This window comes from Alteromonas sp. ABH4_456 (assembly GCF_056160645.1).
This window is the reverse complement of record NZ_JBSWXO010000001.1, coordinates 519045-576715: the sequence shown is the minus strand read 5'-3', so window position 1 is coordinate 576715 and position 57671 is coordinate 519045. Positions and strand designations below refer to the sequence as shown.

The following is a 57671-nucleotide window of genomic DNA, read 5'->3' as shown; positions in this document are numbered from 1 at the left end:
AATATCTTGCCTGCGCACATTTTGCCGGAGGAGGGTTGCAGTACGTTGCAACACAATATCACCGTTTCCGTGCCCGTAAGTATCGTTGATTTCCTTAAATTTATCTACATCAACCAATATGAGTGTGAATGCAGAACGGGTACGCTGGTGCCGTTTTATCTCCTGTCCCAGCAGTTGCTGCATGCCTCTGCGGTTTGGCAGTGAGGTCAGGGTATCGTGTAGTGCCTGTTGTTCGTATCTGTCACTGAGTTTCTGCATCAGCTTAAAGGTCCGCTCACGGCTGTACTCGTAAAATGCAGATAAAAATGTGACTGTGGCAAACGACAGTATCAGCCGGCTTTTAAAATCTGTGGAGTAGCTGGTAAACAGCAGGGCATCGTGTGGTGTGAACAGAATAATGACAATGAGCAGCGTAAAAACTGTCATCACCATCAGACCCCGTTTGAAGCCACCGAAAAACATTGCAACGGGGGGCAATATGTAAATCCAGAGCGGACCGGTATTGTTATGCCCGCCGGTAACCACCAGGTAAGTTTCCAGCCCCATCAGGCAACCCGTCAGTAAATAAACGGATACCATCTGGCCTATTTTATTGGGGTAGGCAGCCTGAATCTGACTGGCAAGAAAAAACAACAGCGAAGCAGACAGTAAACTGAATCCGAGCGCCCATCCACCTTTCATCAGAGAGTTTATCCCCAATACCAATGTGATGCTGATCCCTACCAGAGAGAACAGATTGACAACCAGGATCCGGCGATTAGTTTCTTCGTCAAATTCGGGGTGACAACCGCGTTTTAAAAAAAGCGATGTGGCCGGCTTAAACATTGTCCTGCTTTTGAATCGTTAAGGCGCCTTTTCACTTATCGCTGAAGCCAGGTCATCGACAAGCAGGCGCATAGTTGCCACAGCCTCTTCAAAGCCATCGCCCTGCATGGGGCGGCGGAAATCAAACTGATGTATTTGAGGCTGTGTGTTTTCGTCCTCTTTCCAGTATTGACCTTTAATCAGCACGTTGCCATCAAATGCGGGAATAAAATCGTCGATTTTAATATGTAATCCTGACACAGGGTATTGTGGTGAATACACGGCAGCAGGTAAAACCGCCACTCCGTGATGTTGCAGAGAGGCGGTTAAAGCCTGACGGAGACTTTTATCCAGTGGCTCAGCCCAAACATGGCGGGGGGAAAAATACACCGTAGCAGGTCCGGTTTGCATAGCCAGAGAACGCTGCTTCAAATACTCAGGTAAACTGAGTTGTTCAATATAAACCCGTGCTGCCGGCTCAGATTGTTCTTCAGTTGTCGCCTGAGGAGAGTGCAAAACGTAATAGGTTAAGGATGCCGGTGCACTGCTGCAACCGCTCAATAACGCAGTAAAACAGGCAGCGGCGAATAACTTAGTTCTCATTAAACATTCCTTTTCCGGCTTTCGGCTGAATATCTTCTTCGCTATTGTCCGAGAAGATTAACCCGTTAGGTTTCTGATTAAGTTGCAGCAGCAGAGGCTGAATATTCCGCAGGGTTTCCTGCATCGTATCAACGGTTTCCTGAATTTCACCTTTACTCAAACCGCCTTCGGTATAGTTTTCCAGTAGTGCAGACACGTTGATCAGCATTTCATTCAGGTTCTTATTCAGGGCTTTCGCGTCAATATCGCCCATCAGAGTATCAAAATCACTGCTTGCCTGTTCAACCCGGTTAGATGCGGCTTTAATGTCGTCGATCACATTGGTGACCTCTACAATCATGGTTTCCAGAGGTAAATTATTGAGCTTATCCAAAATTGCATCAGCTTTTTGTGTGAGCTGAGTGAACTCGTTCGACACGGTGGGAATCACTTCAATATCGCTGATGGTTTTTACCGTCAGAGGGCTAGCATTGATGTCATGTTGTAAATCGACATAAAGTCCGCCGGTAAGCACATTTCCCATGCGCAGCGTGGCGCGTAAATCTTTGCCTATCCACTCGTGCATGGTGTCTTTAACAGCCTGCAGACTTTCCTGTGTATCCTGCTGGCGCACTTTGCCCGGATAGATGCGGATAAGCACAGGAATGGGGTAATACTGATCAAGAATATTACCGTCTATCAGATTGGCCGGATTAATTTGCGCCACTTCACCCACTTCAATACCACGATATTCCACCGGCGCACCTTCGGTAAGGCCCCTTACGGTTTCATCTATCAGCAGCACGTAACTGGCGTACAGTTTATAGCGGGCGTTAGAGGCGGCTGCATCATCAGAGAAAATAATAAAACTGGCATTTTCATCTACCTGTCCACCTGAACTCGCGCCTTTAGGAATACCGAAAGTCACACCGTTAGCCAGCAACGTCTCCAGCGAGCCGGTTTCTACTTTTACACCACTGGATTTAAGGTGCAGCTTTACGCCACTGACATTCCAGAAGCGTGTATTCTGGGTGATCAGTTTATGATAGGGGGCCTGAATAAAGGCGCTGTAATACACCACACGCTCTTCAATATTAAATTCTGCTTCTTCAAATTCGCCGACTTTAAACCCCTTGTAAATGATCGGGTCGCCGGGTTTATAGGCAAACTTATCATTACTTTTTAAAGTCAGATGCAAGCCCGGTGTGCCGGGCGGTGTAGCCGGCGGGCGTTCAAGAGCAACAAAATCAAATTTAGTGCGACCGCTGTCATCGGCAGACATGGCGATGTAAGAACCTGACAGAAGGGTATTTAAACCGGAGACTTCAGAAAAACTGATCCGTGGTGCCACCACCCAGAAATCGGTATTTTCTGTCAGCAGCCGCTCAGCACTGGCATCAATGCGTGCGGTGACAAGTACACCGTCAAGGTCCGGCTTCAGCTCAATTTTCTTCACCTGACCAACTTCAAGATCCCGAACCTTTACCGGCGTTTTGTTAATTTCAATGCCACTGGCTGATTTCAATTCTATGGTGATTAACGGCCCCTGGTTTTTCCACTGGTACCACACCATCCATCCGCCGGTAATAATGGCAATAATCGGGATTAGCCAGACCTTTGAAACGTGGGTTGTTGATTTTATTTTAGCTTCGTCTGTCATGCTTACTTCCTGTTTTGCCAAATCAGGCGGGTATCAAAAGTCATTGCTGCCACCATAGTAACAAAAACCACGCCACAAAATGCGAGGGCGGCCGGGCCGGGATAAATAGAAAGCGTGTTACCCAACTGCACCAGTGCTACCAATACTGCCACAACGAAGACATCGATCATGGACCAGCGCCCTATGCCTTCCGTCACGCGGTAAAACCGGGTCCGGATGCGGGTACGTTTCTCAAGACCGCGCTGCACGGTTAAATTCAGCCACGCGAGTATGATGATTTTCGCCACCGGAATAATAACGCTGGCAATAAGAATAATAATGGCCACCGGATAGTCGCCGGATTGCCACAGTGTGATAGCGCCGCCCACGATGGTACTGGGCTCATCACGTCCGAACATTTCGGTATGCATAATGGGAAGCATATTCGCCGGAATATAAAGCAGTGCAGCGGTAACCAGTAATGCCCAGGTGCGTTGGATACTCACTGAGGCTACTGCCGGTGTCAGTGGTTTCGGTGGCGGCACTTCTCCGAAAATCCAGAACGCATAGCGGTTGATATCGAATTGAATAATACAGGCGGTCATACAAACAGAAAAGCCAATGAAAGCATAAAATGACAGGCCGATAGCAATGTCTGCCATAGAAGATATTTTGATTAGGCTGACCAGTGTGCCTACCAGAAATATTTCCGCCATGCTCCAGGGCATCAGCGCTTTCACCCAGAAAAACACATGCTTCACAAACACCGGTTTTTTATTGTGTTTGCGGCAGTGGCTTAAAATCATCATCCCGGTGAGCACGAGCCCGGGGAAAACCACGGTGGCCAGACTCGTAATAATGGCCAGCGACAGGTAATCCTGATTCAGCAGCGCATTGAAACTGTCTGGCAGGGCAATCTGGTGTTGAATGCCACTGGCACGGAAGGATAAGAAGTTAAAGGGCAGGGAAAGGCCCAGAAAAATGAGTGCACTGATGGCAAACGCCAGTACTTTATCATTTTGATGATAACGATAAGTCAGCAGGGTATGGCCACATTTGGGGCATACAGCCCGTTGCCGGTGATCCAGCGAAGGTAAATGTACTACCGTCAGACATTGGTCACATTGAATTGTAGACAGCGCGTTTTCCTGCATGCCCGGCCAGATTTATCCTGTAGAAACAACCAACTTATACAATAGCATGAATTTGTTCAACATCAGCGCCTTTATCTGTAACGGAATGTCACCCGCCGTAAAAAGCAAAAAAGGTGGCACAAAAGGCCACCTTTTTCTTACTGAAAAAAAATCAGTAGTTAGCGTTACCCGGAGTACGGGGGAACGGAATGACGTCACGGACGTTCTGCATGCCTGTTACATAAGCAACCAGACGCTCGAAACCCAGTCCGAAACCGGAGTGAGGGACGGTGCCGTAGCGGCGCAGATCACGATACCAGCTGTAATCTTCTTTGCTCAGGCCCATTTCTTCCAGGCGGCGGTCGAAGACATCCAGGCGCTCTTCACGCTGTGAACCACCAATGATTTCACCAATACCAGGCGCAAGGATATCCATTGCAGCAACGGTTTTGTTGTCATCATTAATACGCATGTAAAACGCTTTAATGTCTTTCGGGTAGTTCTGCATGATAATCGGCGCACCAACATGCTCTTCTGCCAGATAGCGTTCATGCTCCGATGACAAGTCCACACCCCATTCAACCGGGAACTCGAACTCTTTACCACTGGCTTTCAGGATTTCGATTGCATCGGTGTAATCCATACGCACGAAATCAGAACTGATCAGTTTTTCCAGACGTGTAATGGCATCCTTACTGATACGCTCTGCAAAGAAAGCCATGTCGTCGGCACGTTCTTCAAGCACGGCTTTGCACACATATTTCAGCATGTCTTCCGCCAGTTGTGCCACATCGCTTAAGTCCGCGAAGGCCACTTCCGGTTCAATCATCCAGAATTCCGCCAGGTGACGGGAGGTGTTGCTGTTTTCTGCACGGAATGTGGGACCAAAGGTGTATACCTTTGACATCGCTGCACAGTATGTTTCAACGTTCAGCTGACCGGATACGGTAAGGTAAGTTTCTTTACCGAAGAAATCTTCTTTATAGTCAATCTCACCTTTATCAGTGCGGGGCAGGTTCATCATATCCAATGTGGACACGCGGAACATTTCACCGGCACCTTCTGTATCACTGGCGGTCAAAATGGGTGTGCTGATCCAGAAGTATCCGCGCTCATGGAAGAAGCGGTGAATGGCTTGCGACAGACAGTTGCGGATACGGGTAACAGCACCGATAACGTTTGTGCGCGGACGCAGATGCGCATACTCACGCAGATATTCAATTGAGTGGCGTTTGGCTGCCATCGGGTAAGTATCCGGGTTTTCTACCCAACCTAAGATTTCGATACTTTTGGCTTCGAGTTCTACCGCCTGGCCCTGGCCCTGAGACGGTTTGACTTCACCTTCAACAGATAAAGAGCAACCTGCCGTCAGGCGCTGAATATCAGCATAATTTGACAGAGAATTTAACGCGATTACCTGTACGGGATTAAAGCAACTGCCATCGTGCAGAGCGATAAAAGAAAGTCCGGCTTTTGAGTCGCGGCGAGTACGCACCCAACCTTTTACCGTCACCGTTTCGCCAACTGCGTACTTACTATCAAGCACGTCGACAACGGGCGCATGCGTCATTTGAATGTCTCCATCTTACATGTTTGAAAAAATAATGTGTTATCAGGCGTAAAAATGCCGTAAATAACTAAAAGACACAGAAGAATTGCCGATAGTGAATGACAAAGCTAAACGCTGATAAACAACGAAAAAAACTATTAATCTTGTTATGGCATGCCAACCGGTCAGGCATGGCGGGTATCTAAAGTGTCGGTTCGTACGTATAAACGAATCGCTAGTATACTCATTCAGAAACGGGATACCAGCGAACTTTCTGCACGGAGAACTAAAATATCATGAATTCGCAACAACCGGACAGACGACGTAAGCCGAGAGATAAAGACGGTTTTTACCAATTTGTACTGACAGTCAACTCAGTTTGCTGGCTGGTGCTGATCGGGGCGCTGGTGGTATTTCATTTTGCCCGTCCGGAAATGGTCACGGGCTTACAAACATATTGGGGCATTGAAGGGCGTACTACCTGGTCTGAAGAGCATGTGGACGCGCTGATCATGTTGTTGCAATTGTGTCTGGGTATGACGTTGCTGACCATGCTGCTGCGTTCACGTCGTAACCGTCGCCGGGAAGACAATTACGGAGTGAATTTATTTATTCTCGCGGGTATTTCAATGTTAAGTCTGTTCACCCTGAATGTCAGCGTGGCCTGATACAACGGTAACAAGCTCAACCAAAAAAGCGGCCTGTGAAGCCGCTTTTTAAAACATACTCACCCGCAACGGGTTATCAGACGAAGGCTGACTGCACCAGATACCAGGTGTAAGCCACATATCCCAGTACAAATACACCACCTTCCAGTCTGTTCAGACGACCCTGACCTTTAATGCCGATACAGAAGATGAAGAGTGCCACCGACAGCCCCAGCATGATCATCACGTCGCGGTAGAAAAAGCTTGGTTCTACCTGCATAGGCTGAATCGTTCCGGCGAGTCCTACCACCGCCAGTGTATTAAACATGTTCGAACCGATAACATTACCCAGTGCCAGGTCATGTTCACCCTTGCGGATAGCCATCAGTGATGAGGCCAGCTCGGGTAATGATGTGCCTACAGCAATGATGGTTAAACCGATAATGGTATCGCTGACACCAAACTGGGTGGCAATTTCCACTGCTCCCCATACCAGTATACGGGAGCTGGCGACCAGCAAAGCTAACCCGGCCAGCAGCCAGATTACATTGGTTTTTACGCTGGCATCGTCCGGATTAATTTCACCTTCATATTCAGCGGCAAGGGTATCACTGCTGCCTTTCATGCCAGTCCAGATACTCCAGCCCATCAGCAGTATGAATAAACCAAGCAGGGAGAATGCATCGTCTTTGGATACATGAAAATCAATTAATTGCCAGCAGGCGAAAAAGGTTAGGCCAAGCAGAATAGGCAGTTCGCGGCGGATGATATCTGAGCGGACGGCAATAGGGCTGATAACCGCGGTCAATCCAAGAATGAGTGCGATGTTAGCGATATTAGAGCCGTATGCGTTACCTAATGCAATGCCTGAATTGCCCTGCATCGCAGCAAATACCGACACGATAATTTCCGGTGCAGAGGTACCGAATCCGATGATTAGCATACCAATGAGCAACGGAGATAAACCAAAATGCCGTGCCACACCGGCGGCACCACCGACAAATTTTTCTGCACTCCACAGCAGAACCAGCAGGCCTGCAATTATCGCTAAACTGGGTAAAAGCATATCAACTCCTTGGTACCCGTAACGGCGATAAGAATACGGGCGGGACATAGACAGGTCGTGTGACCACTATATAGCGTTTCTGCTGCGTTATTTAAACGTTCTCTGACAAAAAAATTAAAACGATTTAGTGCATAAAAATAACAGGCGGAACGCTATCACAAAAACTCATGGTAACGACAAAAAAAAGCCGTTCTGAAAACACTGGTGAATGCCCGCAGTTGAATTACACTGCCCGGACAGAAAAGGTTGCCTTCAATGAAATTAACATTGTGGTAACAAATAGTTCTTACTTATTCAGGTATCAAGAAGCATTTCATGCATAAAACTCTTATCGTTGTTGACGACATTAGCGGTTTCACTCTGCCGGACCAGACCATTCTGACTTTTCAGGATTATCTGGATGAATTCCCGAAACGGAATGAACCCAAAACCCGTGTTATCAACTTGTGTGACACATCCAGCTATTTAAGTCAGGGATATTACTGTTCGTTGCTGGCGCAAGCGCGTCAACACCGTGTGTTACCGTCTGTAAAAACGATCAATGATTTGCGCATTGCCGATGAGGGCAGTGCCCGTTTACCGTTGCCGGACAAATTTAAATGGCCGGTGACAGAAGGCACCGAATCTTTCTTTGTACTGTTCGGTAAAACAAAAGATCAGGCTCTGTTGCCGGTTGCGGCCACAGCGTTTGAAGCATTTCCGTGTCCGATTTTACAGGTCACACTACACATAGCTGCTGACAACATCGGTTTTATGGAAGTGCAGGCTCGTGGCTTTGCTGATTTGCCGGATTCACTGAAACAAGACTGTATTGATGGTTTACAGCAGTTCACACAACAACAGTGGCGCAGTGACCGCAAAGGCAAGAAGATGCGTTGGGATATGGCAATTCTGGTTAATCCTGATGAGCCGACACCTCCGTCTGACGACAAAGCGATTAAGAACTTTGTAAAAGCGGCTGAAAAAGCGGGCTTCAATGCTGAAGTGGTAACCAGTTTAACACCGGAAGCCGTGGGCCATTATGATGCCCTGTTTATCCGCGAAACTACCGCGATAGACCATCATACCTATCGTCTGGCCCGAGCGGCAGAGCGTGAAGGCCTGATTGTTATCGATGACACCCAGTCGATTTTGCGTTGCTGTAATAAGGTGTATCTGCAGGATGCGTTTGCTTATCAGCAAGTGCCTGCACCGCGAAGTGAGATGGTTTCAGACAGCACTGATGACACCTGTCAGGAGTTGATTTCAACCCTGGGGTTACCTCTGGTACTTAAGTTGCCTGAGAGTTCGTTCAGTCGTGGTGTGTATAAAGTGGAAAGTGCAGAAGCGTTGAAAACTCGTCTGGTAGAAATGCTTGAAGCGTCAGCACTGGTTTTGGTGCAGGAGTACGTGTTTACCGAGTTTGACTGGCGGATTGGTGTGCTTGGTGGCAAACCTATTTATGCCTGTCAGTACTTCATGGCACGCAACCACTGGCAGATTTACCATCACGAAGGTGACCGTTTCAGTTCCGGTGGCTTTAAAACCATGCCGACTTTTGAGGTGCCAAAAGCAGTCTTACAGGCGGCGATCAAGGCGGCCAAAGTGGTGGGTGACGGCTTGTACGGTGTGGATATTAAACACTCAGGCAACAAAGTGTACGTGATTGAAGTTAACGATAACCCGAGTATTGATTCGGGCGTCGAAGACAAATATCTGGGCAAAGAATTGTACCAGTTAATTATGCAGGAATTTGCAAACAGGTTGGAGTTGCGCGGTCGATGAGCGCCAAACTTGCAGCTCGTGAAGTCGCAGAGCCCGCATTATCACTTTCACCGGTGACGGTACGGTCTGCGGCGGCTGAGGATTTATCGTCTTTGTGTGATGTTGAGCAACGTTGCTTTTCTCATGACAAATTAAGCCGTCGTCGTATGCGCTTTTATTTGACGGCGCCCCATGCTGAATTGCTGGTGGCTGAACGGGACGGCATTATACTCGGTTACGCATTGTTGTTATTACGACGCGGAACCATGCTTACGCGCCTATACTCTATTGCAGTGCTGCCGGAGGCGAGGGGACAACAGGTTGCCCAATCGCTGATTGGTGAACTGGAAATCAGGGCATTGTCGCGGGGAAAGCGCTTTATGCGCCTGGAAGTGTCTGAGGACAACAAGGGCGCAATAACACTGTATCAACGTTTAGGTTTTAGTCAGTTTGGTATGTATAACGAATACTACGAAGATAAATCTGACGCCATTCGTATGCAGAAAGTACTGAACTATCCTTCCAGTACTGCAGAAGTTGATGTGTATCCGTGGTATCAGCAAACCACCGAATTTACCTGTGGTCCTGCATCGCTGATGATGGCGATGGCACAGTTGAATAATGAGTACGTGGTGTCGCAGGAAAAAGAGCTATTTCTCTGGCGACGTGCAACTACGATTTTTATGACGTCAGGTCATGGTGGTTGTCATCCGGTAGGACTGGCTCTGGCAGCGGCTGACGAAGGCTTTAAGAGTGAAGTATGGTTGAACCGTACATTACCGCTTTTCACTGACGGCGTAAGAACAGCCCATAAGAAAGACATTGTCGAGGTGGTGGAACAGGGTTTCCTGCATGAAGCCGGACAAAAGGGCATTACCGTTGATATTCACGAATGGAAAATGGAATCTTTGGATGCCTTGCTGGAAGAAGGCGCTGCGGTACTGTGCTTGATCAGCACCTATGCGTTTGATAAGAAAAAAGCGCCGCACTGGGTCACGGTGACAGCCTCAGACCAGCGTTGTTTCTATATTCACGATCCGGATCCTGAAACCTTTGAAGATCAGGTCGTCGAGTATCAGCACATTCCTGTCGCTCGGGAAGATTTTGTGCGTCTGGTCAGCTATGGCCGGCGAAAAGTCCGGGCGATAGTCATTATCAGAAAACGCTGAATTTAAAGCGCGGTGTGAGAATAAATCACTCCGCGCTTATTTGTTTTCAGTCTTCAACGGCTGATACGCGCGTTGAAGTTACGCAGTGCCTTTACCAGATTAGACAATTCTGCCGCTGAGCCCTGAAAAAGAGAAGGCTTAGTGAAAGTCGTGCCTTTACGGGCAGTGTTAAACGTACGTTTAATATCGAAGGCGGCAGTGCGGTCTGTGAGACGCTTCCATTCGCTTTGCAGAGAACCCGGAATAGCGTGGCGTTTTGCCAGAATGTTGTCTCGAATTTGCAACACTTGCCCAATCAGTAACGTATTTTCATTCAACATGGTTAAAACCTATTTCAATGTTGTTAGTAGTCTAAAGCCTTTATTTATGGGGTCCTGACACCAACTTATTGCCGTTTGACCCTGAATAAAGGAGCGCATTCACTTAAGACTGTTGCAACATCGATGCCTGTTTATCCTTTAGTATAATAAAAAGGCCGGTCAGTCCCGGCGCTTTACCTCATCGTATTGACGTTTGAGTAAGGATTCAGGCAGGTAAATAATAGCAATGTTCAGGGACCGGTCATCCTCTGCCAGCATTGCCGACTGTATTTGAATCTTTGTACCGTCGCGGCTGAACGTCGGGTGAGTATGATCTCTGGCCGAAGTTTTGTGGCCACCGCTGAGCAATTGCATTTCATCTGTGGTTCTGTCAATCAGATACAGATTACGTTCGAAGTCATCACCCACAGCCCAGCGCCCGTCCGGAGAACCGTGGACATGCCAAAGTCCGCTGCCGCTGCGGGTTTGCCCGCCAATTCGCATTTCATTTGTACGCAAGTTCACAATACCCAGTCCTGTGGGTTTCTGGCGGCTGGCTGACGGGCCCCATTCATCATCAGTACCGACGTCGCGATGCCCCATGATAGCAAAGGCTACTTCGTCCCTGGTGATCACCGCTTCATGGGTGACCCACTCATAATCTGCTTCAGGGTATAGGGCTTTGACTTCACCACCGACTTTCATTGTCCACATTCGTTGTGGCGATTTGCCGCCGGTTTCCCAACAAAATACCAGTTCCCTGCTTACCCACGGGTTAGTCTGTATGTGACCAAGCTGGAAGGGCAGTGCCACCACCATGTCTATCTTTCCGGTTTGAATATTCATACTGGCGATGCCTGTCGGGCCCGCGCCCATATTGCGGGGACCGAAATTTTCCTTGAGTGCAACCTTATCACTCAGGTGTCTGGCCGCTTCTTCCCGGCCAATACGGAAATAAATGATATCTTCGGCGGCATCCAGCGCCATATCTCCACCGGCCCCCATGGAGGCGGGTACAACTCCCACTGTCCGTTCATAGTGTCCTGACTGCTTCACTTCATTATTCTTTACGTCCTCCAGCAGTGCTTCAATGTTCACTTCGATGATGGCTTTATCGTTCGGGTTATCGCCGTAACGGGGTTGGGCATCTGCAGCAACAGCAGGATCCCGCATCAAATAGAGCTTGCCGCTTCGCTGTGCATTCACCAGCATGCCAAAATAGCCTCCCTCACTGACTTGCACTAACAGGCCGGTTTCTTCGTTGACGGCCATAGCCTCTCCCGGCACCCGTGCAGACCTGAATACCAGCCACTCACCGTCAGCCGTCCATTGAGGATGGGTAGGGTAAATTTTCGAGTCACCCTTTGATTGTGTAGTCAAAAAGGCAATTTTTACACCGGTAACCGGATCGCGGATAACCTTTCGTTCAGAAGGAAAAGTGTCACCGGTGGCCGCGCTGGCCGGATTTTGTAACAGACAGGCAAAGAATAATGCGAAAAAGTAAAGCGGGTTCAGGCAAAAGCGGGTAACAGTCATGGCAATTTTCTTTTTGTGGTTAGCTGAACTGAAAGCAAACCACAGTGCTCACTTTTGCGCGACGGATACCTGATTTTTTTGTCAAATATGAAACACAGCAGCCAGAAGCGGTGCTACCGGCTTAACTTTTACTTAATTTTTAAGAGTCCCTGATGCTTATCTTAACTGAACCGGACCCGCGCTTTTCTCGCCTGACGCCAGTGATAAACCCGGCGACCAGCCCAAAGCGGCGAGACCACAAGAATGTTCAATACAATGGCAACAATCAGACTGAATACAATGGCCGTTGGCGTCAGGGGGATGGACGGCGCAAAATTATCCAGCACTCTGAATAAGGTATCTTTCCTTGCGGGGGCAAACATGTAGCCGGCCTGCTCAAAGTAGTTGCCAGTGGAGAGGGTTTTTAAGCCATTGTCTGCTTCTTCCAGTTTTGCCTGCAGTGCGGCTTTATTTTCAGCGTCCTGCTGCACCACGCCATCGGCGTTATTCCGCAGGCTTTCTATTAACGCATCTACAGAACTGAAATTGAATTGTCTGGCCAGATTTTCCAGCTCTATGACCTGTTCTCTGGTGGCATCGTAGTAGCCTGAGAGATACTGGCGGTAATGATCCGCCAGAATGGGAACCTGCAATGCAGCGATGAAGAGTCCTGCGAACAGAATTTTATCAATTACCCGGGCCATCAACTGCATTGTTCATCCTTTGTTTTACAGACTGGCTAAGGTGTCATAAATGCCCGTTGTCAGTCTTTCAAGTTGGCTTTCAGTGATTATGTACGGTGGCATGATATAAACCAGTTTACCGAAAGGCCGGATCCAGATCCCTTTTTCGACGAAATGCTCCTGCAGTATGGCCACATTGACCGGTTGTTTCATTTCAACCACACCGATTGCACCCAGCACCCGCACGTCAGCCACGCCGGGAAGCGCTTTGCACTTTGGCAGGCTGGCTTTGAGTTGTGATTCGATGCCGGCTACCTGTTTTTGCCAGTGCCCTTCATTAATCAGTGACAGACTGGCATTCGCTACAGCACAGGCCAGCGGGTTACCCATGTATGTGGGGCCATGCATGAATACGCCGGGTTCTCCCTGGCACACACCTTGTGCCACATCTTCTGAGCATAGCGTTGCGGCAAGGGTCAGATAGCCGCCGGTGAGCGCTTTTCCTACACACATAATATCCGGGCTGATATGTGCATGGTCGCAGCCGAACAATTTTCCGGTGCGGCCAAACCCCGTGGCTATCTCATCACAGATAAGCAGCACATCGTATGCATCACACAATTGACGGCAGCGTTTCAGGTACTCCGGATGATAAATGCGCATGCCACCGGCACCCTGAACCACCGGTTCAATGATCAGAGCGGCTAATTCATGATGATGGCGTTCAAATAATTCCTGCAGCGGCAAAATATCATCTTCACTGAAGGTCTGATCAAACCGGGTTTGCGGTGCGGGCGCAAACACCTGTTTACTGAGTACACCGGAAAATAAGCTGTGCATCCCGTTTACCGGATCGCATACCGACATGGCGGCGAAGGTATCGCCGTGATAACCATTGCGGGGCGCGATAATCCGGTGCTTTTCCTGACGCCCCTGACAGGCCCAGTACTGCAATGCCATTTTCAATGCCACTTCAACAGATACCGAGCCGGAGTCGGCCAGAAACACCCGGTTCATGCCGTCAGGCGCCATATCAAGCAGCGTGCGGCAAAGTGACACCGCCGGGTCATGGGTCAGACCGCCAAACATGACATGGGAAAACTTGTCGATCTGCTGTTTGGCTGCGTTGTTCAACACCGGGTGATTGTAGCCATGGATGGCAGCCCACCAGCTCGACATACCGTCGACCAGGTTCTCACCGGTGGCCAGGGTTATTTCTGCGCCGGCAGCTCCGGTGACCTCAAAACAGGGCAGGGGAGAGACGGCAGACGTATAAGGGTGCCAGATATGCTGGCGATCAAACTCAATATTGCTCAAAATGTAACCATTGGTAAAAGTTTGAAAATGGTCAGAGTTGACAACTCCGTAACCAGGCATAGACTAAGCCAGCATTTCTCATTAGTAAAGGATAGGGCATGACCATCGCGTCCAACGCACCACAACATCAGGCAGACATTCGCCATGACTGGACCAAAGCCGAAGTTAAGGCACTTTTCGCATTGCCATTTAATGACTTACTGTTCAAAGCCCAAACTGTTCACCGTCAGTATTTCGATCCGAACGAAGTGCAGGTGAGCACGTTATTATCAATTAAAACCGGCGCGTGTCCGGAAGACTGCAAATACTGCCCGCAAAGCGCACGCTATGATACCGGTCTGGAAAAAGAACGTCTGCTCGAAATTGAAAAAGTTATCGAGCGCGCCAAAGAGGCCAAAGCCACTGGCTCCACCCGTTTCTGTATGGGGGCTGCCTGGCGTAACCCTCGCGACCGCGATATGCCTTATGTCACCCAGATGGTGTCTGAAGTGAAAAAGCTTGGGTTGGAAACCTGTATGACGCTGGGTATGCTTACCCGCGAGCAGGCTGTGGCACTGAAGCAGGCCGGTCTGGATTACTACAACCACAATCTGGATACTTCCCCTGAGTTTTACGGTGACATCATTACAACCCGTACCTACGACGACCGTCTTAATACCTTGCAGAATGTGCGTGATGCCGGCATGAATGTATGTTCCGGCGGTATTGTGGGCATGGGGGAATCTGCAGAAGACCGTGCAAGCCTGCTGATGCAACTGGCTAATCTGCCGGAACAGCCGCAAAGTGTTCCTATCAATATGCTGGTGAAAGTAGAAGGAACGCCGCTGGATAAAGTGGACGATCTCGAACCATTCGAATTTATCCGGACCATTGCGGTCGCACGCATCATGATGCCTGCCTCACACGTGCGTTTGTCCGCCGGCCGTGAAAACATGAATGAACAGATGCAGGCGCTGTGTTTTATGGCCGGTGCCAACTCTATTTTTTACGGTTGCAAGCTGCTGACAACCTCTAACCCGGATACCCACGAAGACGTGTTGTTATTCCGCAAGTTGGGCATTAACGCTGAGCGTACCCGCGAGTTCTCTGATGAAGCTCATGAGCAGGCATTGCAGGAAGAAATTGCCGCGCAATCAGCGCCGGCTGACTTGTTTTACGATGCCACCGCGTCCCGTAAAACCGCGCCTGCGGAGGCCTGATGGCATTTGATTTTATCAATGCTGAGCTTCAGAAAAAGCAGGATGCCGGTTACTTGCGTCGCCGGCATTGTGTGGAATATGAAAAAGACGGCATTATTTGTGTAGCCGGCGAGCACTATCTGAACTTTGCCAGTAACGATTATCTGGGCATGCGTCAGCATCCGGGTGTGCTGCAAAGCTGGGTAGAAGGCTTAGCCCAGTTTGGTGGTGGCAGCGGCGCGTCTCCGTTAGTGACGGGCTACACACAGGCCCATGCGGCCCTTGAAGCCTATCTTGAAGAGCACCTTCAGCGTGAAGCGGTACTGCTGTTTAATTCCGGCTTTGCAGCGAATCAGGCCATCTGTCAGGCACTGTTTCACAATGGTGGCAATGTACTGGCCGACAAATACATGCATGCTTCATTCATTGACGGCGTGCTTGCCAGCAAAGCTGAATTCAAGCGTTTCCGTCATAACGATTTAGCGCACTGCGAAACACTACTATCCGGTTTATCCGGCGATACCCTTATCGCCAGTGAAAGTATTTTCAGCATGGACGGAGACAGCGCACCGGTTGAAGAACTTGTGTCACAAAGTCGTGACAGCGGCGCGTGGCTGATGCTGGATGACGCCCATGGATTTGGCGTACTGGGCGAAAATGGTTTTGGAGTGGCGGAGTACTATCAGCTTACGCAGCAGGATTTGCCGGTACTGATGGGCACATTCGGCAAGGCGGTGGGGACAGCCGGTGCCTTCGTTGCCGGCAGTCAGGCCTTTATTGATTATCTGGTCAATCACGCCAGGCACTATATTTACTCCACCGCGCTGCCGGCCTCTCAGGCTATTGCTACCTTGTATTCGCTTACGGCCATATCAACGGGTGATGAGCGTAAAACGTTACATGAGAATATTGCGACGTTTCGTTCTCTTGCTCTGGCGCAGGGCCTTCAGTTAACTGAATCTGTCAGTGCCATTCAGCCTGTGATGTGCGGCGATCCTCGTAAGGCGCTGGCATTGTCTGAAGCGCTGAAACAACGTGGGATATGGGTGCCGGCAATACGTTATCCGACAGTGCCGAAAGGGGCTGACAGATTGCGGATCACCATTACTGCTCAACACAGTGCCCGGGATATCAGCGTGCTGGTGGATGCATTAATGCTGGCTATGGAGGCGGTGTGAATCAACCCGCTTCAAAAACCGCTGAAACAGCCGTAACCCGCAAACAGGCGATTGCTGCCTGCTTTGACCGTGCCGCTCACTCATATAATCAGGTGGCGGGTGTTCAGGCCCGTATTGCTGCTGATGCCCGTAGTTTGTTGCCCGTTGAGCCCGGTAGCCGTGTGCTTGATATCGGCTGCGCCACAGGGCGGGAAACCGCGCTGCTGGCGAAAAACGGTGCTCAGGTCACCGGTCTCGATATTGCCGCAGATATGCTCCAAAAGGCGCAGCGGGATTATCCGTCTCTGACATTCAAAGAAGGTGATGCGGATGCACTGCCTTTTTCTGCACAGCAATTTGATGCGGTATTTTCCTCAATGGCGTTGCAGTGGAGTGATGATCCTGCCAGGGCTATGCCGGAAATTGCCAGGGTGCTTAAACCCGGGGGCAGAGCGCAGTTAGCCATTATGGTTGCCGGTTCTTTTCACGAGCTTATTCAGGCCCGTTCAGTGGCGGGGTTGCCTGAATCCGTAAACACTTTACCTCAGTCACTGGTGTGGGAAAAAGCAGCCTGTCAGGCTGGCTTTCATGTAGTGAAAAGTACGGTTGAAACGTATACAGAGCACTTTGACGGAATACGCAGTCTGCTACATTCAATTACTAAAGCCGGTGCTGGCTTATCAGACAGCGGACACGCACAACATTCTTTCACCCGCAATTCACTGAAAGCGTTGGAAAAGGCTTTCTGTACCGCCCCGGACGGCACGCTGCCCCTCACTTATCACGTATTACAGTTATCGCTGGAACGCTAATTTATGCACGCTTATTTTGTTACCGGTACCGACACAGAAGTGGGTAAAACTTTTGTGTCGTCTTTATTTTTACAGGCTGCTGCGCAATCAGGGCTTTCCTCAGTGGGGTACAAGCCAGTCTCTGCCGGATGTGAAGTCATTGACGGCACGCTCAGCAACGAAGATGCAAGAGCTTTACATGCAGCATCATCCTTGCCCGTATCACTTCAGGAAGTGAACCCGGTGACCCTTGAACCGCCTGTCGCACCGCATATTGCTGCAGAGCAGGCAGGTTTAAAAATTGAAAAAGAAGATCTGATCAAAGGGTACGAACATCTGGCAGGGATGCACCCTGACTTTATGCTCATGGAAGGTGCCGGTGGCTGGCGGTTACCGTTAGGTAATGACCTCTGGATGCCACAAATCGTTCAGGCACTTAAGCTGGATGTTATTGTGGTAGTGGGCATGCGGCTGGGATGTCTGAATCATGCCGTACTCACCTGTGAAGCCATATTGAATGACGGCCTGAACATTAAAGGCTGGGTGGCGAATCAGTTGTCTGCTGATATGCCGGTATACGATGAAAATCTGGCGACACTTAAAGCCGTGTTGCCTGCTCCCATGCTGGCCGAAATTCCTTTCGGCGCAGATGAGAATACGGTCGCAGACCTGGTATCAACGGTGCAGAAACTGGCTTAAGTCATCACCGTCTTTAATGGCGGTTTTTTCTTTTCCTGAGAATATAAAACCGCCATATTCCCCTTTAAATGTCAGTTTGCCTTTAGATAGCTCAAGCGCAGTGCCTTCACGTATTGCCAGTACCGGTGTCTCCGGGTTCAGAGTCGTAAATTCAGCAAGACGTTGATCGCGGGTTTCCCCGTTAAAACCCGGCGGGTGATAATCGGAATAGTGCGGATTCAGCTGACAAGGAAGCAGCGCAAGGGCGTCAAATGACGGCGGCTCGATAATAGGCATGTCATTGGTGGTTCTGATGGTAGCACCGCAAATATTTGAACCGGCACTCCAGCCGATGTAGGGAACGCCTGATTCAATGGCCAGGCATATAGGCGCAATAAGCGAGTTTTTATACAGATTTGCCAGCAAATTAAAGGTATTACCACCGCCGGCTAATATTGCTTTGCCTGCCTGAATGGCTTCTGTTACTGCCTGTGCAGGATGCTCAAATGTGTGCAACCCGGTAACACGGCATTCAGGTAAAGCAGCCTGTACTTTTGCTGTGTACTCGTCAAAAGATACTGTCACACCGGCGTAAGGAATAAACAGCACGTCCCGTTTGTCACCTAAATGAGAAAGGATCATGGGTTTGGCGTGGGCGAGATAGTCTTCGTCTCCCACACGGGAACTGCTGAGCATCAGCACATGAGCAGGCATGGTCACTCCGGAAATTGAATTTTTTGATTTTAAAAGATGATACGCGAACACGAACCCTGTGTTTAGTGTGGTGTACAAATAACTTTTTGGAAAGGGAGAGAGGAATAAAACCGGAACGGCGCGGTTACTTTTCATATTCTGTAACTGATTTCCCCTCAAACAGAACACAGTTTGAGGGGAAACGGTGGCATGGATGAGTGAAGGTTTACAACTGTATTACCACTCAGAATTGTCCCTGAGGCGGTCTTCGGCCAGGAGGCTCACCCATATTATCAGGCCGGCAGGCCAGTTCTTCTGATGAAGTGTCTTCGTCTGGCCCGGATGGCGGCGCCATACACTGGCCTGACATTGTCTCACCATTCCGGCCGCTCATGGAGCAACTGTCACCCTCTGATGACGATGCACAGGCGTCAAATGCTTCCTGAGGGATTGAAGGCCGTTCCTCCCGTTCCGCTGCACAGGCGGCAAGTGCAGTGAATCCTGCTACAAAAATGACACAGCGCTTAATCGATTGTTTCTTTACCATAGTTTGTTCCGGTTGGGCTTAAGGTATTCTGAACTGACTACCGGAATGGTCTTTGTGTTCTTCTCTTTTCAATTTCTTTACGCTGTTCAACGGTATGCTAAATATTAATTTGACGAAAAAGTACAATTGATTGCGGGAATAGTGACTAAACGCAGGTGTTAAATTCATTCACGATAGGTTAACAATTTAGCCCTTTGCCGGAAAAAGAAAATGAATACCACCAAAACTGATGTCGCTATTATCGGTGCAGGCCCGTCGGGACTGATGCTGGGCCACCTGCTCACTCAGGCAGGCATCAACTGTATCATCGTAGAACGTAAATCACCGGATTATGTGTTAAGCCGTATCCGCGCCGGAGTGCTTGAACAGTGCACCTTACAGGTAATGGAAAAGCTCGGTTTGGACAGCAGACTGAAAGCTGAAGGATTACCTCACGACGGCGTTATTCTCGCTGATGGCGAAAGGGTCATTGAAATTGATGTGAAGGGTTTGACCGGCAGCCAGGTGGTTGTTTACGGCCAGACTGAAATTACCAAAGATCTCATGGACGCATCAGACAGTCGCGGTGTAATGCGGGTATACGATGCAGATGATGTTGCGCTGCATAATATTGAAACCGAAGCACCCTGCGTAACTTATACAAAAAACGGCGAACCTCATCGTATCGATTGTCGTTTTATCGCCGGTTGTGATGGCTTCCACGGGCCTTCCCGTAAAGCCATGCCGGGAAGCAACACGAACTACGTGGAAAAAGTCTATCCATTCGGCTGGCTGGGTGTGCTGGCAGATGTGCCGCCAGCCACACACGAAGTGGCTTACAGTAATCACGACCGCGGTTTTGCCTTATCTTCAATGCGGTCGCTTACCCGCAGCCGCTATTACATTCAGGTAGGGCTGGATGAAAAGGTGGAAGACTGGTCTGATGAACGGTTCTGGGATGAACTGGCTGTTCGCCTGGGTCCTGAAATCTCCTCAAAACTGGTGACTGGGCCTTCAATCGAAAAATCCATTGCACCACTGCGTTCATTTATTTTTGGCAGCATGCGTCACGGCAGCCTGTTCCTGGCGGGAGATTCTGCGCATATCGTGCCGCCCACCGGCGCGAAAGGCCTCAATCTGGCATCTTCGGATATCACCTACTTGTCGGCAGCGATAATCAGTTACTTCAAAGAAAAGCAATCTGATGGCATTAACCTTTACTCTGAAAAAGCGCTGAACCGCGTATGGAAGTCGTCACGTTTTTCATGGTATCTCACCACGCTGATGCACCGATTCCCAGAAGGCGGAGAGTTTGACCGCAAAATGCAGGTGGCGGAACTGGAATACATTGCCGGCTCAAAAGCAGCGCAGACTACCATTGCTGAAAACTACATAGGTCTGCCACTTTAACAACGCTTTACATCATCGCCAGACGTTATGGTAATCCCGGCACGCGCGCCGGGATTTTTTCTCTTAATTCACGAACTACAGGCCCTGGGCAACCATCGCATCTGCCAGGCGTCTGAATGCGGCGATATTCGCGCCCTTTGCATAATCAGTAAAACCGTCTTCACGGCCTTCTTCCACACATTGCTCATGAATGTGCTTCATGATTTTTTTCAGTTCGTTATCCAGTGTGTCATAACTGCTTCTGCGAAAACTGGCGTTTTGCATCATTTCCAGGCCTGACAATGCGACGCCGCCGGCGTTAGAAGCCTTACCCGGTACGAAAGGAATACGGTGTTCAGCAAACACTTTCTGTGCGTTAGCAGTGCACGGCATATTTGCACCTTCCAGCACATATTTCACGCCGTTCCCGCAAAGCATATCTGCGTCATCTTCATCCAGCTCATTTTGCGTCGCGCAGGGCAGGCAGACATCTGCGGACTGATGCCATGGCTTTTTGCCTTCGTGCCATTCTCCGCCACTCTTTTCTCTGATGGCTAAGAGGATGTTGTCGTAGTTGTGCTTCTGCTTAATAGCAAACTGAATGTCCTGCTTTGACAAACCGTCCTCCTTAATCAGGCAACCACGGCTGTTCGACAGGCTTGTCACCACAGCGCCGGACTCACAGGCTTTCAGCGCTGCGTGCAGTGCTACATTACCCGCGCCGCTGATACCGGTGCGTTTGCCTTTGAGGGTATCGTCATTTGCTGCCAATACCTCCTGCAACATGTAAATCAAACCGAACCCGGTGGCTTCTGTGCGCACATGGCTGCCGCCAAATGAAATGTCTTTTCCTGTCAGTGTGCCGCCAAATTGATTGTGGATACGGCGGTACTGGCCGTACATGAATCCGATTTCCCGGCTGCTGACGTTAATATCGCCGGCTGGCACGTCGGTCTGCGGGCCGATATGACGCTGCAATTCAGCCATGAACGCCTGACAAAAGCGCATGATTTCAGTGTCGCTTCTGCCTTTCGGATTGAAATCAGAGCCTCCCTTCGCACCGCCCATGGGCAGGCCAGTTAATGCATTTTTGAAGGATTGTTCAAAGGCGAGAAATTTTAAAACAGACTCATTGACGGTGGGGTGAAAGCGCAGGCCGCCTTTATACGGGCCTATCAGGCCGTTGTGTTGTACGCGCCATCCGCGGTGTATTTCGACCCCGCCGTCATCGTTCATCCACTGAACATTGAAGTGAATGATACGCTCGGGCACGCAGAGTCTTCTGACCACGTCATAGCGTTTGTAAGCTTCGGACGCGTTTGAGACTGGCATGACATGATCCACAATCTCCTCAACGGCCTGCAGGTATTCCTTTTGTTCGCCGTACAATTCTGTCAGCCATTTAAGCACGCTGTCACGATTTGATAGTTGACTCATAATGCATTCCGTTTCAATAAATTATGTGTATTGCTTACCTGTACGGCACTGATGTTGATCATTAATTCCTTGTCATCTGAGGTTTACGGCTGTTCTGAACGGGATTGCATGGACCGTGGTTGAACCTTGGCGGTAGTGGCGCGTACCCAACAATACAACTGACTTTATTCACTGGATGACAGGAGACATTATGACCTCAACTGTACTGGTAACCGGCGGCAACCGCGGTATTGGTCTGGAAATCGTTCGTGGCTATGCGCAAGCGGGCTTCAAGGTGTTGCTTGGCTGCCGGGATGAAGAAGCTGGCGAAGAGATTAAGAAGGACATTGTCGGCAAAGACATTCAGATAATAGAAATTAACCTGTCCAATGAAGCGGCAGCTAAAGAAAATATTATGCGTGCTCAGGCCATTTATGGCGGTGTGGATGTGCTGGTAAATAACGCCGGTGTCCTCCATGAAGAAGACTGGCAGGACGTGTCTTCTGATTCACTGAAAGAGGCTATGCAGGTCCACGTAAACGGTCCGCTGACATTGATTCAGCAAATTCTGCCCGGCATGCGTGAAAGGGGTTATGGTCGCATCGTCAATGTCTCATCCGTGTGGGGCGCATTCTCAGAAGGGATGGAAGGGCCGCTGGCCTATGCCGTCAGTAAAGCCGCACTGAATGCACTGACAAAACACCTTTCCGCACAGATGGCCGGCGAGAAAAACACTAAAATTAATGCCATGTGTCCGGGCTGGGTACACACCCGCATGGGAGGACGTGATGCACCGCGAACACCACAGCAGGGAGCTGAAACCGCTGTCTGGCTAGGACAGCTTGGTGAAGACGGCCCTTCCGGACAGTTTTTCAGAGATAAAAAAGTTATCGGCTGGTAAACATACGTTGTCCGGCTTTATACCGGAGGCAGGCTGTATGTGCGGCCTGCTTTAATCTCCACTTACACCATCGACGTTAAGAATTCGTTTATGCACAGGCCAAATTATGGCAGTCTATACGACGAAATTGTGGAAAGGATTTTCCTTAGGGTAGTACAGCGGGTCTGAACCGGGTGCCGGTCATAACTGGTTGCTTCACAGATATACCGCAGAAAATAAGAAAATTGACATGTTTAAGTCGAAAAAGAAAACATCAGTGCTTTTTGTGTGTCTGGGCAATATTTGCCGTTCACCCACGGCTGAGGCTGTTTTCCGTCATAAAGCGAAAGCGGCGGGTTTAGACCTCAAAATTGATTCGGCCGGTACCCACGGATATCACATCGGAAAGCAGCCGGATGGCCGTTCGGTATCAGTGGGTGTGCAGCGTGGCTATTCCTTTAAAGGTATTAAATGTCGCCGTGTAGAAGATAAAGATTTTACTGATTTTGATTACATCATGGCCATGGACACCAGTAACTATGAGAATCTGATGAAAGTGAGTCCTGAGGAAGAACAGCACCGTATTCACTATTTTCTCGACTTTGCCCCGGGCGATGAAAAGGAAGTGCCGGATCCGTATTACGGCGGGAAGCAGGGCTTTGAACTGGTGCTGGATTTAATCGAGCAGGCATCGGATGGTTTTATCCGTCATCTGAAGCAACGAAAGCCGGCCGGTTAGGTCATTGCGGGCTGTAACGCCCGCTAAAAATCTGCGTCGTCATCCCTGTTATAAGCCATCGCAAAAAACTCACCAAATTTCTGTGATGAAACCTCCGGCACCGGTTGAATTGTGGTAGACTCCCGCCAGGTGTTTCATATAAAGACGTAACTGTCAGCCTTATTGGCCGCAGGATACGCGATAAAGTACATTCAGGTTCATCATTGCACTTCGCAACCTTTCTGCTGAACCCGTTACACAAATCAGACTACACCAACAGAGACATGCATGAACTGATGCCGTTGAAGCGGCACCGGTTGTATCGTCCGGGGACATCAATTTTTCTGTGCCATCGCTGCCAACAATGAGGAGAAAGCGTGAGTAACTGGCAACCTGACAGCTGGAGATCAAAACCGATCCTGCAGCAACCTGAATACGATAATCAGGAACAAGTCGCTTTTGTAGAGCAAACATTAAGCAAATATCCGCCACTGGTTTTTGCTGCTGAGACACGTGAGCTGCGCCGTCAGCTTGGTGAAGTGTGTCAGGGAAAAGGTTTTTTACTGCAGGGCGGTGACTGTGCCGAGTCTTTTGACGAGTTTAATGCGCCTAAGATCCGTGACACGTTTAAAGTCTTGCTTCAAATGGCAATCGTGATGACTTTTGCCGGCCGTTGTCCTGTCACTAAAGTTGCCCGCATGGCCGGTCAGTACGCCAAACCGCGCTCTTCTGACTACGAAACGATTAATGGTGTGACATTGCCCAGCTACCGTGGCGATATCATCAACAGCTTTGAGTTTACCGAAGAAGCCCGTCGCCCTGATCCGAACCGTCTGCTGGATGCTTATCATCGCAGTGCGGCTACGCTAAACCTGCTGCGCGCATTTGCTCAGGGCGGTCTGGCTGACTTAAACGAAGTTAACCGCTGGAATATGGCGTTTTTAGAGAATAACCCGCTGAAAGACCGTTATTCTGACATTGCCAGCCGTATTCAGGATTCTCTGGAATTTATGAAGGTGATTGGTCTGAATGCGCAGAACACGCCTTCATTGCATGAAACAAGCCTGTTTACATCGCATGAAGCACTGTTACTTAACTACGAACAGTCTCTCACCCGTATCGACACGTTAACCGGTAAACCGTACAACTGTTCTGCCCACATGGTGTGGATTGGTGAGCGTACCCGTCAGCTTGATCATGCCCACGTTGAGTTTTTCCGTGGTATTCATAACCCCATCGGTGTGAAAGTTGGTCCGACGATGGATGAGGATGAGCTTATCAGACTGATTGACGTGCTGAACCCGGACAATGACCCGGGGCGTCTCACTTTCATTACCCGTATGGGCGCAGACAAGCTGGAAGCGAACCTGCCGCGCTTACTGCGTCGTGTTAAAGCTGAAGGCCGTAACGTAGTGTGGAGTTCAGATCCGATGCACGGCAATACGTTCTCGGCATCAAGCGGTTATAAAACCCGTAACTTCGATGCGATTTTAAGCGAAATTCGTCAGTTCTTCGCAGCCCACGAAGCTGAAGGTACTCATGCCGGTGGTGTGCACCTGGAAATGACAGGTCAGCATGTTACCGAATGTACCGGTGGTGCTTATGAGATTTCAGATGAAGATCTGAAACAGGCATATAAAACCCAGTGTGATCCGCGTTTGAACGCCGATCAGGTTTTGGAAATGGCGTTTCTGGTAGCAGACCATTTACGTAAAGGCGCATAAGCCTGTCTATTTCCCGCTGGCGGCAAAAGTCGCCAGCGCTTCTTCTCTTTCCCGCTCTGTTAACACACCGGTAAAAATGGTGTTTCTTCGTAACGCATTCCAGCGTGGCTCATCGCTGAGTAACTGTGCTTTGAATGCTTCCGCGTCATGTTTTAATTCCAGCATGCTGTGCCATAAAAGATAACTGCCGTAACGCAGGAGCTTTTGCTGATAACGGGCTTCCAGCGTTTCTTCTGCCTGCGCGATCAGCACCGGATTGCTTATTACCTTGTCAGCAATTGCCCGGTGGATTTGCAGTATACGGTTGTCGATATCCGCATCCCGTTGTCTTCTTGACCTTGAATACATCTTGCTACTTCTTAAGGTTGCTGTATGATTATACAGTATTATTCTAACTCATTACGGAGAAAGTACAATGGAAGTGCAGGGCAAATTTGATGTGTCGTTACAGCCGGTTGAAGGCTTCATGACAGCTAAAGACGGGATGAATCCCGGTCGTATGACCATAGAAAAAACATTTCACGGTGCCCTCAGTGCCACAAGCAAGGGCGAAATGTTATCCCTGATGACAGCTGTTCCCGGCTCTGCTGGATATGTGGCAATAGAAATTGTGTCCGGAATATTGAATGGAAAGTCAGGTTCATTTGCTTTGCAACATTTCGGCGTGATGGATAAGGGCAAAGACTCCCTTATTTTAAAAGTGGTGCCGGACTCCGGCACAGAGGCGTTAACCGGATTGTCGGGTGATATGAAAATCATTCGGGAGGGTGGGGAGCATAGTTACGTATTCGACTATTCGTTGTAGTTATTCCCGTTCGGGACTGCCGCTCTGCAATCATTTACAAAAGTGCAGGTACTCCCCACATATTCAGATATGGAAGTTTCTGATTATTTAAGACGTTGTAACAGGCTGCATCAGTAGTTTCAATTGACGATAAGTTTGCTCTGTCATTAGCATGATTTTTTATGGCGGTTTTTTAATTTATCAGCGGAAGTGTTACATGCGTAGAGTGTTCTTTCAGTTGTCTTTACTTTGGGTAACCGGTTTCATCCAGAACGTGCAGGCTCAGGACATGCAGGGGTACTATAACGTCAGAGACTTCGGGGCCGTTGGCGACGGTATAAGCAGGGACACAGATGCGATTAATACTGCCATCATCGCTGCCAGCAGGGATGGTGGGGGAACGGTGTATTTTCCGCCCGGCACTTACGCGAGCTTCAGCGTTGAGCTGAAAAGTCAGGTTGATATGCACCTTGCGAATGGCGCAACGCTGCTGGCTGCAACACCGGAGGATGAGAGCGAAGGATATCTGAAACCTGAGCCCAATATCTGGGGTGAAAAATATAAGTACCAGGATTTTGGTCACAGTCATTTCAGAAATAGCCTGCTCTGGGGCGAAAATATTCACGATGTCACCATTTCCGGCAGTGGACTGATCGACGGTAAGGGGCTGTGGAAAGGCTTATACCCGCCACTGGGGCCGGCACCTTCAGTCAATCCGGGTAATAAAACCATTGCGATAAAGGGCGGCCGGAACATTACATTCCGGGATTTCAGTATTTATCGCGGCGGGCACTTCGGGATCCTCGCCACCGCCATTAACAACCTGACAATCGATAATCTGCGCATCGACACTAACCGCGATGGCATTGATATCGACGTGTGTAAAAACGTGCGGATAAGCAACGTGGTGGTTAACAGCCCCAATGACGATGCTATCGTGTTGAAAAGTTCTTATGTGATGGGCAAAGCCATCGCTACCGAAAATGTGACTATCAGCAACAGCGTTGTCAGTGGTTACGCCATGGGTACCATGCTTGATGGCACTTATCAACCAATGGAAGGCACAGCACCGGACGGTGACGGGGCAACCGGCAGGATAAAGCTGGGCACCGAGTCTAACGGTGGTTTTAAACGCATTACCATTACTAATGTGGTCTTTGATCACAGTCGCGGTCTGGCGCTGGAAACCGTAGACGGCGGCATTATTGAAGATGTCGTTGCATCCGGTCTGGTGATGAACCGGGTCAGTAATTCTCCCATTTTTATTTATAACGGTGCACGCATGCGCGGGCCGGAAAACACGCCGGCGGGTGCTATTCGTCGTGTGCTGATTAAAGATGTAACGGTTAGTCATTCTGACGGGCGTTTTCCGGTGATCATCCAGGGGTTACCGGAATCGCCGGTGTCTCAGGTAACCCTGAAAGATATGTATCTGATCGCCGGCGGCGGACTGACGCAGCAAGACGTGCTCGCTCAGAAACCTGATCACATCAGCGCCTTTTTTGCCCTGAAAGAAGAGGAACCGCGACATTCGCCTTTTGATGTGCCGGATCGTCGTGAAGCTTATCCTGAACCTGCAATGTTAGGGTTATTGCCTGCTTCCGGTTTGTACATGCGGTACGCACAGGACATAACGCTTGAAAATATCAATCTGCAGCTTGAAGCGCCTGATACCCGTTCTGTGCTCGTCTTCGATAGTGTCAACGACATCACATTGCGGAATATGACGTTGCCGGGGCGCGCGCAGAAAGACCAGATCACTGTAATTGATAGTCGTGATATCAGATTCTCTTCCCACGGGGAGAAAACAGAGACGCTTTCAGCAGACAAAGCAACCGGCTTCAGCGGTTTCTGAATTCAGCAGGTTCTGAATGACAGACTACGGGGTTTGCTGTCAGTCCTCAAGCAAGGGCTCTGCGACAGCTTCCAGCCCGTTTAATTTGATCTCGTACATCAGAGCCAGTTGTTCGCCAAGCTTTCCCTGCGGGAAACCTTGTTTGTGAAACCACACCAGATAAGGTTCCGGCAGATAGAACAGTTTTCTGCCGGCATATTTGCCGAAGGGCATTTGTGCGTTAACTGCGGTTTTTAAGAACGCCGGATCCATTAATCTTCCTGTTTTTGTTGTAGTGTCCACAGGCGGGCGTATTCGCCTTGCTGCATCAGCAATTCCTGATGAGAACCCTGTTCTGCCAGTTCACCCTGTTTTAGTACAAGAATGTTACCTGCATCTGTAATGGTTGATAACCGGTGTGCAATCATAATCGTAGTGTGTCCGGAAGCAAGCTCAGACAGGGCCTCCATGATGGCACGCTCAGCACCGCTGTCCAGAGAGGAAGTGGCTTCATCGAAAAGCAGTACCGGCGGATTTTTCAGCACTGCACGGGCGATAGCTACCCGTTGTTTCTCTCCGCCGGAGAGCTTTAATCCCCGTTCACCCACACGGGTTTCGCCCTTCTCAGGCAATTGAGCAATGAAACTGTCCAGATGGGCGGTACGAATCGCCTGTTCGATATCCGGCTCACTGGCATCCGGATTACCGTAGCGGATATTTTCCAGCAACGTATCGTTAAACAGTACGGTGTCCTGGGGAACAATGCCCAGCTTTTCTCTCAATGATTGTTGCGATACTTTCCGGATGTCCTGCCCGTCAATCAATATGCGCCCCGAGTTTGTGTCGTAGAAGCGGAAAAGCAATTTAACAAGCGTGGATTTACCGGCGCCGCTGGCACCCACAATGGCCACCTTTTCACCTGGCTTGATGGTAAAACTGATATTTTTGAGGATAGGCCTGTCATCGCGGTAAGAAAAACTGACATTCTCAAAACAGATTTCTCCACGGGTGATGTTCAGTGGCGGTGCATTGTCTTCATCTTGCACTGAAGAACGGGTATCCAGGAGGGCGAACATATTGTCTATGTTTGCCATGGAACCACGGATCTCCCGGTAAACGAACCCTAAAAAGTTCAGGGGCATAAATATTTGCATGGTAAATGCGTTTATTAATACAAAATCACCGATGGTCATGTCGCCCCGTGCGACGCCGTAAGCGGCGTTTGCCAGCATGGCCGTCATTGCCACTGCGATGATGAACGCCTGACCGCCATTCAAAGCAAATAACGATAACCGGTTTTTACGTCTGGCCTGTTCCCAGTCAGCAAGGTTATTGTCGTAACGGTTGGCTTCATATGCCTCATTGCTGAAGTACTTCACTGTCTCAAAGTTCAGTAAGCTGTCTACCGCCCTTGAGTGGGTTGATGAATCTGCCTGGTTCATGGCATGAACAAAGCGCGTTCGCCAGTTTGTTGCTTTCATGGAATAAGCTACATACGCAATGACGGAGGCAAGGATAATAGTGGCAAAAGAAAGGCCACACTGAAAAAAGAGCAGGCCGGTTACAATCAGAATTTCCAGCAGGGTAGGGCCGATGTTGAATACCATAAACCGCATCAGAAAGCTGATACCGCTGGTACCACGCTCTATATCCCGCGACAAACCGCCGGTCTGACGGTTCAGATGGAAAGACAAATCAAGGTTATGCAAGTGTTTGAAAACCCGTAACCCCATACGTCGCATGGCCCTTTCAGTGACCCGTCCGAACAGCGTGTCTCTGACTTCACCAATGATCACGTTAAGCAACTTCAACGCACCATATGCAACAATTAATGCCAGAGGTACGGCAACCAGACCGGTGGCCGCATCTTTTGTGTTCAGTGAATCGACTGTGTATTTAAGTACATAGGGCAGACCGATTGCTGCAAGTTTTGCCATGATTAGGCAGGCCAGCGCGATGGCAACGCGGCTTTTAAACTCAAGTAAATAAGGCCAGAGCTGATTCAGCACGTGCCAGCGCACCGGTGTGTCCGGTGAAACATTAAATCGGGATGGTCTCATCGTGAAAATGTGGTGTACGACTGTATGTAAATAAGAGTACCGCAAAGCGTTGCGCGCTCAAAGTTTCACGTTAAACGCATTTTTTGTGTTCATGACGACATAGTTCTTTCGTGGTAAAGTGCTAATCTGAATTGTTTCTTTCATTTTCCTGTCTTTACAGGGCCAATGCTAAGCGGGAGTGTCTTTTTGTTACAGGACAACTTTGGTCGCCGGTTTCATTATCTGCGTTTATCCATAACAGAAGCATGCAATTTTAAGTGCCAGTATTGCCTGCCTGACGGATACCACGGGCCTTCTGACGACACATTTCTTACGCTGCCTGAGATAGATACGCTGGTACAGGCCTTTGCCGGTCTTGGCACATCTAAAATCCGGATCACCGGTGGTGAACCCAGCCTGAGGCGGGATTTTACCGACGTGATTGCACTGTGTAAGAACACTGACGGCATTAATAAAGTGGCGACCACCACCCACGGCGGACGCCTCGCCAGAGATGCACAAAAATGGCGTGATGCCGGTCTTGAGCAGGTGAATGTGAGCATTGACAGTCTTGATCCCCGCCAGTTTGCCGACATTACCGGACAGAATAAATTAACTCAGGTGCTCGATGGCGTCAGTGCTGCCATCGATACCGGCATGACAGTGAAAGTGAATTCTGTTTATCTTAAACATTTTGCCGGTAAACAACTTCAGCAGTTTAAAGACTGGTTGAAAGACACGCCGATTACCTTACGTTTCATTGAGTTAATGGAAACCGGTGACCATCCTGAATTCTTTGCACAACAACACTTATCCGGCGGGCCGCTGAAGCAACAACTGCTTAATGAAGGCTGGATGCCGGTATTGCGCAGCAAAGATGCCGGTCCGGCGCAGGAGTTTCATCATCCGGATTACGCAGGCCGCATTGGGCTCATCATGCCTTACAGCAAAGATTTCTGCGCCAGCTGTAATCGTCTCAGGGTGGCTGCAAACGGCAATTTACACCTGTGCCTGTTTAGTGAGCACGGCATTGATATCCGCCCTTATCTGCAGCAGGGTGATGTGCAGGCATTAATGGCACACTTGCAGCAGTTGCTGACTCAGAAGCACGCGACGCATTATCTGCAGGATGGTAATACCGGAGCAACGTCACATCTTGCGATGTTGGGCGGCTGATTACCGGCCGCGGGTAGTAAATCATGCACATTCCTCATACAAAAAGATTGTCCTTTCATTTTGTCACCGCAAATGACGCAGAGTTTTTGTGGTCGGTGGATCAGGATGAAGCCGTGATGAAATACATCAATGGCGGTAAAAAAACATCTATGGAGACGATTCGGGAACAGTTTATTCCGCGGATCCGGGCGTTTTCTGATGAACCGAAAGGGTGGGGGCTTTGGCGGGTGAGTGCTCTGGAGTCACCACAGGAAGATCTGGGTTGGATTCTGGTGCGGCCTTTCGGATTTTTCACCGGCGAAAGGGATGATAATAATCTGGAGCTGGGCTGGCGCTTTCACCGCAAAACCTGGGGAAAGGGGATTGCCACCGAGGCCGCAGCACAGGTCAAACAGGCGTTATATGTTAACGGGACAAACCAGTTTTCAGCCATTGCACTGCCGGATAACAAGGCATCAGTAAACGTAATGGAAAAACTGGGTATGACGTTTTCGCACCGTTATCTCTATTCTGATGCAGTGTTCAATGATGAAGTCGTGGTTTACCGGCAGACACTGTTACCAGCAAAACCGGTGTGCTGAGAAACCGTCAACTGCTCAGGTGATTAAAGGCCGCTGAGACTACTTTTCACCCGGTGATAGCGGCGTTCCTGTTCATCTGTCAGGGTGGCCGACTCCAGCGTTTTCATGCAGTTGAAAATTAATTTTTTATTGTCTTCTGTTTGCCTGCCAGGGTTATCCCTGATCTCAGATGCAGTGGTTTGCAGCAGATTCAGCGCTATGGCCGGGTTCTTCGGCATAACCGTAAATGCCTGACGGAAGGCAATAAGCGCATTGGCTACATCGCCTTCGCGGAAATAGTTTACAGCCGTGTTGTTCAGCGCTTTCGGGCTTTCTGCAATCTCCCGTTTCTCCTGCTGTTGTTGCTTCAGGTAATGCATAAACAGCGCACTTTGACTTTCATCGGTAACACAACGGCGCTCAACTTCATCCAGAATCGCCAGCGCATGTTCCTGCAAGCCAACCTCATGAAAAGCTTTTGCTCTGTCCATCAGGCCTTCAGTATTTTCATGGCTCATATCGGCATTTTGTAACTGACTCAACAGCATGCGGGCTTTATCGGTTTCATCTTCAAGATAATACAGCCTGGCATCAATGACCTTGAGTTCACTGTCGACCTCCGCTTTCGGAAACGCTTCTTTCATCTGACGGATAAAGTCCTGCGTTTGCCTGACCAGTTTTCCTGTCTCTGCTGCATCGGCGGTCATGGCAAAATCAATGCCGGCGCGGGCCACATTAAGGTAATTTTCAGGTTTGTCGTGAATAGAATTTTTGGCGTATTTTACCACCCGTCTTGCTGCGTCAAATTGCGCAGGGAAATCATGGGTGATCTTAGATAAATCCTCGGCCTGTTTATGGCGGTGCACATTACGGGGAGAGATTGAGGATGCCAGAGTGACAGACTCCAGCGCATCATCGAACTCCTGTTGCTTTATCTGCAACGCCGCCAGTAAATCGTAGGCGCTGAGCATGGCATCCGGCTGAAATGCCAGCCTGAGGATAAGCTTTTCCGCTTCATCATCTTTATCCAGTTGCAGGTAGCAACGAACCAGTCCAAGTTTTGCCCAGGTAAAATCCTGCACATTGATGATGGCCTGATAAAAATCAGCGGCTTCTTCGAAGTGTTCGCATAAAAGCAGTAATTCACCCTTTGTTCGCAGGGCTAGCGGGAAAAATTCAGCGTTTTTGGGTTCTGTCAAAAAGCGCTCAAGTTCGTCAAGTGCCCCTTCGAAATCCCCCTTGTCCATTAACGCATAAACATCTTTGAGTGCTTGTTTGCGAACCAGTACGCGACTCAGGCGTTTATCCAGCTCTTTTACCGAGAACGGTTTGGCAAGAAATTCGTCAGGTTGCAGTTCAACGATTGAATGAACAATCTCAGCAGTAGTGTCTGAAGAAATAAAAACGAACGCAGTGGTCAGAGGCAGGATCTTGTGGGCTTTGAGTTGTTCGTAGAGAAAGTAACCTTCCTTTTCTTCCCGCAGATCATACGCGCACACCACAAGTTCAAAGGTTTCTTCTTTTATCAGGCGCAGGGCTTCGTCAGCTTTATCAATATAACTGATTTGCTGGAACCCGAGTTCTTCCATTGTGTATTTCAAATATCCCTTCGCCAGGATCTGATCATCTACAATCAGAACACGAATAGCGCGGGCAAGCTTGATATTCATCGTGCGTGTTACTACCTGTCCATAGCAATACATTGTGCTGTTTTTGTATCGGCAGCATCCTGCAAAACTATTAGGAAAATCAACTGCAATAGTCAATCAGCACCTTAGCACGGTTTGAAATACAAAGAGAATGGGAAAGTTAACAGGGAAGTGGTGGACGTCTGCTGAGCATTTTTCTCAAAAGCAGGCAACGAAGTTGTTGAGCCAGTGAACGGACACGTTACTTGATATATAAATGAAACAAGGAATCTGAAAAGAAAGTGGTGGACGCTACTGGACTTGAACCAGTGACCCTCGCCTTGTAAGGGCGATGCTCTCCCAACTGAGCTAAGCGTCCGAATTTTTTGCTGCAACAAATGGAAGAAGTGGTGGAAGTCTACTGTGACTCGCAACGCAGTTGTTGAGCCAGTGACCCTCGCCGTACCCATTCCAAAGGGAAGTGGTGGACGCTACTGGACTTGAACCAGTGACCCTCGCCTTGTAAGGGCGATGCTCTCCCAACTGAGCTAAGCGTCCGGTAATTTGTTGCTAAAAGAAAGAAGTTAACATCCGAAGATATGGTGGACGCTACTGGACTTGAACCAGTGACCCTCGCCTTGTAAGGGCGATGCTCTCCCAACTGAGCTAAGCGTCCTCTTTCTTTTCAAACAGCCCTCCGCTCAAGGAGAAGTGGTGGACGCTACTGGACTTGAACCAGTGACCCTCGCCTTGTAAGGGCGATGCTCTCCCAACTGAGCTAAGCGTCCGCTGTTTGTTCCCTGTCCGTGCTGGACAAGTGGGGCGGTATTATAGGGTTGCATTCGATGGTGTCAACAACAAAATTACGGAAAAATGACTGCCTGATTGAATTCCGATCAATTAGCAGGGTGCGGATGTTTCTTTGTCCGGTGAGTGGCGGAATTTTAAGCACTAAATGAAAATCCCGTCCATTATTTCGCAGTTAACCGCTGATATTAAATAATGGCACGATAGCTGGCTTTTGCCGCGCCGGATTGGCTGGTAGAATGCACGCAATTTTTACTTCCATTTAAAGATAGAGAAACTACATGTCTGTCGTAACGCGATTTGCTCCCAGCCCTACCGGCTATCTTCACGTAGGTGGTGCCCGTACCGCTCTTTATTCCTGGCTATATGCGAAAAGCAAGGGCGGGGAATTTGTACTTCGTATAGAAGATACAGATTTAGAGCGTTCTACTGATGATGCAAAGCAAGCTATTCTAGATGGTATGCAATGGTTGGGTTTAACCTGGGATAAAGGTCCTTATTACCAAACTGAGCGATTTGACCGTTATAAAGCGCTGATCCAGCAAATGTTGGATGAAGGTAAAGCTTATAAGTGCTTCATGAGTGCAGAAGAACTGGACGCCATTCGTGAAAAGCAAAAAGAAAACGGCGAGAAGCCCCGTTATCCCGGTACATGGCGTGACCGTACTGACCATCCGGAAGGTCAGCCTTTTGTTATCCGTTTCAAAAACCCGCAGGAAGGCACGGTAGTCATTAACGACCATATCCGTGGCAAAATCGAAATCAGTAATAAAGAGCTGGATGATCTGATTATTCAGCGTTCTGACGGTTCGCCTACTTATAACTTCTGTGTTGTAGTGGATGACTGGGATATGGGGATTACTCACGTAGTGCGTGGCGAAGACCACATTAATAACACGCCACGTCAGATTAATATCCTGGAAGCGCTGGGTGCGCCAGTACCTGAATATGCTCACGTATCTATGATTCTTGGTGATGATGGCAAGAAGCTGTCTAAGCGTCACGGTGCCGTGAGTGTAATGCAGTATCGTGATGATGGTTATCTGCCGCAGGCGGTACTTAACTATCTGGTTCGTCTGGGTTGGTCCCACGGGGATCAGGAAATCTTCTCACTGAAAGAAATGATTGAATATTTCGATCTGGACGCCATTGGTCAGTCTGCTTCTGCTTTTAATACTGAAAAACTGGTATGGCTGAATCAACACTACATGAAAACTTTGCCGGCCAGTGAGGTTGCGTCACGTCTGAAATGGCATTTTGATGAGATGAATATCGATTTGGCTGCCGGACCGGCATTGGAATCGGTGATTGCCATTCAGGCTGATCGTGTCAAAACACTTAAAGAGCTGGCGGAAATCAGTACTTACTTCTATGTGGACTTTGAAGACTTCGACGCAAATGCTGCGAAAAAGCATCTGCGACCTGTTGCCAAAGAGCCTCTCGAGGTGGTTAAAGAGAAACTGCTGGCTATTGAAGAATGGGATCCGGAAAATATCGGTGCTGCTATTAATGCGGCGGCAGAATCTTTGGGTGTGGGAATGGGTAAAGTCGGTATGCCTTTACGTGTTGCAGCAACCGGAAGTGGTAACTCTCCGTCGCTGGATGTAACGTTGAATTTGCTCTCAAAAGCCAAAATTGAAGAGAGAATAAACAAAGCGCTTACTTTTATAGCAAACAGGGAAAATTCCTAAAAAAACCGTTGACAGGGCAGCGGGGTATGCCTAGAATGCGCCCCGCTGTCACGGAACAGTCACACGAAATATAGTGACCATTCCAAGTACGGGGCCATAGCTCAGCTGGGAGAGCGCCTGCATGGCATGCAGGAGGTCGGCGGTTCGATCCCGCCTGGCTCCACCAAATTCTTAAAGAATTTACAGTAGTCGGAAATGTATTTTCCGGTAAGTTCTTAGGTAAGGCAATAAGGTCGCTCATCTCGCGGGCTCGATTCGCCTTACTGAAAATCTCGAAAGCTTGCTTTCGAAGCAGATTTTCAGTCCCCTTCGTCTAGAGGCCTAGGACACCGCCCTTTCACGGCGGTAACAGGGGTTCGAATCCCCTAGGGGACGCCATATCATATCGCGTCACAGTCGGTTAAAACTGTGAGTTAGGCCGGAGTTGTTGTTTGTAGCTTGTATCAGTGAGTTACATTTCAACATCTTCAGGACTTGAAAGTCAGTAAAGCAATAAGGTCGCGCGGTTCGCAGGCTCACCTTGCCTTTACTGAAATTTAGCGAAGCATGCTTCGCTGAGCAAAATTTCAGTCCCCTTCGTCTAGAGGCCTAGGACACCGCCCTTTCACGGCGGTAACAGGGGTTCGAATCCCCTAGGGGACGCCATTTAAATCGCGTCACAGTCGATTGAAACTGTGAGATAGGCCGGAGTTGTTGTTTGTAGTTTGCATCAGTGAGTTACACTTAAACATCTTCAGGACTTGAAAGTCAGTAAAGCTGAATGTCGCTCATCTCGCGGGCTCGATTCGCCTTACTGAAAATCTCGGAAGCTTGCTTCCGAACCTAGGATAAGGCCGCTCTCACGATAAATCGTGAATCGCCTTACAGAAATTTAGCGAAGCATGCTTCGCAAGACAAAATTTCTGTCCCCTTCGTCTAGAGGCCTAGGACACCGCCCTTTCACGGCGGTAACAGGGGTTCGAATCCCCTAGGGGACGCCATTTATATCGCGTCACAGTCGATTGAAACTGTGAGATAGGCCGGAGTTGTTGTTTGTAGCTCGCATCAGTGAGTTACACTTAAACATCTTTAGGACTTGAAAGTTCAGTAAGAGGAATAAGGTCGCTCATCTCGCGGGCTCGATTCGCCTTACTGAAAATCTCAGGAGCTCCGCTCCTGAAAGAAGATTTTCAGTCCCCTTCGTCTAGAGGCCTAGGACACCGCCCTTTCACGGCGGTAACAGGGGTTCGAATCCCCTAGGGGACGCCATATAATAAAGACCAGCAAAAGCTGGTCTTTTTTTTTGCCTTGAATTTACCTGCCTGAATTATTCTGCGGGAACTGCACCGGTGATCCTGCCATCATCACAAATTGTTACTTTTTCACATACTTTCCAACCTCTAATCTTGCTAGTCTGATAGTTGATTAATAAAAGGAATTATCGCTATGCAAGGAACGCTTTTCATAAAACGTGTGTCGACGGTCGCGCTTTGTGTGAGTGCGCTTACTTTTCCGGTTATTGCCAGTGCAGAAACCCTGATATCCGATGAAGCACTGGACGCCTGGTTCAGGGATGGTAAGTACGACCAGGTCATCGCGACGCTGGAATATGAAAAGAATAAGTCGGCAGAGCGTTTTTCTACTTACATCTCTGCACTGATGAAAACCGATTTGGATGACGCAGAAGAGGCAGCGGAAGATTTTATCAGTGCCTATCCGGAAAATTATCGTGTGTACATGCTCCATGCGAGTGTGATGGGCGCACAGGCAGGAGAGAGTATTTTTTCAGCGTTGGGCTATGCAAAAAAAGCCCGTAAGAGTCTGGAGAAAGCTATTGAAGTGGCTCCTGACGAAATCCGCACTTATCAGGCTCTTTTCCAGTATCACCTTTTTGTTCCATCCATAGCCGGTGGCGATATGGACACGGCAAAATCACTGGTGGCTGATATAGCAGCACTCGACCCTGACGAAGGACAGATTGCCGAAGCAAAATATTTGCTGGCCGGTGATAAAAAAGAAGAAGGCATTTCGCTCCTTAAGAAGCTGATGGAAAAACCTGAAACCCGGGTTTATGCCAGATACGTGCTGGGTGATCAATATATGAGTGATGAAGCTTACCCGCAGGCTTTTGACACCTTGCAGCCTTTGCTGACGCTGCGCCTGGAGGCCGCTTCTGAAGAAGATGAGTCTGCATGGGAGGCATACAGCGAGAATCGGTTTAACCAGTTATACGGTCTTTACCGCCTGGGGCAAACAGCGGTCCAGTCCGGTGAATATACCGGTACCGGCATTCAGGCGCTGGAGACTTACCTGAGCGAATTGCCCGAAGCCGGTATCGATACAGATGGCTTGCCTTCTCTGAACTGGGCGAATCTCCGGCTGGCTGAATTGTATCTGCATGATAATAATAAGGAGCAGGCAAAACTTACCCTTCAGCGTATCAGCGGCAAAGAAGATGAACGCTTCAGTAAACTGCTTAAGAAACTGCAGAAAAAAGTCTGACTGTCATTTCAGGCTGACAGCCCGTCACAGTATGCGAGCCCGGTAATTCTCTGCCGGGCCGGATAACGTGATAAAGTGCATATTCATCTGACTCGCGATAACAGCAACTTTAAATGCCGTGATATCGTGTCAGTCAGAACATTGTTGTTAACAGAAACAAAGGTTGGATATGCAAGATTACCCTATTGGTACCCCCGGAACGCCCTGGTCAGACACAGAGAAAAAACAGTGGCTGGATGCCCAGTCTGTTAAACGTAGCTATAAAGAAGAAGTGATTGACCGGTTGCCCGCGGTACCTGAGAATTATGAAATCACACAGTATGGTGCATTACCTTACGACGAGTCCCGCTATCCGCTTTACGTCATCAAACCAAAGTTATTCGTTAAATCCCTGCCAACCGTACTTATTACTGGTGGTGTTCATGGTTATGAAACCAGCGGCGTACAGGGAGCACTGAAGTTTGCCACAGACCATCTGGCTGAGTGGCAGGACAAATGTAACTTCGTAATTGCACCTTGTGTCAGCCCATGGGGTTACGAAACGATTAACCGCTGGGATCCCCTTGCCGTTGATCCTAACCGCAGTTTCCGCGCGGATTCTCCGGCACCTGAAGCAGCCATGCTGAAAGCGATGGTTGATGCCATTGAAGAGCCGGTCCATATGCACATCGATTTACACGAAACCACTGATACTGATAACTCCGAGTTCAGGCCGGCCCTGGGTGCGCGGGATGGTATCACTCAGGACGTCTGGGAGATCCCAGATGGTTTTTATCTGGTTGCTGACAGCGGGAAGGTTGAGCTGGATTTTCAGAAAGCGGTCATCGAAAAAGTGCGGGGCGTTACACACATCGCACCTGCAGATGAAAATAACAAAATCATCGGGGCAGAGGTGCTTTACGATGGTGTGATCAGCTATGACAAGAAATCCCTGTTTCTGTGCGGAGGCCTGACTGATGCGCCATACGTTACGACAACCGAGGTTTATCCCGACAGTCCAACAGCCTCTGATGAAATATGCAATGATGCTCAGGTTGCAGCCATCATAGGTGGTCTGGAATATATTCTGGCCGGTTAAGAACAAAATATTCTTTGTTTACACTTCCGGACGTTTGAAGGTATAGACGTCTAAATGTATAGTGTGCTTCCTGACTCAGCGAGGCACACTATGTATACTTTCAAAGCATTGATTTACGACGGCAACCGACAGCGCATCGTTTCTCACGATTGCGAAACCAAAGCTGAGTTCGAACAGTACCTGACCCGTGAGTTCGGATGCTACGTGTGTTTGTGGATTGCTCAGGACGTTAAAAACATCGCCAGTTAACCGGCGAACCTCGCAGTATCATCCTTCATATTGTATTACCCCTTACTCAACGGCTTTCATTTCATCTGTGGCAGGATGATTCGCTGCCTTTTCTCTGCTAAACTTCGCGCCCGTTTCTAAACCATACCGGCACAGTGTAAACACATGAGAATCTTACTTGCTCCCATGGAAGGGGTCGTTGACCATCTGATGAGAGACATGCTTACCCGCGTGGGGGGCTTTGATTTATGTGTGACCGAATTCGTGCGGGTGGTCGATCAAAAGTTACCGCATAAAACCTTCTATAAGCTTTGTCCTGAGTTGCATAACGGCAGTGTGACACCGTCTGGCGTACCGGTAAGGGTTCAGCTACTGGGCCAGCACCCTGAGTGGCTGGCAGAAAATGCGCAAACAGCAGTCGAGCTGGGTTCCCCCGGTGTGGATCTGAACTTCGGATGTCCGGCAAAAACCGTGAACAAAAGCAAGGGCGGGGCAGTGTTGCTGAAAGAAACGGAAACCCTTTACAACATTGTCAAAGCGGTACGGGACGCCGTGCCGGCAAATCAGCCTGTCACGGCGAAAATCAGGCTGGGTTTTGAAGATAAATCTCTAGCCATTGAAAATGCCATTGCTATTACAGAGGCAGGCGCGGACCAGCTTGTCGTGCATGCCCGCACTAAAACCGAGGGTTATAAGCCTCCTGCTTACTGGGACTGGATTGCTAAAATTCGCGCTCACACCAATATTCCGCTGGTTGCTAACGGTGAAATCTGGCATGCGGATGATGCACTGCGCTGTCAGGAGCAATCCGGCTGTACCGATTTGATGCTGGGGCGCGGCGCACTGGCCATGCCGAATCTGGCGCGGACTATCCGGGGCGAGCAGGCGGTTATGCGCTGGGAAGAAGTGGCGGACTTATTGATTCATTATTCCGGCTATGAGATTTACGGCGATAAGGGACGGTACTATCCGAACCGCATTAAGCAATGGTGTGGTTATCTTAAGCGTCAGTATCCGCAAGCGGAGACCCTGTTTAATGATATCCGTAAATTGCAAAAAGCGGATGAAATTGTCGCTGTACTGCGTCGTCAGTCCTCGCATAGCAGCGTCGCTTAATCTCACCGCATATTGTTTGTTTTCCCGCAATTGTCTAGGTTATTAATGGGGAGGGCTTTTCGACAGAAACAGCCGCAATACTCATACTAAAAACGTAAACAATAAAAAAACGGAAAACATCATGAAACACACACCAACAAAGCTGGCCTTAGCGCTGGCTTGTCTGTGTTCCACTGTTTTAGTCGCTTGTTCCGATAAGCCGGCTGAAAAGGTAGAGCAGGCGCCTTATGTGTCAATCAATACCGATCCTTATCCCGGCACTTACACACCCATAGCCGGAAAGCCCACAGTCATTACCAACGTCACCATCCTCGATGGTGTGGGTAACCGCATTGAAAACGGCATGATTTATTTTGCTGACGGGAAAATTGTAGCGACAGGTGAAACTGTTGAATACCCCGCTGATACGGTTGTTATCGACGGTGACGGAAAGTGGGTTACTCCCGGCATTATCGACAACCACAGCCACCTTGGTGTTTATCCGTCCCCTTCGGTGGGCTCTACGTCTGACGGAAACGAAATGACGAAGCCGGTAACTCCCGGCGTATGGGCTGAGCATTCCGTATGGCCACAGGATCCCGGTTTCGGCCGCGCTCTGGCGGGTGGTGTCACCTCGTTGCAAATACTGCCCGGCTCAGCGAATTTATTTGGCGGCCGTTCAGTGGTACTGAAGAACGTACCAAGCCGCACTATGCAGGATATGAAATTTCCGGATGCCCCCTACGGGATGAAAATGGCCTGCGGTGAAAATCCGAAACGTGTGTATGGTCAGAAAGGCGGCCCGATGACCCGTATGGGCAATGTTAAAGGCTATCGTCAGGCGTGGTCTGACGCTCAGGCTTATATGCGTGAATGGGACAAATACGAAGCGGATTGCGATGCAGGGAAAGATCCCAAGGCCCCGAAACGGGATCTGGATTTAGAAACCATGGCCGGCGTGCTTAATGGTGACATTCTTGTGCATATGCATTGCTATCGCGCTGATGAAATGACGGTCATGATGGACATGATGAAGGAATTTAACTATCAGATTTCCTCATTCCACCATGCTGTTGAAGGCTACAAAATTGCCGACAAGCTGGCAGAAAACAATGTGTGTGCCTCCATGTGGGCCGACTGGTGGGGCTTCAAGCTGGAAGCTTATGACGGGATCCGTGAAAACATTCCGGTGGTACACGCTGCGAAAGCCTGTGCCATTGTACACAGTGACGACGAACTCGGCATTCAGCGCTTAAATCAGGAAGCGGCCAAAGCCTGGTCTGACGGTAAACGTGCCGGCATGGATATCTCTATGGCCGATGCGTGGCAATGGCTGAGCGCCAACCCGGCAAAATCACTGGGGATTTTTGATAAAACCGGTTCTCTGGAAGCAGGAAAGAATGCCGATCTTGTATTATGGACAGGGAATCCTTTCTCGACTTACACCAAAGCTGAACAGGTCTATATCGATGGTGGCAAGGCTTACGATCTGAAGAGCCCGGACAGCTGGCCGTTAAGCGATTTTGAAGTGGGTCAGGTCGGTGAAGGAGATGTAAAATGAAGCGCTTATTAACACTTGCTGTTGCCGCAGCACTCAGTACCGGTGTAATGGCTGAGAATATTGCCATTACAGGGGCGAAAGTACTTACCCAGACAGCACAGGGCACGGTAGAAAACGGCACTGTATTGATTAAAGACGGCAAAATTGAAAAAGTGACAGCCGGCGGCAACGTGCCGGCGGGCTATACCCGTGTGGATGCCAGCGGAAAAGTTGTCACGCCCGGCTTTGTCGGTGCGTTAACCTCTCTTGGCCTTGTTGAAGTGTCGTCCTGGGCGGGCGAGGTGGATTCTTCTGCCGGAGCAACGCCTGTCAGCACAACCGGTGCGGCTCTGGATGTCACATACGCGATTAATCCTGATTCCACGCTTATCGACGTAAGCCGTATTGAAGGGGTAACCTCAGCGGCAACGACGGTACAGTACACTGACATGTTATTCCATGGCCAGGGTGCGGTGATCAGTCTTGACGACAACGCAGAGATATTAAAAAACAAAGCCTTTATGGTGGTGAACGTGGACGGTAATTCAGCCGACAGCCATGGCGGCTCAAGGGCTGCATTGTGGGTGACACTGGAAGCACTGTTTGATGAAGTCAGCAGCACGAAGTCCGTACCTTCACTGACCTCAAGCTGGGACGGTATTAACGCCCGTGCTGATATTAAAGCGCTCAAAGGTGTTGTCAGCGGTGACGTACCATTATTCATCGAAGCCGACCGTGCAGCAGATATCCGCCAGGTGCTGGCGTTTAAAAAGCGTCACCCGGCCATGCATCTTGTGTTACTGCATGGTGTGGAAGCCTGGCGTGTTGCTGATGAGCTGGCTGAGGCAGGCGTGCCGGTCATTCTTGATCCGCAGCTGAACTTACCCGGTAACTTTGAGCAGTTAGGTGCAACGTTACATAACGCGGCAAGACTGGAAGAAGCCGGAGTGAAAGTTGCCATCGGTATGGAAACTCACAATATCCGTCTGGCTGCCCAGCATGCCGGGAATGCTGTTGCCAACGGCCTGAGTTATGAAGGTGGTATCGCCAGTCTTACTTCAGTCCCTGCCGCGATTCTGGGTGTGGACGGTCAGGTTGGTTCACTTGCTCCGGGCAAACGCGCCGATGTGGTGATCTGGAGTGGTGATCCCCTTGAAGTCACAGAAGTGGCAGAACAGGTCTATATTGAAGGCGAAGCCATTGAAATGTCTTCCCGTCAAACTAAACTTCGTGACCGCTACATGAAACTGACAGAACAACCTGAAGGCGTGACTTCACATTATGTGAAGCCGTAAAGATGTAAAACAAACAAGAGGATGCCGGGCATCCTCTTTTTTGAACTGGCGGGCTCAGCTCCGGTTCAGAATGAGCGGAGCGAGTTGCTGAGCCATAAATTGTGCAATCATTGGCTGGGCTTCTGCATTAGGATGAATGCCGTCGTTTTGCATTAGTGATTTATCCAGCGCTACCTGTTGCAGGAAAAACGGGATTAAATTTATGTCATTTTCTTCTGCCACCGCGTCAAATGCATTGGCGAACATTTGTGTGTAACGACGCCCGTAATTGGTAGGAATTTCCATATCCTGTATGAATACAGTAGCCCCGGACGCTTTTGCCAGCTTAACTATTTCGTTCAGATTGGATTTTGTCTTTGTGACCGGATGACCTTGTAATCCGTCATTACCACCCAATTCTATAAGTACATGTGTTGGCTGATGTTGTTCCAGCAATCTGGGAAGTCTGGCCAGGCCGCCGTCTGTGGTTTCTCCGCTTATCGCGGCGTTTATTACATCGATCTGATGCTGTTCGTCATTCCAGATATTTTGTAACAAACTAACCCAGCCTTCCTGTTGCTTTAAACCATAGCCTGCACTTAGGCTATCACCCAGGACTAACAGTTTGAAATGCGGTGATGTTTGCTGATTTTCTGACGCAGCGTGCAGATGATCTGAAACCACCAACAGCTGTAAAAATAAAAGAGCCCATGCAAAAGCAAAGCGGCGGTATCGTTGTAACAAAAACACGGCAGTGACAACTCCTATGATTAGCACCCGAAATATTACGAAAACAGTATCTACGAGTGAAGGTGAGCTTCAGATCCTTCAATCAATTTCATTCGAAGTCAAGGCAGGTGAGTCTGTTGCCATTGTCGGCGCGTCTGGTTCCGGCAAATCCACTTTACTGAGTCTGCTGGCCGGGCTGGATGAAGTGAGCAGCGGAGAAATCCATCTCGACGGCGCTCCCCTTCATACCATGAACGAAGAGGCGCGGGCACAGCTGAGGGGAGAGAAAGTCGGGTTTATTTTCCAGAGCTTTATGCTGGTGCAAAGTCTGACAGCCATCGAGAACGTCATGCTGCCTGCGGAGATTTCAGGGCTAAGTGATGCGAAAGGCCGCGCGAAGAAAATTCTGGAACAGGTGGGCTTGTCCCACAGAGCCCATCATTACCCTAATCAGCTGTCCGGCGGCGAGCAACAACGGGTTGCTATCGCAAGAGCGTTTATCGGTCAGCCAAAAATCCTCTTTGCCGATGAGCCTACAGGTAATCTCGATGCTGCCAACAGTGAAAAAATTGAGCAGCTTTTATTTCAGATGAACCGTGAACTGGGCACGACACTGGTGCTGGTTACCCATGATAACGAGCTGGCACTACGTTGCTCACGACAGCTGACGATGCAGGCGGGGGAACTGACTGAAACCACGGTATCATCCGGTCCTGTCGCTGAGGAAGCCTGATATGGGGATGGCATTTAATTTAGCGTGGCGTTTATTTAAGCATGAGGCCCGGCGGGGTGAACTTACCATTATCCTGCTCGCTATTGTGTTATCAGTGGCGTCGGTGTTGTCTCTGTCGTTGTTCAGTGAGCGCCTTCAGGGCGCACTTACCGAGCGCTCCGCCAGCTTTATGGCTGCAGACAGTCAGTTACGCGCCTCTCAACCGGTGGATCCGGCCTGGATTGCACAGGCGCAAACAGACGGACTGGGCACTGCGACACAGGTCGCCACCCGTTCTATGGCATTCGGTGAAGAGCAGATGTCACTGGTGGATTTGCGTGCCGTAGACGGACACTATCCGTTAAAGGGTGAAATTCTGGTGACGGACTCGCCTTTCGGAGAAGCGAAGCCGGCTACAGGTTTACCTCAACCCGGCGAAGCGTGGATAGATTCGCGGTTATTTCAACTGCTGGATGTTGAGCCCGGAGGAACCGTTTATGTGGGCGACGCCGCATTTACAGTAACAAATGTGCTGTCTGAAATTCCTGATGCCGGTTTCAGCATTTTCTCAACCGACCCCATCGTAATAATCCGTGAAGCCGATTTACCGGCTGCAAATATCACCGGCCCCGGCAGCCGGGTGACGTACAAAGCCTATTTTACCGGTGATACGTCACAACTCGACACGTTTTATGAGTGGCTGCGTCCGCAGCTTGATGATGAAATTCACCGCTGGCAGTCTGTCGAAGATGATGAGTCTCCGGTCGGCCGCTCGGTGAAGCGTGCCGAACGTTATTTCCTGCTCGCCAGTCTGCTTGCCATCATTCTGGCTGCGGTGTCGATTGCCGTTGCCGCCCAGCGATACAGTCAGCGTCATTTTGACCCTGTAGCCATTATGAAAACCCTGGGGGCGAGCAAAACCACAATACGTCGCATTTACACCATGCAAATTTGTTTTATCACCCTGGTAGGCATCGTGATTGGTATTACTGCCGGCGTTATTATTCAGCAGATAGTGGTGACGGCGCTGGCTGATCAGGTGGATGTATCACTGGATGTGTGGCACTGGAGGCCGGTGCTGATTGCTGTCTTTACCGGTGTGGTTTGTGCGCTCCTGTTTTCACTGTATCCATTACTGCGCTTATTTTCAGTGCCTCCGCTGCGGGTACTGCGCCGTGATGTTGGCGCAGGAATGAGCTCAAAATCCCTGCAGTTTCTGGCCGCGGGGGGGGCAATTTTCTTACTGATGTGGACGTACAGTCAGGATTTGAAAATCAGTGCCATTCTGTTCGTGTCCGGCATTGCGCTGGTCGCCGGTTTGCTGCTTGTTACGCTGGGTCTTATCCGTGTGGGACGCAAACTGGGCAGCGGCAGCATGGGACCGTGGCAGCTGGCGTGGGCCCGTATCCGCAGGCGCTCCATGGATAACAGTGTGCAGCTTATCAGTTTCTCCGTGACCTTATTGTTGTTGCTGGTAGTGCTGGTTATGCGCAACGATATGGTCGCGCAATGGCGGGCACAGTTGCCTGAAGGCACGCCTAATTATTTCCTTATCAATATCACCCAAAGTCAGAAACCTCAGTTGCAATCGCATTTCGAGCTGGCGGACGTGGAAGCTTCTGACTTTTATCCCGTTGTACGCGGGCGGTTCGTTGCGGTGAATGATGACCGTGTGAATACGGAAGTCTCGAAAGAAGACAGGGAAGGTCCCCGTGAAGGCCGGGACGGTTTGGGCCGTGAAGCGAATCTGACATGGAGTAACACTCTGCAATTTGGCAATGAAATCGTTGCCGGTGAGTGGCAGGGTAATGCGACGTCCGCGCCGGAGGACGGGATTTATCCTGTATCTGTAGAAGAGGAAGTGGCCGGCAGGCTGGATATCCGGCTTAATGATGTGCTGACATTTAATATCGGCAGTGAAGAGGTGCAGGCGCGGGTAACCAGTTTACGAAAAGTCGACTGGCAAACTATGCAACCCAATTTCTTCTTTGTCTTGTCACCTGAAGCGATGGCGGCGTTTTCACCAACCTATATCACCAGTTTCTTCCTGCCATCGGAAAGAAAGCCGGAACTGACAGAGTTGCTGAAGCCATTCCCATCCGCCACCTTGTTTGACGTGGATGCCCGTATCAATCAGTTGCGGGATATAGTTGACCAGGTCTCGCTGGCTGTTGAGTTTATTTTGATTCTGGTACTGGCTGCCGGCGCACTGGTGCTGATAGCACAGGTCCAGGCGTCAATGGACGAGCGTCAGCAGGAACTGGCGATACTTCGTACTCTGGGAGCGAAAGGTTCGCTGATCCGCCTGAGCGTGGTATATGAATTTGTCATCATCGGCGTCGTGGCCGGGTTTATGGCCGCACTTGCCAATGAGCTCAGTCTCTATTTACTGCAAACACAAATTTTTCAGATGGAAGCATCGTTGCATCCGGAGTTTTGGGTGATTGCACCGGTGACCGGAGCGATTGTTGTGGGTGTATTGGGGGCATTGGGCTGCTGGCGTTTGCTGTCATTAAATACCACAGCGTTGCTTCGGAAAATGGTGTAACGACGCTATTGAATTTACTGCGGTACTAAGTAGCTGTACCGGCGGTATAAACCGGTTCAGAGAACAGTGTTTCACTCTCTGAACCGGCTCCTTTCCTGATATTTTCCAGTCACTGTCCCGCCAGCTGGCAGGCTTCAGATTTTCATCTTTTCTGCACAGCGTTTTTTTATTTCGTTACAAAATTTACAACACCTCTTTACGTTGCCTGTGATAACTTACGCAATATTGCCGCCGGTCGTTCTGACAATTCGTTCTCCGGCCTGAAAATAATTGCTTCGCAGTGACCACAATCATTACGTTCAACAAAATAAAAATGACACCCAGCCTGACAAAGGATTTCATCTGACAATGAATAAATCATCTGTTTTCGCACTCCTGTTTATTCTTCTTATATGTGCATGGATGGTCTCCGGACTTTTTTCATCAGAGCCCGAAGAGCAAAATCAGACTCAAAGTGAGAGCCAGCCATTTTCTGTGGAAGTGACGGTTTCTGAAGCGCAAGTTACACCAGTTTCGCTGGTGGTTCAGGGGCAAACCGTGCCGGAACGCTTACTGGAAATTAAAGCCCAGACGGCGGGACGTATTGAGCAGATTTCGGTAAGCGAAGGCGACTCTGTACAAAAGGGTGATACCTTACTGACCATTGATATGGAAGACAGACTTATTCAGCTTGAGCAGCAGGAAGCCTTGTACGAAGCCCGTAAGAAAACCTATAAGCGTTTATCGCAACTAGCTGATAAGCAGTATCAAAGTGAATCAGAGCTCGACACCGCTCTGGCAAATGTAAAAGCGTCTGAAGCCGCCATCGCGAACATCCGTTCAGATATTAATTTTGTGCGTCCTGTGGCGCCTTTTGACGGCGAAGTCCAGAGCTTGTCTGCAGAAAGCGGCGATGTGGTAAGTATCGGCGATCCGATGCTGGAGCTGGTGGACAATTCGGTACTGGTGGTTGAGATCCAAATCGCGCAACAACGGGTGAATGAAGTCAAAAAAGGGCTGCAGGCAGATATTAAGCTTGCCACCGGCGAGCAGGTATCAGGTAAAGTCCGCTTCATTGCTCCTTATGCCAGCAGTGAATCCCGTACCTATCTTGCTGAAATCGGCATACCCAATCCCGACGGAAAACTGAAATCAGGGTCCAGCGCCACGGTCACCCTGCACGTGAATGAAGTGAAAGCCCATTACGTATCTCCTGCAACCTTCACGCTGGATGCCGACGGACGAATTGGCGTGAAGTCGGTTGGTAATGACAACAAAGTGGCGTTTCATCAGGTCTCGTTGCTGCAATCTGACAATGAGGGGGCCTGGGTAACCGGTTTGCCTGATACCGTGCGTCTTATCACCACAGGGCAGGGCTTTGTGGATGCCGGTAATGTGGTGACGCCTGTTGAGAAGGCGGCCAGATAATGAATGCGATTATCGATGCGGCATTTGCCCGCACCCGTACTGTAGCGTTGGTATTCTTTGTTCTTACCATTGCCGGCGCCAGCGCTTATTTCGCCATTCCGAAAGAGTCTGAACCGGACATCACGATTCCGTTTATTTATGTCTCGGTGGTGTACGACGGTATTGCACCGGAAGACAGCGAACGCCTGCTGGTGAGGCCGCTGGAGAAAGAGCTTCAATCCATTGAAGGCTTAAAAGAAATGAAAGGGACGGCCATTCAGGGCTTTGCCTCGGTGGTGATGGAGTTTGAAGCCGGCTTTGATGCTGACCAGGCGTTGCTTGATGTCAGGGAAAAAGTCGATCTGGCCAAAGCGGAGTTGCCTCCGGGCAGTGAAGAGCCCAGAGTGACCGAAGTGAACCTGTCACTCTTCCCGGTGCTGACTGTCATGCTGTCCGGCGACATTCCTGAACGCACACTGGTGAATATTGCCCGCCGTCTGCAGGATGAAATTGAAGCTTTATCCGGTGTACTGGAAGTGGACATTGCCGGTGATAGGGAAGAATTACTTGAAGTCATTATCGACCCGGTTGCGCTGGAAACGTATAACCTGTCTTTTCCGGATGTGCTGAATTTTGTCAGTCAGAATAATCAGCTGGTGGCTGCCGGGGCTATTGATGCCAGTGCCGGCCGCATGGTGTTTAAAGTGCCGGGCGTCATTGAAACCATGCAGGATTTGGCTACCTTGCCGGTGAAAAAAGTAGGGAACACCATCGTCACCTTCGATGATGTGGCCACAATTCGCCGTACCTTCAAAGATCCCACCAGCTTCGCCCGTCTCCGGGGTGAAAAAGCCATTGCCCTTGAAGTATCAAAACGAAGTGGCGCGAATATTATCGAAACAATAGCAGACGTGCGCAATCTGGTGGAACTGGCAAGAACGCAGTGGCCGGATACCATCAAAGTAGACTATCTGCAGGACAAATCCGGTGAAATTAAGAGCATGCTGGGTGATCTCGAAAATAACGTGCTGACCGCCATTATTCTGGTGATGATAGTGATTGTGTTTGCCCTTGGTATACGGCCGAGCATCCTGGTCGGTATGGCTATTCCCGGTTCATTTCTGGCGGCCATGACGGTGATATTTTTCTTCGGCATGACCATGAATATGATTGTGCTGTTCAGCCTGATTTTGGTAGTGGGTATGCTGGTTGACGGCGCCATTGTTACCATCGAGCTGGCAGACCGGAAAATTGCTGAAGGTGAGCCGCCGAAAACTGCTTTCGCCACCGCTTCCAAACGCATGGCGTGGCCTATCATTGCTTCAACCATCACCACGCTGACCGTATTCTTCCCGCTACTGGTGTGGCCTGGCCTGGTGGGGGAGTTTATGAGTTTCCTGCCGCTGACCGTCATCATTACATTAACCGCCTCGTTATTTATGGCGCTGATATTTATCCCCGTACTTGGCGGTGTGATTACCCGTAAAGTCAGCGTTGATACCCAGTCTGATACGGTGAAATTTATCCGCATGGCGGAGAAGGGCAACCTGGATGATATTCAGGGATGGCTGGGCCGCTATCTGCGATTTTTAAAGAACATTGTAAATCATCCCGGCAAGTCCACCCTGGCGGCACTGGGTATTATGTTCATGACCTTTGTGCTTTACGGTTTCTTTGGCCGTGGCGTGTTGTTCTTCCCGGACATTGAACCTGAATATCTGCAAATTCAGGTGCAGGCACGGGGTGATTTATCTATTTATGAACGCGATAAACTGGTTAAGAAAGTCGAGACGTTTTTGTTGCAGCAGGACAATCTCGACTCGGTGTACGCCCGCACAATTGGTGGCGGTGGTGGTAATGAGTCGGAAATGCCGGAAGACGTTATCGGCGTTATCCAGCTTGAATTAAGCGACTGGGAAACCCGTCCGCCGGCGTCAGAAATCATGGCTGATATACGTGAATATGTTGAAACCATCCCCGGCATCAAAGTACAGGTACGGTTGCCCGACATGGGGCCGTCCTCCGGTAAACCGGTGGAAATTGTCCTCAGCGGGATCAGTAATGACAGTCTGATTGAAGGCACGGAACATATTCTTGCCCTAATGGAAGAAACGGGTGGTTTTGTTGATGTTGAAGACTCCCGGCCTCTGCCCAGTGTGGAGTGGCGTTTAAACGTGGACAGAGAGCTGGCAGCCCAGTACAACGTGGATGTCACCCTGCTGGGGAATGTGGTGAAGTTAATCACCAATGGTGCCATGCTGGCGGAATACCGCCCGGATGATGCCGAGGAAGAAGTCGAAATTCGTCTGCGCTTCCCGGAAACCTTCCGCAATATTGAACAGCTCTATCAACTTCGTATTCCGTCTGCCAACGGCTCTGTACCCATTGGTAACTTCGTGACCATTGAGCCTGCCCCAAAAACCGGGCGGATAAACCGTCTTGATGGTGCACGGACCTATACCATCAAGGCTGAAATTGCAGAAGGTGAGTTACTGGATCAAAAGCTGAAACAGATGCGTGAAAAGCTTATCGAATCGCCTCTACCTGCTGACGTTATGTTGTCGTTTAAGGGCGAGGATGAAGACACCCAGGAGTCAATGACATTCCTGAGTAATGCTTTTATCGGATCGATTTTCCTGATGCTGATCATTCTGGTGACCCAGTTCAACAGTTTCTATCAGGCCTTTGTGGTACTGAGCGCAATTATTTTTTCGACAGCGGGCGTGTTAATTGGCCTGATGGTCACGTCGCAATCCTTCGTGGTGGTTATGAGTGGTATCGGCACCATTGCTCTTGCAGGCATAGTGGTAAACAACAATATCGTTTTAATCGATACCTATAATGCCCTTAAGAGTGAGGGCATGGATGCCAAAGAGGCCATTCTGCGCACGGCTGCGCAGCGTGCCAGACCGGTACTGCTGACGTCCGTTACCACTATTCTGGGTTTATTGCCCATGGTGTTTGCGCTGACCATTGATATTGTCGGCCGGAACATTTCTGTGGGGGCGCCGTCAGCGCAGTGGTGGACAGTATTGTCGAGTACCATCGCCGGTGGTCTGACATTTGCGACCCTGCTCACATTGCTGCTGACACCGGCTTTGCTGATGTTGGGAGAGAAAATAAAATCCCTGACCTCAGCCAGGGATTAGAGCGGCGCCGTTACCAGAACTTTTCGAGGATGTTCTGAACAATGTTCAGGCTCATAACGTGTGTAGCAAAGGCCTGCACACGTACCTGCATTCTGTGAACCGGATAACCGCGAAACACCCACCACTTGCGGGTCGCATTATAGCGGGTCAGAAATTGCTTTTTATGCGCCGGCAGCGGTGTGGTTCCGTAACGCTCCCAGGCTTTATATGCCCCGGTGATATCTGCATAACGCATAAATCTCTGCAACCATAACGGGAAACGTTGCCAGCGCAAGCTCGACTGAAAATCAATAATGGCGGGCTTTCCCTGCTCATCAATAAGAATATTCCCCATGTTCTGCAGGTCCAGATGGACTCGTCCGGCCTCATGCATCATATGATTCCTGACCAGTGCGATTTGTTTGCCGAATTCACCCGCAGCCACAGCCGTTACTCCGTTATGTAAAATACTAAAGACACCGGCAGACTAAACAGGTTCACATCGGGGTGCAAGGCTTTTGATTTTTATACAAAAGCCTTTCGCTGGCCGGTGGCAATATTCCGGCGGATCAGATGCTGCTCTCAGCTTCAGCCATCTTTGTAGTGATAGCTGTAGCCGTTCAGGGCAGGGGCACCGCCAAGGTGAGCATAAAGTACTTTTGAGCCCTCAGGGAAGAAACCTTTTTTAGTCAGGTCGATTAGCCCCTGCATCGATTTTCCTTCATACACCGGGTCGGTGATCATGGCTTCGGTTTTAGCTGCCAGACGTATTGCTTCATTGGTTTCTTCTGACGGCACACCGTAAGCGGGATAGGCATAGTCAGGGTTGATAACAATTTCGTCTTCACGTACTTTGCGGCCAAGGCCCACCAGATCAGCCGTTTTATCAACAATGCTGGTTACCTGCTCCCGAGTTTGCTGTAAAGTGCCTGAAGCATCGATGCCAATTACGGTATCTGCACGGTCATGATTGGCAAAGCCTACAATCATGCCGCCCTGGGTAGAACCGGTCACCACACACACCACAATATAATCGAACTTAAAGCCCAGCTCTTTTTCCTGAGCAATCACCTCTTCGGCAAAGCCGATATAGCCTAAAGCACCGTATTTATGTACCGATGCACCGGCCGGAATTGCATAGGGTTTGCCGCCGGCATCTTTTACTGACTGAATCGCTTTATTCCAGCTGTCACGAATGCCGATATCAAAGCCGTCGTCCACAAGGCGGCTGTCAGCCCCCATCAGGCGGGTCATCTGAATATTACCCACGCGGTCATAAACGGCATCGTAGTGGGGCACCCATTTCTCCTGCACAACCACGCATTTCATGCCGATTTTGGCAGCCGTCGCAGCAACCATACGGGTATGGTTAGATTGCACACCACCAATTGAAACCAGCGTATCAGCACCGCTTGCAATGGCGTCCGGAACAATATACTCCAGTTTTCTCAGCTTATTACCACCCATTGCCAGACCTGAATTACAGTCTTCACGTTTAGCATAGATATCTACTTTTCCTCCCAGGGCTTCAGTCAGCCTGGGCAAATATTCGATTGGCGTCACGCCGAATGTCAGCGGGTAGCGCTCAAAATTACTGATCAATGATTTCATAATCCGGTTTCCTGTTCTTACCGGTACCTGTATTTATTTTACGGGCAGTCCGGCAGGTGGTTTGTCAGGACAAGCAACAGACTTTGTCCTTCTTGTGCGTTATACTGCACAACATAAAACAAACATAACACCGTGCGCTATAGCGCACAAATGGTTTTTTGCTATGGCCGAACAAGAATTTAAGCAACATATCGCGTTACACCTTAAAACTCTGCGAAAAGACAGAGGACTCAGTCTGGATGCTCTGGCAAAGTTGTCAGGAGTCTCTAAGGCGATGCTGGGACAAATTGAACGTCAGGAATCCAGTCCCACCATTTCAACTCTCTGGAAGATTGCCAGCGGCCTGGATGCGTCGTTTTCTGCCTTTTTTGCTTCCGGACCGGATGACAGAGAAAGCAGTGATAATTTTCCCCGGGATCCGGACATGAAAGTGAAAGCCATTTTTCCTTATTCAGCAGATACGCGGATAGAAGTCATGGAAGTATGTTTGCTGAATTTTCATGAACAACAGTCTGATCCCCATGCGCCCGGGGTGATTGAACACGTTTATGTGACAGAAGGGGCGTTATCGTTGCATGTGGACGGGGCGTGGCATGATTTAAAGTATGGTGGCAGCTTGCGTTTTCATGCCGATCAGCCGCATGTTTATAAATCCACGGCGCAAACAACCCGTTTTCAAAATATTATCTGCTATCAGGCAGGGATATCGCCCGGCAAAGACTAAGCTGAGTAACGTCTTTGCCGGGCGGGAGTGCTGGATCAGTTATTTTGCTGTTTATCTTCAGATGCCTCTTCTTCATCCAGATCCGTTACTTCAACACGACCCATGCTGACTTCATGTTTGGTACGCAGTTTCTGCAGAATTTCCAGTTGTGCTTCTGAAAAACGGAAGTTAACCGGCGTTTTCATTGCGTTGTCTTCAGCGAGGTAGTTTTGAATTGCTACCGTGTCGCCAAAGGCCTCGCCGGGTTGAGTCGCTACTACGGCATCCAGCATGGCCGCGCCGTTGGTTGCAGCCGACCGGCCGTATTTTCTGCCTTCGCCAATCAGCGCTGCCAGTGTCCAGTCTTCCATTTCGAATTCGACGTCGTCGCGGTTTGCGTATTCATCAAACATGTCACCCTGCAGATAGTCCATTAAATGGCTGACCAGTTTGGCCTGATCGTTGTCAAAAAACGGCATATTGCGCTCGTATAATGCCGACACTTCGCCGTCAAAATATGTGCCGCGGTTTGAGTTAATAAATTCACCGGCATTGTCTTCCAGCTTCCGCCACACTGTTTTTCCGGTGTAAGCAGTATTTCTGAGGCTCGGGCCACCGATATTGCCTTGCCAGAGACCATAAATAATCAGCGGATTACCAAAGTATTTTTCTTTGAGGATCGTAAACTGAATGTCGTCCAGGCTTAACGGAACACCGGCGACGTTGAGTAGTTTTTGCGCCATGATTGAGTCGTCATCACCGTAGTCGAGCACCCGCAGTAAATTGTGCTTCGGATACACTTTCATCATTTCATCCAGCAAGGTGAAATTGTAAAGGTTCAGCCAGTAAGCCAGCTGTTCATTTTTGTTCAGCAGACGTAATGGCACTTCAGCGGGCAACATTTCAAGGCTTGCGCGAATGTCAGAGATAAATTCAGCTATCAGATCTTTTTCACTTGCGCCTTTGAAATAGAACCTGTTGCCTTCCAGCGCCGTCAGTCTGTTGATGCGGGTTTTTAACCTGGTACCGACGCCTGCATCCGGACGTGGTGCTTTTTCCCGTGTGGACCAGCCACTTACAGTTACATAAGATGAGAGCAGCGCATTCAAATCATCATAGGCCACTTCCAGAGTAGAATTGGGATCGTCACCGCGAAATGGCTCAGGAATATTTTCTTCACCGGCAACAGACAGAGGAGAAGTGCCTGCGATCAGCAAAATCAGCAAGGTGTTGATTGTTTTTTTCATAGTTACATCCTTTTTACTAATTTGGAGTGATAACTATTTACCTCTGAGTCCGGACTGTCAATGCAGTTGTACGATTAATAAACGGATGTGTGTCACGAAGATGTGACAAAATGTGAACAGCACCAGTCAGCTTGATTGCCAGTGACGGGCGCCGGACTCCATGGTTAAGTTTCAGGCGTATATTTGTTGCAAAGCTGCCGGCAGGGCCGGATAGCGAAAATGGAAACCACTTTCCTGCAAACGCTCAGGAATCACATGCTGGCCGGTGATGACCATATCTGCAGCTTCACCCATCAGTATTTTCAGTACGAATGCCGGGACCATGAAGAAATCCGGCCGGTGAAGCGTTTCCGCCAGAATCCGTGTGAAGACCGCATTGGTCTCCGGTTCCGGAGCAGTAAGGTTATAAGGCCCTGAGCAGCGGTTGTTTTCGAGGAGGTGTTCAATGGCTGTTACCATGTCATCAATATGGATCCATGACAGGATCTGCGTGCCACTCGCAATTTTCCCTCCTACACCCAACTTTACCGGCATTGCCATTTTGGGTAATGCTCCCCGGTCCTTATCGAGCACGACACCGGTGCGTAACAAACATACACGGGTTGCGTCAGAGGCAGCCTGCATTGCGATTTGTTCCCAGCGCTGACAAACCTGATGGGTGAATTCATCATGTACGGTATGGTTATTCTCGGAAACCGGTTTATTTCCCTGACGGCCATAATAGCCGATGGCTGAGCCGGAAATAAAAACAGACGGCGGATGTTCACAGGCTTTCATGCGGGTAACCAGCTGCTGTGTCAGATCCCAGCGGCTATGGCAGATACGTTGTTTTTGTAACGGCGTCCAGCGTTTATCTGCAATAGGCTCACCGGCCAGATTAATGACGCCGTCAAACAGACAAAAATCTGCAATATCATGCAAACCTGCAATTACCTCAACATTGTCCGGCAACTGTTTGCGGGCCTGCTCCGGCGACCGGCTTAACACGGTGAATTGATATTTACCTGTTGTTTTATGAATAAACCGGCTGCCAACCAGCCCGGTACCGCCTGTGACAAGTATTTTCACTAATACCTCTTTAAGGTTTGGTGCACGACAACGTCAGGGACACTGAATCGGCGAAGCGCAGCGCGTGAGGCTTATCCACTTCCACTTCTGCAAACGTTACCCACGGGTGCTCTGCTGCAATGGCAAGCACATCTGAAGTCAGTTTCTCAAGCAGAGAGAAACGGTTGTCTTCCACCAGTTTTATAATCGCTTTCGTCACCGTTTTATAATTCAGAGCATCATCCATGTTGTCAGTATTGGTGGCGTTTATTGCATCGTAATGAATCTTCGCGTTGACCACGACATCCTGTTTATTTTTTATCTCGTCGTCGTTAATACCAATATAGGTGCGCAGGCGCAGGTTTTTGATCCGGATGGTTGCCTGATTCAGCGTCATGATCTCTCTCGTTATTCTGGTTATATCTATCAGCAGTATAATTTGTTAATTTGATAACAGGAATTATCTTTAAAAGACCACTATGGAACTCAAATCTCCCACAGCCAAAGCGATGATAGTACTCGCTTGTCTGGTCGTTGTACTGGCCGGTATCAAGGCCGCCAGCGCCATCATGGTACCTTTCTTCCTGTCGGTATTTATCGCCATTGCATGCAGCCCGCTTATAAATTGGGCCAGTGCTCACCGCATTCCGCGCTGGGCATCCATTACTTTAGTAATACTGATTATTCTGGTTTTCGGATTCCTGCTGGCAGGGCTGGTTGGCCAATCATTAACAGATTTTAAGGAAAACCTGCCCGGTTACCGTAAACAGCTGGACAGCGAGTTTGCCTGGATCATTGACCGGCTGGCTACAATGAACATTCATATTAACCGTGAGCTGTTCACTCAGCACTTTGATCCCGGTACGGCGATGTCTGTGGCAACGAATTTTCTCAGCGGTATGGGAGGCGCATTGTCTAATATGTTCCTTATCCTGCTGACGGTTATTTTTATGCTTTTCGAAGCTGACAGTATGCCTTCACGTTTACATACGGCGCTGGCAGATCCGGAAATGAAGATGAAACATGTGGACCGGTTTATAAAATCGGTG

Annotated in this window: 51 protein-coding genes and 9 tRNA genes (2 of these 60 cut by a window edge); 33 read left to right on the top strand and 27 right to left on the bottom strand. The window is 49.4% G+C overall.

Going from position 1 to position 57671, the window contains the following annotated elements; genetic code table 11:
- From ACXAG2_RS02685 to asnS, 5 genes are all read right to left on the bottom strand, one after another.
- A protein-coding gene (locus tag ACXAG2_RS02685) for a GGDEF domain-containing protein (protein ID WP_474864342.1) crosses the window boundary here: on the bottom strand, nucleotides 1-825 show its 5' portion. It extends 273 nt beyond the left edge of the window; the window shows 825 of its 1098 coding nt (coding positions 1-825); it begins with the start codon at nucleotides 823-825; the stop codon falls past the left edge of the window.
- 18 nt (nucleotides 826-843) lie between these two features.
- Nucleotides 844-1407 (bottom strand): PqiC family protein, encoded by a 564-nt coding sequence (locus ACXAG2_RS02680; RefSeq protein ID WP_474864341.1) that lies wholly within the window; start codon nucleotides 1405-1407, stop codon nucleotides 844-846.
- Complete coding sequence (gene pqiB, locus ACXAG2_RS02675; RefSeq protein ID WP_474864339.1) at nucleotides 1397-3046, bottom strand: intermembrane transport protein PqiB; 1650 nt, start codon at nucleotides 3044-3046, stop codon at nucleotides 1397-1399. The genes ACXAG2_RS02680 and pqiB overlap by 11 nt, the downstream gene beginning before the upstream one ends.
- A gap of 2 nt (nucleotides 3047-3048) precedes the next feature.
- Nucleotides 3049-4179, bottom strand: a complete 1131-nt coding sequence (locus ACXAG2_RS02670) for a paraquat-inducible protein A (protein ID WP_474864338.1) — start codon at nucleotides 4177-4179, stop codon at nucleotides 3049-3051.
- Between the two features lie 151 nt (nucleotides 4180-4330).
- Nucleotides 4331-5728: an asparagine--tRNA ligase gene (gene asnS, locus ACXAG2_RS02665; RefSeq protein WP_474844817.1), complete on the bottom strand. Its 1398-nt coding sequence runs from the start codon at nucleotides 5726-5728 to the stop codon at nucleotides 4331-4333.
- Between the two features lie 275 nt (nucleotides 5729-6003).
- On the opposite strand from asnS, the gene ACXAG2_RS02660 reads away from it, so the two are divergent.
- On the top strand, nucleotides 6004-6375 hold the full coding sequence (locus tag ACXAG2_RS02660) for a hypothetical protein (protein ID WP_119500839.1): 372 nt from the start codon (nucleotides 6004-6006) through the stop codon (nucleotides 6373-6375).
- A gap of 76 nt (nucleotides 6376-6451) precedes the next feature.
- Here ACXAG2_RS02660 and ACXAG2_RS02655 read toward each other — a convergent pair whose 3' ends face one another.
- Nucleotides 6452-7420, bottom strand: coding sequence for a calcium/sodium antiporter (locus tag ACXAG2_RS02655; protein ID WP_474844819.1), 969 nt, complete (start codon nucleotides 7418-7420; stop codon nucleotides 6452-6454).
- Between the two features lie 315 nt (nucleotides 7421-7735).
- Between ACXAG2_RS02655 and ACXAG2_RS02650 the strand changes: the two genes are divergently transcribed.
- Entirely contained in the window at nucleotides 7736-9184 is a 1449-nt protein-coding gene (locus tag ACXAG2_RS02650) for a RimK family protein (RefSeq protein ID WP_474864337.1), read from the top strand.
- On the top strand, nucleotides 9181-10332 hold the full coding sequence (locus ACXAG2_RS02645) for a GNAT family N-acetyltransferase/peptidase C39 family protein (RefSeq protein WP_474864336.1): 1152 nt from the start codon (nucleotides 9181-9183) through the stop codon (nucleotides 10330-10332). The genes ACXAG2_RS02650 and ACXAG2_RS02645 overlap by 4 nt, the downstream gene beginning before the upstream one ends.
- Nucleotides 10333-10385: 53 nt before the next feature.
- Here ACXAG2_RS02645 and ACXAG2_RS02640 read toward each other — a convergent pair whose 3' ends face one another.
- The 4 genes from ACXAG2_RS02640 to bioA all read right to left on the bottom strand — a co-directional run bounded on the left by ACXAG2_RS02640 (nucleotide 10386) and on the right by bioA (nucleotide 14146).
- Complete coding sequence (locus tag ACXAG2_RS02640; RefSeq protein WP_119500843.1) at nucleotides 10386-10652, bottom strand: hypothetical protein; 267 nt, start codon at nucleotides 10650-10652, stop codon at nucleotides 10386-10388.
- A 159-nt stretch (nucleotides 10653-10811) separates the two neighbouring features.
- Nucleotides 10812-12167 carry a TolB-like translocation protein gene (locus tag ACXAG2_RS02635; protein ID WP_474864335.1) on the bottom strand — a complete coding sequence of 452 codons (1356 nt, stop codon included), beginning with the start codon at nucleotides 12165-12167 and terminating at the stop codon, nucleotides 10812-10814.
- Nucleotides 12168-12328: 161 nt separating this feature from the next.
- Nucleotides 12329-12859 (bottom strand): DUF2937 family protein, encoded by a 531-nt coding sequence (locus tag ACXAG2_RS02630; protein ID WP_474864333.1) that lies wholly within the window; start codon nucleotides 12857-12859, stop codon nucleotides 12329-12331.
- A 15-nt stretch (nucleotides 12860-12874) separates the two neighbouring features.
- Entirely contained in the window at nucleotides 12875-14146 is a 1272-nt protein-coding gene (gene bioA / locus ACXAG2_RS02625) for an adenosylmethionine--8-amino-7-oxononanoate transaminase (protein WP_474864332.1), read from the bottom strand.
- A gap of 98 nt (nucleotides 14147-14244) precedes the next feature.
- Between bioA and bioB the strand changes: the two genes are divergently transcribed.
- Genes bioB through bioD form a run of 4 tightly spaced genes read left to right on the top strand, consistent with a single transcriptional unit; the run spans nucleotide 14245 to nucleotide 17971 of the window.
- The gene (gene bioB / locus ACXAG2_RS02620) at nucleotides 14245-15345 is read left to right on the top strand and encodes a biotin synthase BioB (protein ID WP_474864331.1); all 1101 of its coding nucleotides are present in this window, start codon (nucleotides 14245-14247) and stop codon (nucleotides 15343-15345) included.
- Nucleotides 15345-16502: an aminotransferase class I/II-fold pyridoxal phosphate-dependent enzyme gene (locus ACXAG2_RS02615; RefSeq protein WP_474864330.1), complete on the top strand. Its 1158-nt coding sequence runs from the start codon at nucleotides 15345-15347 to the stop codon at nucleotides 16500-16502. The genes bioB and ACXAG2_RS02615 overlap by 1 nt, the downstream gene beginning before the upstream one ends.
- Nucleotides 16499-17293: a methyltransferase domain-containing protein gene (locus ACXAG2_RS02610; RefSeq protein ID WP_474864328.1), complete on the top strand. Its 795-nt coding sequence runs from the start codon at nucleotides 16499-16501 to the stop codon at nucleotides 17291-17293. Before ACXAG2_RS02615 ends, ACXAG2_RS02610 begins: the two co-directional genes overlap by 4 nt.
- A gap of 3 nt (nucleotides 17294-17296) precedes the next feature.
- Nucleotides 17297-17971, top strand: a complete 675-nt coding sequence (gene bioD / locus ACXAG2_RS02605) for a dethiobiotin synthase (RefSeq protein ID WP_474864326.1) — start codon at nucleotides 17297-17299, stop codon at nucleotides 17969-17971.
- Here bioD and pepE read toward each other — a convergent pair.
- Nucleotides 17948-18664: a dipeptidase PepE gene (pepE, locus tag ACXAG2_RS02600; protein ID WP_474864325.1), complete on the bottom strand. Its 717-nt coding sequence runs from the start codon at nucleotides 18662-18664 to the stop codon at nucleotides 17948-17950. The two genes, bioD and pepE, sit on opposite strands and share 24 nt — an antisense overlap.
- A gap of 223 nt (nucleotides 18665-18887) precedes the next feature.
- Nucleotides 18888-19190, bottom strand: a complete 303-nt coding sequence (locus tag ACXAG2_RS02595) for a hypothetical protein (RefSeq protein WP_474864324.1) — start codon at nucleotides 19188-19190, stop codon at nucleotides 18888-18890.
- A 210-nt stretch (nucleotides 19191-19400) separates the two neighbouring features.
- Here ACXAG2_RS02595 and pobA point away from each other — a divergent pair, with 210 nt between their 5' ends.
- Complete coding sequence (gene pobA, locus ACXAG2_RS02590; RefSeq protein WP_474864322.1) at nucleotides 19401-20579, top strand: 4-hydroxybenzoate 3-monooxygenase; 1179 nt, start codon at nucleotides 19401-19403, stop codon at nucleotides 20577-20579.
- A gap of 75 nt (nucleotides 20580-20654) precedes the next feature.
- Here the strand turns inward: pobA and gdhA are convergent, their stop codons facing one another.
- Nucleotides 20655-21995, bottom strand: a complete 1341-nt coding sequence (gene gdhA / locus ACXAG2_RS02585; RefSeq protein WP_474864320.1) for an NADP-specific glutamate dehydrogenase — start codon at nucleotides 21993-21995, stop codon at nucleotides 20655-20657.
- Nucleotides 21996-22185: 190 nt separating this feature from the next.
- Between gdhA and ACXAG2_RS02580 the strand changes: the two genes are divergently transcribed.
- The 3 genes from ACXAG2_RS02580 (at nucleotide 22186) to ACXAG2_RS02570 (ending at nucleotide 25296) form a co-directional block, all read left to right on the top strand.
- A complete protein-coding gene (locus ACXAG2_RS02580; RefSeq protein WP_474864318.1) occupies nucleotides 22186-22875 on the top strand; it encodes an SDR family NAD(P)-dependent oxidoreductase in 690 nt (229 codons plus the stop codon).
- Between the two features lie 229 nt (nucleotides 22876-23104).
- On the top strand, nucleotides 23105-23593 hold the full coding sequence (locus ACXAG2_RS02575) for a low molecular weight protein-tyrosine-phosphatase (protein ID WP_474864316.1): 489 nt from the start codon (nucleotides 23105-23107) through the stop codon (nucleotides 23591-23593).
- 356 nt (nucleotides 23594-23949) lie between these two features.
- Nucleotides 23950-25296, top strand: coding sequence for a class II 3-deoxy-7-phosphoheptulonate synthase (locus tag ACXAG2_RS02570; protein ID WP_474864314.1), 1347 nt, complete (start codon nucleotides 23950-23952; stop codon nucleotides 25294-25296).
- Between the two features lie 6 nt (nucleotides 25297-25302).
- Here the strand turns inward: ACXAG2_RS02570 and ACXAG2_RS02565 are convergent, their stop codons facing one another.
- Nucleotides 25303-25644 carry a hypothetical protein gene (locus ACXAG2_RS02565; protein ID WP_474864313.1) on the bottom strand — a complete coding sequence of 114 codons (342 nt, stop codon included), beginning with the start codon at nucleotides 25642-25644 and terminating at the stop codon, nucleotides 25303-25305.
- A 67-nt stretch (nucleotides 25645-25711) separates the two neighbouring features.
- On the opposite strand from ACXAG2_RS02565, the gene ACXAG2_RS02560 reads away from it, so the two are divergent.
- Nucleotides 25712-26101, top strand: a complete 390-nt coding sequence (locus ACXAG2_RS02560) for a DUF3224 domain-containing protein (RefSeq protein ID WP_474864311.1) — start codon at nucleotides 25712-25714, stop codon at nucleotides 26099-26101.
- A 196-nt stretch (nucleotides 26102-26297) separates the two neighbouring features.
- Nucleotides 26298-27935 carry a rhamnogalacturonidase gene (locus ACXAG2_RS02555; protein ID WP_474864309.1) on the top strand — a complete coding sequence of 546 codons (1638 nt, stop codon included), beginning with the start codon at nucleotides 26298-26300 and terminating at the stop codon, nucleotides 27933-27935.
- A 39-nt stretch (nucleotides 27936-27974) separates the two neighbouring features.
- Here ACXAG2_RS02555 and ACXAG2_RS02550 read toward each other — a convergent pair whose 3' ends face one another.
- On the bottom strand, nucleotides 27975-28187 hold the full coding sequence (locus ACXAG2_RS02550) for a DUF3820 family protein (RefSeq protein ID WP_119500860.1): 213 nt from the start codon (nucleotides 28185-28187) through the stop codon (nucleotides 27975-27977).
- Nucleotides 28187-29974 (bottom strand): ABCB family ABC transporter ATP-binding protein/permease, encoded by a 1788-nt coding sequence (locus ACXAG2_RS02545; RefSeq protein WP_474864307.1) that lies wholly within the window; start codon nucleotides 29972-29974, stop codon nucleotides 28187-28189. The genes ACXAG2_RS02550 and ACXAG2_RS02545 overlap by 1 nt, the downstream gene beginning before the upstream one ends.
- Before the next feature lie 186 nt (nucleotides 29975-30160).
- On the opposite strand from ACXAG2_RS02545, the gene moaA reads away from it, so the two are divergent.
- Together moaA and ACXAG2_RS02535 are read left to right on the top strand one after the other, a co-directional pair.
- Nucleotides 30161-31129, top strand: a complete 969-nt coding sequence (moaA, locus tag ACXAG2_RS02540) for a GTP 3',8-cyclase MoaA (protein ID WP_474864305.1) — start codon at nucleotides 30161-30163, stop codon at nucleotides 31127-31129.
- A 23-nt stretch (nucleotides 31130-31152) separates the two neighbouring features.
- Nucleotides 31153-31710: a GNAT family N-acetyltransferase gene (locus ACXAG2_RS02535; protein ID WP_474864304.1), complete on the top strand. Its 558-nt coding sequence runs from the start codon at nucleotides 31153-31155 to the stop codon at nucleotides 31708-31710.
- A 23-nt stretch (nucleotides 31711-31733) separates the two neighbouring features.
- On the opposite strand, the gene ACXAG2_RS02530 is transcribed toward ACXAG2_RS02535, so the two are convergent.
- The 5 genes from ACXAG2_RS02530 to ACXAG2_RS02510 form a co-directional block, all read right to left on the bottom strand.
- Nucleotides 31734-33359: a response regulator gene (locus ACXAG2_RS02530; RefSeq protein ID WP_474864302.1), complete on the bottom strand. Its 1626-nt coding sequence runs from the start codon at nucleotides 33357-33359 to the stop codon at nucleotides 31734-31736.
- Between the two features lie 261 nt (nucleotides 33360-33620).
- A tRNA-Val gene (locus ACXAG2_RS02525) sits at nucleotides 33621-33696 on the bottom strand.
- Between the two features lie 103 nt (nucleotides 33697-33799).
- Nucleotides 33800-33875, bottom strand: a tRNA-Val gene (locus ACXAG2_RS02520).
- A gap of 42 nt (nucleotides 33876-33917) precedes the next feature.
- Nucleotides 33918-33993, bottom strand: a tRNA-Val gene (locus ACXAG2_RS02515).
- A 36-nt stretch (nucleotides 33994-34029) separates the two neighbouring features.
- Nucleotides 34030-34105: transfer RNA gene (locus ACXAG2_RS02510), tRNA-Val, on the bottom strand.
- Between the two features lie 300 nt (nucleotides 34106-34405).
- On the opposite strand from ACXAG2_RS02510, the gene gltX reads away from it, so the two are divergent.
- The 12 genes from gltX (at nucleotide 34406) to ACXAG2_RS02450 (ending at nucleotide 43532) form a co-directional block, all read left to right on the top strand.
- Nucleotides 34406-35815, top strand: coding sequence for a glutamate--tRNA ligase (gltX, locus tag ACXAG2_RS02505; protein ID WP_474864301.1), 1410 nt, complete (start codon nucleotides 34406-34408; stop codon nucleotides 35813-35815).
- 90 nt (nucleotides 35816-35905) lie between these two features.
- Nucleotides 35906-35981: transfer RNA gene (locus tag ACXAG2_RS02500), tRNA-Ala, on the top strand.
- A 136-nt stretch (nucleotides 35982-36117) separates the two neighbouring features.
- A tRNA-Glu gene (locus tag ACXAG2_RS02495) sits at nucleotides 36118-36193 on the top strand.
- A 191-nt stretch (nucleotides 36194-36384) separates the two neighbouring features.
- Nucleotides 36385-36460 (top strand) — tRNA-Glu (locus tag ACXAG2_RS02490).
- 259 nt (nucleotides 36461-36719) lie between these two features.
- Nucleotides 36720-36795 (top strand) — tRNA-Glu (locus ACXAG2_RS02485).
- Between the two features lie 192 nt (nucleotides 36796-36987).
- Nucleotides 36988-37063 (top strand) — tRNA-Glu (locus ACXAG2_RS02480).
- Nucleotides 37064-37240: 177 nt separating this feature from the next.
- On the top strand, nucleotides 37241-38296 hold the full coding sequence (locus ACXAG2_RS02475; RefSeq protein ID WP_474864300.1) for a tetratricopeptide repeat protein: 1056 nt from the start codon (nucleotides 37241-37243) through the stop codon (nucleotides 38294-38296).
- A gap of 169 nt (nucleotides 38297-38465) precedes the next feature.
- Nucleotides 38466-39374, top strand: coding sequence for a M14 family metallopeptidase (locus ACXAG2_RS02470; RefSeq protein WP_474864299.1), 909 nt, complete (start codon nucleotides 38466-38468; stop codon nucleotides 39372-39374).
- Between the two features lie 90 nt (nucleotides 39375-39464).
- Nucleotides 39465-39623: a hypothetical protein gene (locus ACXAG2_RS02465; RefSeq protein WP_303574655.1), complete on the top strand. Its 159-nt coding sequence runs from the start codon at nucleotides 39465-39467 to the stop codon at nucleotides 39621-39623.
- A 144-nt stretch (nucleotides 39624-39767) separates the two neighbouring features.
- Complete coding sequence (dusC, locus tag ACXAG2_RS02460) at nucleotides 39768-40718, top strand: tRNA dihydrouridine(16) synthase DusC (protein ID WP_474864298.1); 951 nt, start codon at nucleotides 39768-39770, stop codon at nucleotides 40716-40718.
- Between the two features lie 118 nt (nucleotides 40719-40836).
- A complete protein-coding gene (locus tag ACXAG2_RS02455; protein ID WP_474864458.1) occupies nucleotides 40837-42258 on the top strand; it encodes an amidohydrolase in 1422 nt (473 codons plus the stop codon).
- Nucleotides 42255-43532: an amidohydrolase family protein gene (locus ACXAG2_RS02450; RefSeq protein ID WP_474864296.1), complete on the top strand. Its 1278-nt coding sequence runs from the start codon at nucleotides 42255-42257 to the stop codon at nucleotides 43530-43532. Before ACXAG2_RS02455 ends, ACXAG2_RS02450 begins: the two co-directional genes overlap by 4 nt.
- A gap of 54 nt (nucleotides 43533-43586) precedes the next feature.
- On the opposite strand, the gene ACXAG2_RS02445 is transcribed toward ACXAG2_RS02450, so the two are convergent.
- Nucleotides 43587-44255 carry an arylesterase gene (locus ACXAG2_RS02445; protein ID WP_474864456.1) on the bottom strand — a complete coding sequence of 223 codons (669 nt, stop codon included), beginning with the start codon at nucleotides 44253-44255 and terminating at the stop codon, nucleotides 43587-43589.
- A gap of 22 nt (nucleotides 44256-44277) precedes the next feature.
- On the opposite strand from ACXAG2_RS02445, the gene ACXAG2_RS02440 reads away from it, so the two are divergent.
- From ACXAG2_RS02440 to ACXAG2_RS02425, 4 genes are all read left to right on the top strand, one after another.
- Complete coding sequence (locus tag ACXAG2_RS02440; RefSeq protein WP_474845393.1) at nucleotides 44278-44973, top strand: ABC transporter ATP-binding protein; 696 nt, start codon at nucleotides 44278-44280, stop codon at nucleotides 44971-44973.
- 1 nt (nucleotide 44974) lies between these two features.
- Complete coding sequence (locus ACXAG2_RS02435; protein ID WP_474864294.1) at nucleotides 44975-47500, top strand: ABC transporter permease; 2526 nt, start codon at nucleotides 44975-44977, stop codon at nucleotides 47498-47500.
- A gap of 348 nt (nucleotides 47501-47848) precedes the next feature.
- The gene (locus ACXAG2_RS02430; RefSeq protein WP_474864292.1) at nucleotides 47849-48907 is read left to right on the top strand and encodes an efflux RND transporter periplasmic adaptor subunit; all 1059 of its coding nucleotides are present in this window, start codon (nucleotides 47849-47851) and stop codon (nucleotides 48905-48907) included.
- Complete coding sequence (locus ACXAG2_RS02425; protein ID WP_474864291.1) at nucleotides 48907-52035, top strand: efflux RND transporter permease subunit; 3129 nt, start codon at nucleotides 48907-48909, stop codon at nucleotides 52033-52035. Before ACXAG2_RS02430 ends, ACXAG2_RS02425 begins: the two co-directional genes overlap by 1 nt.
- A gap of 10 nt (nucleotides 52036-52045) precedes the next feature.
- Here the strand turns inward: ACXAG2_RS02425 and ACXAG2_RS02420 are convergent, their stop codons facing one another.
- Together ACXAG2_RS02420 and ACXAG2_RS02415 are read right to left on the bottom strand one after the other, a co-directional pair.
- Complete coding sequence (locus ACXAG2_RS02420; RefSeq protein WP_474864290.1) at nucleotides 52046-52459, bottom strand: protein kinase family protein; 414 nt, start codon at nucleotides 52457-52459, stop codon at nucleotides 52046-52048.
- Between the two features lie 143 nt (nucleotides 52460-52602).
- Nucleotides 52603-53625 carry a 1-aminocyclopropane-1-carboxylate deaminase gene (locus ACXAG2_RS02415; protein ID WP_474864289.1) on the bottom strand — a complete coding sequence of 341 codons (1023 nt, stop codon included), beginning with the start codon at nucleotides 53623-53625 and terminating at the stop codon, nucleotides 52603-52605.
- 163 nt (nucleotides 53626-53788) lie between these two features.
- On the opposite strand from ACXAG2_RS02415, the gene ACXAG2_RS02410 reads away from it, so the two are divergent.
- Complete coding sequence (locus tag ACXAG2_RS02410) at nucleotides 53789-54349, top strand: helix-turn-helix domain-containing protein (RefSeq protein ID WP_474864288.1); 561 nt, start codon at nucleotides 53789-53791, stop codon at nucleotides 54347-54349.
- A gap of 35 nt (nucleotides 54350-54384) precedes the next feature.
- Here ACXAG2_RS02410 and ACXAG2_RS02405 read toward each other — a convergent pair whose 3' ends face one another.
- The 3 genes from ACXAG2_RS02405 to folX form a co-directional block, all read right to left on the bottom strand.
- On the bottom strand, nucleotides 54385-55575 hold the full coding sequence (locus ACXAG2_RS02405; RefSeq protein ID WP_474864286.1) for a DUF547 domain-containing protein: 1191 nt from the start codon (nucleotides 55573-55575) through the stop codon (nucleotides 54385-54387).
- Between the two features lie 171 nt (nucleotides 55576-55746).
- Complete coding sequence (locus tag ACXAG2_RS02400) at nucleotides 55747-56643, bottom strand: TIGR01777 family oxidoreductase (protein ID WP_474864284.1); 897 nt, start codon at nucleotides 56641-56643, stop codon at nucleotides 55747-55749.
- A gap of 10 nt (nucleotides 56644-56653) precedes the next feature.
- Nucleotides 56654-57019, bottom strand: coding sequence for a dihydroneopterin triphosphate 2'-epimerase (gene folX, locus ACXAG2_RS02395; RefSeq protein ID WP_474864282.1), 366 nt, complete (start codon nucleotides 57017-57019; stop codon nucleotides 56654-56656).
- Between the two features lie 82 nt (nucleotides 57020-57101).
- Between folX and ACXAG2_RS02390 the strand changes: the two genes are divergently transcribed.
- Nucleotides 57102-57671, top strand: the 5' portion of a protein-coding gene (locus tag ACXAG2_RS02390) for an AI-2E family transporter (protein ID WP_474851682.1). Its footprint extends 471 nt past the window's final position; 570 of the gene's 1041 nt are visible here — the first part of the coding sequence; its start codon is at nucleotides 57102-57104; the stop codon falls past the right edge of the window.

Bases quoted from the DNA above. Each gene is read 5' to 3' on its own strand.
- ACXAG2_RS02560 (WP_474864311.1), top strand. From the start codon at position 25,712: ATGGAAGTGCAGGGCAAATTTGATGTGTCGTTACAGCCGGTTGAAGGC.
- dusC (WP_474864298.1), top strand. From the start codon at position 39,768: ATGAGAATCTTACTTGCTCCCATGGAAGGGGTCGTTGACCATCTGATG.
- ACXAG2_RS02415 (WP_474864289.1), bottom strand. From the start codon at position 53,625: ATGAAATCATTGATCAGTAATTTTGAGCGCTACCCGCTGACATTCGGC.
- ACXAG2_RS02645 (WP_474864336.1), top strand. From the start codon at position 9,181: ATGAGCGCCAAACTTGCAGCTCGTGAAGTCGCAGAGCCCGCATTATCA.
- gltX (WP_474864301.1), top strand. From the start codon at position 34,406: ATGTCTGTCGTAACGCGATTTGCTCCCAGCCCTACCGGCTATCTTCAC.
- ACXAG2_RS02580 (WP_474864318.1), top strand. From the start codon at position 22,186: ATGACCTCAACTGTACTGGTAACCGGCGGCAACCGCGGTATTGGTCTG.
- pepE (WP_474864325.1), bottom strand. From the start codon at position 18,664: ATGCCTGCTCATGTGCTGATGCTCAGCAGTTCCCGTGTGGGAGACGAA.
- bioB (WP_474864331.1), top strand. From the start codon at position 14,245: ATGACCATCGCGTCCAACGCACCACAACATCAGGCAGACATTCGCCAT.
- ACXAG2_RS02475 (WP_474864300.1), top strand. From the start codon at position 37,241: ATGCAAGGAACGCTTTTCATAAAACGTGTGTCGACGGTCGCGCTTTGT.
- ACXAG2_RS02650 (WP_474864337.1), top strand. From the start codon at position 7,736: ATGCATAAAACTCTTATCGTTGTTGACGACATTAGCGGTTTCACTCTG.
- ACXAG2_RS02450 (WP_474864296.1), top strand. From the start codon at position 42,255: ATGAAGCGCTTATTAACACTTGCTGTTGCCGCAGCACTCAGTACCGGT.
- ACXAG2_RS02555 (WP_474864309.1), top strand. From the start codon at position 26,298: ATGCGTAGAGTGTTCTTTCAGTTGTCTTTACTTTGGGTAACCGGTTTC.
- pqiB (WP_474864339.1), bottom strand. From the start codon at position 3,046: ATGACAGACGAAGCTAAAATAAAATCAACAACCCACGTTTCAAAGGTC.
- ACXAG2_RS02530 (WP_474864302.1), bottom strand. From the start codon at position 33,359: ATGAATATCAAGCTTGCCCGCGCTATTCGTGTTCTGATTGTAGATGAT.
- ACXAG2_RS02550 (WP_119500860.1), bottom strand. From the start codon at position 28,187: ATGGATCCGGCGTTCTTAAAAACCGCAGTTAACGCACAAATGCCCTTC.
- ACXAG2_RS02595 (WP_474864324.1), bottom strand. From the start codon at position 19,190: ATGGTAAAGAAACAATCGATTAAGCGCTGTGTCATTTTTGTAGCAGGA.
- gdhA (WP_474864320.1), bottom strand. From the start codon at position 21,995: ATGAGTCAACTATCAAATCGTGACAGCGTGCTTAAATGGCTGACAGAA.
- ACXAG2_RS02615 (WP_474864330.1), top strand. From the start codon at position 15,345: ATGGCATTTGATTTTATCAATGCTGAGCTTCAGAAAAAGCAGGATGCC.
- pobA (WP_474864322.1), top strand. From the start codon at position 19,401: ATGAATACCACCAAAACTGATGTCGCTATTATCGGTGCAGGCCCGTCG.
- ACXAG2_RS02630 (WP_474864333.1), bottom strand. From the start codon at position 12,859: ATGCAGTTGATGGCCCGGGTAATTGATAAAATTCTGTTCGCAGGACTC.
- ACXAG2_RS02410 (WP_474864288.1), top strand. From the start codon at position 53,789: ATGGCCGAACAAGAATTTAAGCAACATATCGCGTTACACCTTAAAACT.
- ACXAG2_RS02680 (WP_474864341.1), bottom strand. From the start codon at position 1,407: ATGAGAACTAAGTTATTCGCCGCTGCCTGTTTTACTGCGTTATTGAGC.
- ACXAG2_RS02435 (WP_474864294.1), top strand. From the start codon at position 44,975: ATGGGGATGGCATTTAATTTAGCGTGGCGTTTATTTAAGCATGAGGCC.
- ACXAG2_RS02430 (WP_474864292.1), top strand. From the start codon at position 47,849: ATGAATAAATCATCTGTTTTCGCACTCCTGTTTATTCTTCTTATATGT.
- ACXAG2_RS02565 (WP_474864313.1), bottom strand. From the start codon at position 25,644: ATGTATTCAAGGTCAAGAAGACAACGGGATGCGGATATCGACAACCGT.
- ACXAG2_RS02635 (WP_474864335.1), bottom strand. From the start codon at position 12,167: ATGACTGTTACCCGCTTTTGCCTGAACCCGCTTTACTTTTTCGCATTA.
- ACXAG2_RS02425 (WP_474864291.1), top strand. From the start codon at position 48,907: ATGAATGCGATTATCGATGCGGCATTTGCCCGCACCCGTACTGTAGCG.
- ACXAG2_RS02655 (WP_474844819.1), bottom strand. From the start codon at position 7,420: ATGCTTTTACCCAGTTTAGCGATAATTGCAGGCCTGCTGGTTCTGCTG.
- ACXAG2_RS02670 (WP_474864338.1), bottom strand. From the start codon at position 4,179: ATGCAGGAAAACGCGCTGTCTACAATTCAATGTGACCAATGTCTGACG.
- ACXAG2_RS02465 (WP_303574655.1), top strand. From the start codon at position 39,465: ATGTATACTTTCAAAGCATTGATTTACGACGGCAACCGACAGCGCATC.
- ACXAG2_RS02660 (WP_119500839.1), top strand. From the start codon at position 6,004: ATGAATTCGCAACAACCGGACAGACGACGTAAGCCGAGAGATAAAGAC.
- asnS (WP_474844817.1), bottom strand. From the start codon at position 5,728: ATGACGCATGCGCCCGTTGTCGACGTGCTTGATAGTAAGTACGCAGTT.
- bioD (WP_474864326.1), top strand. From the start codon at position 17,297: ATGCACGCTTATTTTGTTACCGGTACCGACACAGAAGTGGGTAAAACT.
- ACXAG2_RS02545 (WP_474864307.1), bottom strand. From the start codon at position 29,974: ATGAGACCATCCCGATTTAATGTTTCACCGGACACACCGGTGCGCTGG.
- ACXAG2_RS02575 (WP_474864316.1), top strand. From the start codon at position 23,105: ATGTTTAAGTCGAAAAAGAAAACATCAGTGCTTTTTGTGTGTCTGGGC.
- ACXAG2_RS02440 (WP_474845393.1), top strand. From the start codon at position 44,278: ATGATTAGCACCCGAAATATTACGAAAACAGTATCTACGAGTGAAGGT.
- ACXAG2_RS02405 (WP_474864286.1), bottom strand. From the start codon at position 55,575: ATGAAAAAAACAATCAACACCTTGCTGATTTTGCTGATCGCAGGCACT.
- ACXAG2_RS02535 (WP_474864304.1), top strand. From the start codon at position 31,153: ATGCACATTCCTCATACAAAAAGATTGTCCTTTCATTTTGTCACCGCA.
- ACXAG2_RS02640 (WP_119500843.1), bottom strand. From the start codon at position 10,652: ATGTTGAATGAAAATACGTTACTGATTGGGCAAGTGTTGCAAATTCGA.
- ACXAG2_RS02470 (WP_474864299.1), top strand. From the start codon at position 38,466: ATGCAAGATTACCCTATTGGTACCCCCGGAACGCCCTGGTCAGACACA.
- folX (WP_474864282.1), bottom strand. From the start codon at position 57,019: ATGACGCTGAATCAGGCAACCATCCGGATCAAAAACCTGCGCCTGCGC.